We start from the raw sequence: 54,832 nt of genomic DNA on the forward strand, positions 1-54,832 counted from the left end.
CTAAAGATTCGGTCGACAGCACGTTATGATTAGTTACCGTTTCCAGTAGTGCTTCTTTGATAAGACCTCTGAATACAGAGTTGTCTCCGCAGTTGATGAGTAGGAAGCGGTGCATTACAGAAGACATCGTAAAGGATTCAAGTGCTGAAGCGGCTCTGGGTTGCAGCTCTAAGTAGTCTGTCTGTTCAATGTTGTGAAGCTCGGAAAGGGAATGGCGAAAATGGTCGAATTGAGGCGTTACGAGTTGCCAGTTAACTTGGTTCATCTACATTCTTTATCAACGGGAATTGCAGCGGAGTATATCAGAATCATGAAATTCTGCAGGTAAATTGCCACGAGCACGCCTAGATGAAAGAAAAAGGTTGATCTGACTCTACTTGGCATCTTCTCTAGCTTGAGAACTGACGTGGCTTGAGTTACGCTGTCACCATAAACGTGCTGGGATGGAAGAGATGAAATATCAACAGTTAGAGAATTTAGAATGTGGCTGGAAGTGGCAATATCTTGTCAATAAATGGAAGGATGGAGAAGCGATTACCCGTCACATCGATTCCAGTGAAGCGGATGCTGCAGTGGCTGAGCTTCGACGATTGGAGCATCAACCTACGCAAGTAATCGAGTGGATTGAACGTCATATGGCTCTCGATCTAGATAAAAAGCTTAAGCAAGCCATTCGCGCCAAACGTAAACGACATTTTAACGCAGAGCAGATTCACACAAAGAAAAAGTCGATAGATCTCGATTATCGCGTGTGGGAGAAGCTTTCATTTCGGGCAAATGAGTTGGGATGCACTTTATCTGATGCGATTGAATATTTGCTGAGTGAAGCTTCGCGTAGCGAAAAAGCCAGTGCTGCGGTTACCAGCTTAAAAGAAGATTTAAGTAAACTGCTATCAGACTAAACCAAGGAGGGCGTTATGCTTTATGTTATCGTGATTGCAGCGGTGTTGATCTTTTGGTTAGTCGCCATCGATAGACCTGTTTTGAAAATTAGCTTTAAGCAAGGTCATATCAATGCGGTTAAAGGAAATTTGCCACCATCATTTCGCCATAATTTGCAGGAGATTGGTGACAAGACTCCCTTTGATGGCGAGCTAAAAGTTTACAGCCAGCGTACAGGGATGAAGTTGGTTTTCAGCGAGCAAGTGCCAAAAAAAGTTCAGCAGCGCATTAGAAATGTCTTCCCACACCAAGGCTTTAAATCAAGCAAAGGGAAAAAGCACGCCTGAGAAACATCTCAGTTTCATCGTTATTTCGATTCACGCGAGAAGCGTAAACAATCATCTTCAAATCAAAAGGGTGACGCGCTAATCTCGGACTTTTTCTTCAAGAAGGAAAAGTAATGAGATACAGTGTCACTTTTTTGCTCGCAATTTGTTTCGCTTTTCCATCTTCTGCTGACGATTCTGCAAGGAATCCTGTTGCGGCAAAGATAAAAAAGCAGTTGCAAGCGAAAGTAAATAAACAGTTCAATTCCTATGAAGGCTACTGTGACTTGGTCATTTATCTAGAGCATACAGACAAGTATGCCATCGTGAAGCGAGTTTCTGGTATTGGCGATCAAAAGGTTTGCACGGCGGGTAAGACATATCTAAAGATCGGCTCTCGTTATCGTTATCGCCAGGCTGAAAGCATGCTTGTAATTCACCTAAGTACATTACGTTGAATGAATTACTATTTTTCTTGTAACTTTCAATCACAATATTCGGAACTAACGTCACATAAACATCCCAAGTTATGCGTTTATGTAATAAAATTAGGTATATCAAATATAGTTCAAGGAAGAGTGTTTTGCTTTTAGCGAATAGGCGATATACCAAAGAAGCGGTAGATATTGCAGAGCAGGTTGCGAATGAAGTTGAAGTACGCCACGCAAAATGGTTGGTGAGCATTAAGTATTTGCTCGATCAGTCTAATGTTGACAGCTTGCTCAGTTTACAAGGTCGCTACTGCGATGATGTCATCTTTTCTGAAAATGAGCGGATCACTCGTAATCAACGTATTTTGCTCGAGTGTGAGCAAGCTAGAGTTAAGGAAAAACGAGAAAGAGTACAGGATCGCCAAAATACCCTCAGAAAAGTTGTTGCGGATGTAAGTCGGCATACCGAACACCTCTTAGTAAAAAAACTACTTAGTAATCCAATAGATAAACTGTATAACGGAATTCCGCACTTTGATCATCTGGCGTCTTTCGCTTACTCCCCATCTTTGAGCTTTAGCAAATTAAGTACACTAACTACATTAAGCAATCAACTCAGCTCAAGTGTCGTTGATTTAGTCTCTAATCCAAAATTCTGCGAACGTATAGGGAAGGCAGCTAAAGGAGTTACCGATGCTAAAGTCGCAATCGGTCAAATAGGTATCGAAAATTGCAGATTACTGTTTCCGGTATTGATGGCCAGACCGATGCTCAAATGGTCTGATGCGAATACTAAGTTAATCGCACCCAAAATGTGGCAGCATATGATAGTCACCGCGAATGTCACTCGAATGCGTTTGTCTGACGCAGGTTTCAAAGAACCAGATGTTGGAATACTTCTTGGTGTATTGAGAACCGTTGGCCAGTTTTTAATTGCTAATCATTTTACTCACACGTTCGAAGATGCGTTAGTCGAAACGATGGTTAAGTATCGTGAACAAGACAAACGCGAAGAGTACTATGCCTGTGCAGAAGTGATGGCGAATATATCTTTTCTACCAAAAGTCATTCATGAACTTGAAGCTCAGTTGTCGCAACGCGTTTTGGATTCATTAGATTGGTCACCCAACTCAATGTTTGTTAAAACAGCTGTACAGGAAGATTTAGATAAGGTGCCAGTCGAAAATAGAAGTATCGCCGGCGCAGCTTTAGCGCAAGCTCGCGCGTATTCCATTTATGACGGTCTGAATCAGAGCAATGCCTTTGTGGAGAAGCACAAGCCGTATTGGTTTGCTCGTGTACAGATGCCTGGACCTGCACTAAAAGAAATCCAAGCCCGGGTTCCTGGGCGTATCATGTTGTCTAAATAGCTCACGTTTTATCACATTAAGGGGGCTTGAAGGTGGTAGAAGTTTCATTTTCGATGACTTGTGGAGCATTAGCACTAGGTATCAGTGACCCTGTCACTTTGTTATCGCAGTTCGTATTATGTGCAGGTTATGTAAAATACCTAATCTACTAATAATTATATTATTATTAGCGGATTAACGACCTATTAAGCACCTCGAAATTTTTCAATTTGTTATAAAATAGGTGCTTTGGGTTTGTTGTCGGGTATATCATCTAAAAATATGATTTTTGTCCATTTAAATAAAATGAGACAAAGATCACATGTGTAAAAAGGTAAGAGACGAGCTCTATAACTTCGACCTACATATAAACCACGTTTCCGACTTATTACTTTGGCATTTTGATAGTGACAAAGAGGTGGCGGAATATTTCGGCGTGTCTGTTCAAACGGTTCGCAACTGGAAAACCAAGCGCAACTGGCCGCTTTCTGTCGTCCGGCTGCTGTTGGTTATGCATCGTGGCTACCTGCCTACAACCAAGGCATGGCGGGACTTTAAGATAAAAGGGGATGTGATTTACACTCCCGGAGGTCGGGCGATATCGGCTTATGACTTGATGGAACTCGATATAAAGATGTCCCTCGGTCATAACGTCGTTCAGTTCAGGCGAAAAAAAACGAATTCTAGATCTGTTCGTTATTTGCGCAGATTTTCTAATAGGGCATTAATTAGGCCAAAATAAAGCCCCTTGCGGGGCTTTATACATATTATTTGCGACGCACTTTGCGTTTTGTTGTTGGTTTCTTAGCCTCAATAATGCGGCCACCTTTGCCAAATCGAAAACCTTTTTTCAACGTGCCGTTTGTTTTTAAAGCCTGTTTTTTAGTTGCCATCTTTCTTTCTCTCTTGTTCTAAAATAGTGATTCTTAAATTATGGGCGTTGGTCACTTTCGTCAGCGATATAGCAACCCATAAACTGATTAACGTGTCCGGGGTAATAGTCCAACCAGCCAATAAACTGAAATCCATCATTTCCCCCTACGGCTTGAGTAGTATTCGAGCAAGTAGCGAAGCATCGAGCGCATGCCAAGCGTATCGATCACTATGGCCCCGATTACCCACCAATACGGCTGCGGTATCTCTTTAAGGCTAGCAAAGCCTTGGTGGACATACTGCGCGTATCCAGGAATGAAACACATCACAATCGGAATGAAGAAGATGAAAAGAAACTCATCTTTCCAGCCTCGAGTTTTGATGCTGAGTTCATCTAGGCTAGTCGCTTGTGTGTCGCCAGCTTGTAGCCTTTCCAAGTTCTTATTGTGTCTTTGCTGCTCAAACTCATCTTTTCGTTTGAGCTCGTTTGCCTTGTTTTGTTTGTGCTGGCGGTAGGCTTCGATTCCGCCCGTTAGCAATGTAAAGATGCTTGTTATCATAAGATCGCCTCTGTGATGGGTTCGCCGATTAGGTGCCTGTATCGCGTTTTCATCGGTCGGCCAACTCCGCCGAACAGCTTGTAAAGTAGGGGCTGATAACCGCCGATTTTCCAATACACCGTTTCAGCCTCCGGGGTGAGCGTATAATCTGCGGTGATATGGTGCTCTTGAATAATCAACGGTTGCAGCTCTACAGGCACATGCCCATTCAGCGCGGCGGTGATGTCACTCAGTAATTCGCCCGTGGGTTCGGTAACGACATCGAGCGCACTATCTACGCTTTGCGATAGACGGCCACGGAACCAGCGCCACATGAGATAAAGCAGCACCAGCAAGAACGCAGTTAGAGCCAGTTGTTGATTAAACCGCTGCAATACCATCGCGAATTACCCTGTCACTATATGGCTGTACACCATTTTCATGCTTGATGATCACCTTAATCAGCGGCGCTAGATGCTGCTGGCCGATTGCGTCGTGACGCGAAATATTGAGTGCCTTTTCTGCATGGCGAACATAAGCATCTGTATTGTTTTCATGAGGTGGCGCCCAACGGTTGATAATACCTTCGAGGGTATTGAGGCCGTGTTTGGTGCGGTAGGTCTGAATGATCCGAGCAATGGCACGGATTCCATTTTCAGGCGTATCGAAGATGATAAAACGGCCATCATTACCCATGCGGCCACGCCAAGCGGTGCCGTTGTCCTCGATGTTGCCCGGGTTGCGATTTCTGATACCTCTCGGCATGTTAGAATCTCCTTTGGTAAGCAGGAGTAGCAAAGCAACTCCTGCGGTAAGTGCGAGTGTTAAATTAGGCTTCATAAAACCAAATTCCGACAGGATTTGCGCTATACGACACACTCAATACTGAATGATCATTTAACTCATCGAATAGAGCTTGAGAGTATTCAATCACAAGGTAATTTGAACCGTATTCGACAATCTGCGCAGTTTTGCCCGAACCGACTTCATAGCTTCGGTTGTGGTAAGTACTGATGTGGTGTTCTGGTGCAAAGGTGTAGGAAAAGTTTCGTGGAAACTTCCAGCGTAGACGGCACTGTGCGACGAGTTCGGTACAGTCTTTTTTGACTAACCGGAAATAGTCTTGATACTGCTGCATCGCTATCGGATTCGATAGCGTGACTGTAGTACCGTTTTTGGGGTTTGTCTCTTCCGAACTATGGAACGCTTCCGCACCGTAGACCATGAAAACAGAGTCATTCTTGACGTGAGCATACAAAGCGTATATCCCCTCGCCACCGTCCAATTGACAAGTCAACTCGGGAGTTTCTATCCATGTCGGATTAAGGTAATGCTCGCTCGACGCTTTTGTATATACATGTAAGTAAGTGTTCTTCTGAGGTGCAATTTTTACCTTGCCTGTATTTGGGTCAATAATCAGCAACGCTAGACCCACTGTAACCTCAGCGTTACTGGCTGTGCCAATAAGCATTCTTCCTTTGAGGGCGTTTAAGGCTTTCCCACCTTGCGGCGCGCTAAAAACGGTATAAGCCACACCATCACCATTGCTCACACATTTCAAAACGCCGTTGTTTTGGGGAATGCTCTCAATACGACTATAGGGCAATTTGTTGCTGATCTCATGAATACAGTAACCGGAGCTATCCGGAGTATTACTGATTTCATAACCCCAACCAAACCCGGCAGCAATAGCATTTCGACCATATTCCAGTGTTCGCGTTAAGTCGAAAGGTAGCGCTTCATTGGTGTTGATAAACGGCGGATTGGGCATCAAAGCCATGTTCAAGTTCATTTCGCCATTCGGTAGCAAGTTCATAGTTAGACTTGACTGTCCAAGACGAGACTCAATGAGATCGGCAAGATACTCAATTTTGTTTTGTGGGCTACCTGTAGGTAATAAGTCTTTCAATGACATAGTGTTAAATCTCCAAAATGGACACGCCGTCGGTTTCTAAGCCTGTAAACTCAACGGCGGCACGTGTCGCCAGCTCGATTTTCTCGCCGGGGGTAAGGGGATAAACCCCATTAATCAAAACATCTTGTGCGTTGGTTGCTTTGGCCTTGATATACAGCCGTTTTCGCTCACTATTCGCGGCTACGCTAAACGGTAGAAGCGAATCAAATACGCCAAGTTGATCGCTTTCCGTCACCTTCACAGCTTGATTGGCTGCAATGCGAACCACGGGCAAGGAGGTCACTTTGACGCTTTGCTCTGGTGCGAGTTCGACCGCCGGAATTTGTGACACTGCAACGCTTTGGTTAGCGGCAATCTCTACCGCTGGCAATTGATTCACAGTCACGCTTTGGTTTGCTGCAATCTCGACCGCTGGCAGTTGAGATACTTCAACAGGCGGTAAGCTCTCAATCGCGATCGATTGACCGGGCGCGACCTGAATCGCTGGCAGCTCAGAGACTAAAACCGTTTGGCCTTGGATATTTTGCGGCGGGGTATAATCGCCATAACCAAATTCGAGGGTGATTTCTTGGTCAATCGTAGAATGGATAAGCACACGACCAATCACGCTTTGAGATTTCACCACCGCATTTTTACGCAGCGTGACGCGGTCACCGTTTTCACTCTCTAAAGTGATTGGCTGCTCTGCTGCTTCAAGGTGCAGCCATTGACCCGAGATCAAAACGGGTAGGGGCTGATAGGCTTTAACACTGACAATCATTGTTTTTTCACCGCCATCATTGTGATTAGACCAAGCACAATCACGATCACCACCAACAGAAGTAGTTGCTGTTGTCGGTTATTACTTGCGCCGCCGTCTTGTTTAAACTTCGCTAAGTCCATAATCGCGTTCAGGTTGTCAGTGTTTTGTTTTGACTGACTGCCTGATAATCCCGCCAGCATTTGCAGATTTTCGCTGTTACTCGATGCGATGTTGTCGAGCGCTTTCCCCGCAAATTGCATCGAGTCTTTGTTTACTTGGCCTGCAAAGCCGATAGCACTATCAAAGATTTCCCCGGTCTGATTAATCAACTCACCGCCAAGAGCAAACGCTTTGTCTATTGCACCGTGGTCGGTAGCGGTGACATTGATTGTCGAATTGTTTACGCCACTGATTGCGGTACCGAGATTGTCGCCGCTTATCGCGTTCTGGCCGCTGACGTTGGTTGAATTCGTGGTGTTACTGGATTTCGATTTACCACCCATAATCACACTCTCATTTTCATTAAAGTTATTTCACCGTCTTGTTGCTCTTGGGTATTCAATCGCCGAACTAAACGAGCTAAAGCGGGGAAATAAGTCACCGCGCTGACACTGGATAAACCGGAGCGTCTGACAATCTGAGAAAGTTCTTTGATAGCGGGAATGACGCCGAACCCGGCGACACCCCAGAGAAAATAACTCTCTCCAACCACTTCACCCGCCACGGTGATGTCGTAGCCATCCCCCTGAATCTGGTACAAACTGACGCTACCAGCTTGCACACTTCGTTTCAGGTCAGCGAAATCGTCAGGACAGGCGCGAAACGCCGTTTCTAACCTTATCAGTGCCTCGGATTGGTTCGCCAAACGGATCATTTCTTTCTCAACATCAAAAAGGCGAGAACGATAACTACACCACCAATCAACCAAGGATTTACCCCGCTAGGGCTCCCCATACTGATGGCGCCCACGCTTTGGCCGCTATTGTTGGTACTGGTTGCAGTGGAAGGCCCTGCATGCCCTCCTGTAATAGGCATAGTTCCCGAGTTTGTGACGTTTGGGATCATTTCCCCCCCTTAGTTAACATGTAGAGAACCGCAGCGATGATGATGAGCGTAATAAGCTTGTCCGAACCACCGGACAGCTTAAAACCGACATAACCACCGCCGACAAACGCCGCCATGAGTAGATAGGGCATTAGCGTTTACCTTGCACGACGAGAAACACAACCAACATGAACGCGATGAATAGCGCCCCGAATACCTTAATGTTGTCCATAGAGGGCTGAATTAAAGCATTGGGCGTTTGCAAGGGCTGGCCGTCGGCGGTTTGCCCTTGCACTTCTGTTTTTCGCGCTTCATCCGGGTTGCTTTGCGGTTTCTTATCAAGCGACTGTTCAACCGCACCGTTGAGCCAATTCCCACTGGCGTCTGTCACCGCGTTTAGCAGTTCGCCGCCAGCATCAGAGAGTTTGTCTAACCAGCTCATACAACCCCCTTACTTGGTGGTTTGTGGGATTGCGACTTGCTCGATGGCTTCAACAATCACCGGCACACTACCCGGCGCGGTTTTCTCCACTTCAAACTGAAGGGAACGCGTTGCAAAGGTGCTGAGTTTTCCTTCCGCACCAAACCCGGTACGCACGAAATCAAGCGAGAACCAGCCCACGTTTTGCTCAAGCTCGGCATCGGCCAAATCAAAGGCGTTATCGACCTTGTTCACGTTCATTTCTTCACGGTCATCACGCAGCACACGAATGCGGGTAATCGAGTCGTCTTTGAAGTGAATGCGCTTGAGGTGCAGGTAAGGGGAACGCTCCGCCCAATCAAACGGGGTGCGACCTTCGGCACTGGCAAACCACGTCAGCGAATAGATACGCGGCATAAAGACGCGCTGTGATTGCGCCTCGGTGATGTGAGCACGAGCGCGAATACTTGGCGCAGCGACACCCGATTTTGCTTTGAGCTGGATGTAAACAAACCAGATCTCACCCGGTAGCGTCACCAGCTCACCTTGGCGAACGCCCATTTTGGTACGCATCAGCAGATCACAGAACGCAATCATGTAGCGTCCCGGTTCAACGTACTTCTTACGGTGTTCGCGCAAATCAATGATGTCTTGACCAGAGAGAGACACGATCTCTTTGCCGTTGTGAGTGATGCGTACACGTTCAATATCTGCCGGGTCGGTAATGTTCGTCACCAACTCAACATTTTGATAAGTCGGGCCGGAGACAAGGCGCAATGTCGCCTGATTTCCCCATGCAACACCTTCAACCGGATCCAGTTCTTTTGGACGAGGGTTAAACAAGGTTTCTAGTAATTCCATGTATCCCCCTTAGAACCAGCCTGAATTGCCGTTAAGCTGCTTTTTCAGCGGCTCAAGCGGTGCGACGTTGTTGATAATGGCGATAATCACCAACGCAACAACCACCGTAAACAGCATGGTTTTGTGTTCTTTCTTCATAGTTAGCCTTTCAATGTGTGGAACAAATAATCAAATTGCCCGGTTATCAAAAGCCAAAAAAAGCGGGGAGGGAATGGGATAAAACCTATAGGTTAAGCGCGTAACCTATAGGTTGAATTGTGAACAAAATCACAGTTAATTAGCGGTAGGAAAGCGCGACTTTCTGGCCGTTCGCACAGTTAAACGCTTGCTTGGAAACATTGCCGATACCATCTTTCACCAGTAGATATTCGGCAATCGGTTTATTGATACGCTCTTTGTTCACTTTGGCCGAAATCAGCGACTCTATCTCTCTGACGTTCAAGCCTTTTTTATCAGCGAGGTATCGAGCATCAGCGACCGAGTTCACCGCGCCAATCCACCATGTAGAAGATTGATCAGTGACGGTTTTCGGCACCTCTTGGCCTTTTTGAAACACGCTATGACAGACAAGCCCAAACTGACGGCCACCGCGCCACAGTTCGCCCGCTTTGCCGAGTAATTTACCGGAGCTTTCGACACAGCTTGCGAGTTCTTCAATGACCACATGCAACTTAGGCGCATGGCCGTTACCCATCGACCAAACGACCGAGGAAAAAAACTCTAACTCATCGGCACACGCACCAAACTCAGGCACATAAGCAAGTTTGAACGATTGGCCGCGCTTACGAGCCATCAAAAGCGACTTGATGAACGCCAGCCGTGAGCTTGTACCGTGGCACTGTTGCCCCTGAAACTTTTGCCCGGCGTAATTACGGTAGGGGTCAAAGAACACCGCTTGCGACGCTTTCGGGACAAAACTCAAATGTTTAACGGCGGAGGTTTTCCCTCCGCCAGTACCCGCCACGTAAATAATATGCTCGGCATCGAGCGACGGATTCGAGTTAACCGGATTAGGCAGCTTTAGCGGCTGCTTGGTCTTTTTCACCATTGACGGCCTCCTGTTGTGCTCTTAACAGTTTCAGTTGTGCCACGTGCCGCTTTGAGGTGTAGATAAGCGCGAGAACGGCAAGGAGTAGCGTTGCTTCCTCGATGTAGTTACCAAACATCCCTAATATTGAGCTACCGTGTTTGTTGATCACCGGAATTGCCGCCTTAATCACTTCCGATTTGCCTTTTTCATCAAAGGCGAAATCAATCCCGGAAATGATCGAGGTTGCTTGTTCGGTAACGGTAAACACCACACTAAGCAGCCCCTCAAACGCTTCCGGGCTCACGCTTTCGGTTGCTTCAACGGTTGCCGAGTCTATCGCATCGGCTTCGCTTTTCTCATGGCTCTCTAACTGAGAAATAACTGTGCTGAAATCGCCCCAATCATCGTTAGCCGCCGCGCCGGGGAAGTTCATCTCTTGTTCGCCTTCAAACATTTGCATTCGGTTGCGCCTCCGGTTGTTTTTTTGGAACGAGTTTCCCGAGCATCCAGACCACGAAAACCAACACACCAAGCACCGTGAGAACACGCTTAACCGTGAACAGTGGCAACGGTTCAACGGGGGCGTTAACCGAGCTTTCAACCGTTGCAATCGCGTTGGAAGCCGCATCATTGCTGCTGTCGTCACCTTCATCAGCTAACAGCAGTTCAACCGAATCAGCGTTGATTGCCTCCGGTTGAGCGTTGTTTTCTAGCGGTGTAAGGGTGTCGGTTACTTCGGTTGAGACAGCGGTTAAAAGGGCGTTAAGCTGACTTTCATCGCTCACCATGTTTGCAACAATGTAGCTATCAATGGTTTTGCTCATGGCGCTATTGCCACAGTTCGGACAACGATAGTAATGCAAGCCGAGGTTGCGCCCGTTTTTGGTCGGTTCACCTTCGGCAATCAGTTTGCCTTCGCCTACACGATGAACGGTTGAAGGGGTAGCGCAAACCGGGCAGCGCACATGGCCTCTGACCGGGTTAGGGTGCTTACTCATGCTCACCCCCGTTGACGTCTTGCACTTGGCTCAATTCTGCAAGGTTTGTTTGGATGTGTTCGCGGTATTTGCTTCGCGCTACGTTGTTGAGTTTGGAGAGTTGTTCCAGTTGAGCGAAGAAATTCGACGGCAAGCCCAACGCCTCGGGGGAAAGGTTGCCACTGAAAAGCGCTTTAGTGGCTTTGGACATCACGTCTTTCATATCCATTGCTTTGAAGCGTTCTATTTCAGCGCTAACGCTGGCTGTGAGTTGATCAGCTGCATCGAGCGCCGCCAATGCGCGCTGACATTCATTGATAGAGAGTTTATTCATATTTCCTGCCTCCCGGCGGTAAGGTTATTGAGTAAGCAGCTCGGTATATACGGCATCGTTTGCCGCTTCGAGTTGGGTTAAATGGGTAAGAATGGAGGTATTCAACGCGGTTTGTTCAGCGCATAGCTGACCGCCAATGCGAACAAAGCTGAATATTTCGCTACAGGGTAACAAATTGAAAGGATGGGGCGGAGGCAAAGCCTGACGGTAGAGCGCCAGCTTTGCCATTTGTTGCGAGTAATTTTGTAAAGCCATGCTTATTTCCCTAACTGACGTTTAAGAAACAAGCCGTGAAGTGGTTACGAATCCATCGATTTCTATGGTAGCGGCAACGCGATATGCTAGCAATAGACAGTTTGCTAGTCCTCACCACTTAGGTTCACAGCAATGCATGATTAACACTCTGTTGTCTTGATGGAGTTGTAATTTTAGATTACACTCACCCCTGTTCCTATATTTACATTTGCCTAGGAACAGAGGTGAACTGTGTTATCAACTTGGCAAGTTTATACTCGCCAGCAGCAGCTCAAGTACTGCTCTACAGAGCTCGATGAGCGCGATTAGAAGTTTGATCATATAGATCTCCTTGGCATATTTATTTGGCTGTTTACCGTGTCGGACGGCAATCTTTGCGGTAAACAACACCCTTTGAAGAAGCTGCGCTTCGTCGTGGCTTTTTCATTTTTCATTTTTCATAATTCCTCCTTTTATCATCTTAACAATTGACGTAAATCGGCTTTAGGGCCAAAGTTCACGGCTCGAATAGATATATCACCACATAAGCCATCTTGATTTAAAATACAAAAAAATATTCTTCGACTCTAGCATACGCAATTGGTTTTCCGAAATGTAATCTCACATTACTTCTGGCCCCCATTTTGTAGATGATTTCTGCCTACAAATAATTCCAAGAATTGAGTCGCAAAGCCAACCACCGACACAAGCCACGCCTTAGCCTTTTCCGCCATAATATGCGCCGTCATTCAGACATTACGTAATGAAAACAAAAGGAATTTCCCATGAAAAAAGCGTTATTGGCGTTGGCAACTTCGGCGGCTCTTGTGGGCTGTGGCGGCGGTGGTAGTGGCTCCGGTGCATCGAGCCAAGACACCACCTACAAAAAAGACGGTATCTACGTTAACAACACGGATTTAGTTGTGATGTTGGTTGATAGCGATTTGCCATTAGGTTCGGTGCTCATCGGTGACTATGTTAACAACGAGTTCTTAGTGAATGACACGCACAGCATCAGCGGCAACACATTGACCACCAAAGGCTTAAGTTTCGTTTCCCCCGCATTAACCACGTATAGCGCAGATGTTGAAGCCAAGATTACATTTAGTGAGCTGGGCGCAACGGCCAATGGTGTACTCAACGGAACAAACCTGATTTACTCATTTGACCGCGCCCCGGATAGCGTTGCGCTGGCCGATATGCTCGGAACGCACACCAACCCGGTTGACGGCTCAACATGGACGATAGAGCAAGACGGAACCTTTACTATCAACGGCATTTGCACCATTAGCGGCAAACTTACCCGTGTGGATAGCTATTACAGCGCTACCAATGTGAGCGCATCAAACTGTACAGATGCAGGCTTTAACGGTAACGGTTATGGTGCAAGGCTTCTGACTGTTACAAAAGGAGGAACGACCTACATTCTCGGGATAATGGCAAACAATGACCACTTTATCTGGGGAAGCGCGCCACTTTAGCCCGTAACAGCCGATTAAGACCACCTGCGGGTGGTCTTTTCATATCTGAAAAAAACGTCATATGACGTATTCAATGACGTTTTCAATGACATTTTTTTCAATACCGCCAACACGCTCAAATTTGCCTCCTTACCTTGCTAGGCCATCGCGAAGCGATATAAACGGCCAATACATCAAAAGCGATCGCTGAAGCCTTTCGACGTCAGTTGCAGTGGTGCAGCCCCCTAAGTGCGCATGTCGCTTGCGACATAGAAGCACGCTTCATTTATCCCTCTTATCGCCGATTTTGAGGTGATAACTTATTATATTTCTACTTACTATTTCTTAATTGATAAGAAAGGTTATGCGCTATTTTTCCCGTGATATGCGCTAAAACCTCAATCCCTGTATGCACTAAAAAACCAAATATTGGCATTGGTTCTGCTGCCTACATGGCGAATTTTGAATAATGGGAATGTATCAGTGAGAAAGTAGGCCTTAAACGGCGTAAATCAGCATCAGAAAGGGCAAGAATTTAGGAAAGGGATCGCATTAAGCTCCGGAATCAACCGGATATCGTTAAGCTGAGAAGCCGCAAGAGCGTAGCCTTGCATTGATTATGCGGTCTAGTTCGAACTCATTGAGTAGAAGATCTTCACCGCGCTTTTTCATGCGCTCGAAAATGATTTGAACGGCTCTTGAACGGTCGGTTATTTTAGCAATCGTACGCTTGAGACAACCCGTTGTAATATTCTTGGTGCGGCGCTCTATTGTCCCTTCCCACAGCGTATTTCTCACCGTGAGCAATCGTTCGTGAAGCTGCCAGCCCGTTTTGATGAATGCCTTTTGATCTGCATTTTTGAAGGCCATTTCAAGCTTTAACCCGGCAACAGAGCCAGCTAGATAGCCGAAATCATCAAGAACAACATAAACGTTATTGAAAGGTATCCCGTTCTTATCAAAAACAGTTCCAGCGCCTTTTGCGGTTTGGTCATGTTTGCCATGAAAAGCTGGCGCAATGACGCGCATTTTGATCATCAGTTCTAGAAGTCGGGAAACGGTCGATTGATCGACCTCGATTGCCTCTGCAATTTGGCCCTGAGTACCATTGCTTGAGAAGGTTCTGGTTTCCAAGCAAACATTTGCAGCAATCCAGAGACATAGCTTAGTAAAATTGTCGCGACGGTTTTGACGCTTAAATGTGTCAATACCATGTTCTTTTGAGACGCGGTTGATAATCGCAGGGTGGGAGAGCGCACCATGTTTCATGAATACGCGGAAAACATCGGACTTACCTTTGTGTAGATAAACTTGTCTACCTTCGGCCACTGCTTTTGCAGCAGCCTTGTTATACTTGGTAACCAGTTCAAGATAAGACGGTTTGGTGAGCATGGTGTATTATGCCGCCTTCAGTTCAACTTCGAGTAAATCAAGGGCGATATTTGCATCAAGAAACCATTTGTTTAGCTGTTCTATAGTCATCCAGCTATGAGCAAACGATAAATCTGAGTTTGGGGTTTGAGGTTCAGCAAAGTAGTCACCATTCACAAACCAACGGATACCTAGTTGAACGTGCTCACGGTGGCCTGTTTCTGATTTTCTAAGATTGAATTCAATTGAATGAGGCGTCTTGATGTTTAGCTCAGTGATTCGCTGAATTAGCCTCGCAGTATGAGCTTGGAAGGTAATCAGTTGTTCGGGTGTGGTATGCATGGTTAATGTCCTTGTTTATCTAATCAAAATCCCCGTCCAAATCTGCCGCATCTATCAAGTGTTGGGGTGCCCTTAGTACCGTCAACGCGTTCGACTCACTCAGATAGCTAAGGGCAATTTTGATAGATGTCGGAACCATCACGGCTTGGACGATCACATTTAAGATCATTTCTAAATGGGTGTCGACTGGTTGCTATACAGTGTACAGGCTGTTCTATACTAGGATTTGGAGGGAAATTTATGATAACAACGCTTGATTTACTCAACCGATTACGCATTGAAAAACAATTACTTAGTGATAGGCACGTTGCCAGATTCCTAGAGATTAACCATTCTACAGTTAACAAATGGAGAAATGGCGGCACAATGAGTGATGAAATGGCTTGCGAAATCGCTGAAATGCTTGATTTAGATGTAGATTTGGTTTTGTTGGCAATCATCGCTGAACGCTCCAAGAATCAGCGTGCAATTGGCGCATTTGAGAGGCTAACAGAGAACCAAAAAATAGCATGAAATGGCAGGCAAAAAGTAAAGGTAACGTATTGATTTAATTGCATTAGTTACCTTTCTTTTTTGTCTATCTTGGTGCGTATTATGTATATTATGTTAAATTAATACACACCCCAATCTTGTGCACCTACACTTTTCTCTTATATCGACGTCGCAATTGAACATAACTGATTTACCATAAAATCCATAATATAGAACAAAACAATCTGCGCTTGTTTTGTTCTATATTAAGTTCAAGCATTGCTGCTAAGGTTCAGTGTTGCGGAGTGTTTGGATGATATTTTCCAATTCATGCATTCTGACTGGCTTTGCAATAAAACTATCCATTCCAGCGCCCAAACAATTTTGACGATCGCTTTCTAGAGCGTGTGCTGTTAGTGCAACAATCGGCACCTGAAAACCGTTGCTTCTCAGAGTGCGCGTGGCTGTTAGTCCATCCATGACTGGCATTGAGACGTCCATGAGCACCATATCTAGTGGAACTTCATTTTTTTCAATAAAATTAATGGCTTCACTGCCATTGTTGGCCATAAATACCTTGTGTCCTAGCTTCGACAGTAGCAGCTTAATGACCATCTGATTAGACTTGGTGTCTTCAACTACGAGTATGTTCAAGCCCTTATTGAATGAATAAGCTCTAGTGGTGTTATCGCCCTTATTTCGTCTTAGCTCTTTGACTGGTAAACATACTAAAAACTCCGAGCCCTTACCAAACTCACTAGAAACCGAAATAGTTCCTGACATTAATTCTACGAGGTGCTTGGTGATCGCGAGCCCTAAGCCTGTACCGCCAAACTTGCGTGTGATTGAGCTATCTGCCTGTTTAAATGCAACAAACAGTGATGAAATCTTGTCCTCTTCTATACCAATGCCGGTGTCTTTGACGACCAATGTCAGCTTATTCTTCTCGATAGATAGACGAATGTGTATTTCACCTGTCTGCGTAAACTTGACCGCGTTGCCGACGAGATTAAATAGAATCTGTGAAATGCGTATTGGGTCAAGCCAATATTCCTTGTGTGGATCAAAGTGTAAATTGAAGTGAAAACTGAGCCCTTTGCTTTCCGCAAGTTGCTGTTGCTGTCTCAATACGGAAGTTGCAGTGTCACTTAAATTAGTCCATTGTTCTAATAAAGAAAAGTTACCTGATTCAATCTTGGATATATCTAGAATATCACTGATGAGTGCTAACAAGAGCTCCGCGGAGCTTTCTATTTGTTGTATAACATCACCTTGGTATCTAGATATGCTGGAATCCTTGAGTAGATCTAGCATGCCCAATACGGAGTTTAGCGGTGTTCGAAGCTCATGGCTCATCATGGCAAGAAACTCAGATTTCGCCTTATTGGCTCGCTCTGATTCTTCTCTCGCCATGGCCAACTCGTGAGTTCGTGCCTCTACGATACGTTGTAACTTTTCTTTGTGCTCAATGTCGATAACAGCGCGTTCAACCAAAGGTAAAAAACGTTTCAATGTCTCCTTTGACTCAATGCTAAATTGCCCTTGCTGATTACCTATTAAAAGAATTACGGATTGGGTGACTTCTGCGTCTATGCCTGTTAACAAGACGGAACCGATGTGAGTTTGAATGAAACTGTTGATGTTTCGGAATTCATCGGATTTGTAGGGCTCGAACAGCAGGATGCAATCACCGCCTAAAGCACGGTTGAATTTGTCGCCTTCAGACCATGCTATATGAGCAAAAACGCGATTGGTGGTCAGTAGTGTAGAGAATGAAGGTTCTTCACAGTGGCGAGAAAGTACAACAAAGTCATCAAAATCTATGTATTTTTTCAATACGCGTTTTAAGCCAGAAAATATTTCATGGCGATTTTTAGCTTCACTCATGGCGGAAATAGCGCTAAGAATGGCTTTGTTCTCTTCTGCCAATCTTTTCTCACGCTCCCTACTCTCTTTTAGCTCAGCCAGCGCTTCTTGCAGCTCTTCTTGAATGAAGGTGTTTTCTATTTTATGCGTCATATGGTGAATGGAAGATGGCTGAAGAGATCATTAAATTGCCATGACCATTTTCCCCGCCTATAAATCTCCCTTGCTCCCCAAAAGTAAAAGGACAAATAAAAGGTTTGCCATTGAGCTCATCGGCTAACTGTGCGAGTACGGCTTCAATGTCTTGGCGTATTTGGATCATTGAACCGGCACAGAAGATATTAATTACGCCAATCTTATTGGAGTCTTCTAGCTTTTGCCAAAATGCTGCATTGACCACTCGCGCAGCTCGGCGTATCAGTTGCTCTTTGCAACCTCGCATCAAATAGAGTCTATCGCCCTCGTCTATCTTTGAAAACAGCTCAATTCCCCCTTGCTCTGTCTCGCGAATGGGATGGGAAAGGATAAAATAAGGATGATCATAAAGATGGCCAGCGACTCGCCCGAGCGGATATGCGGTTGCGACATCGAAGATAATGTTATGCTTTTCATTCTCCTTGAAATGAAGCTCTGCCCAATCTTTATAAACACTAGCCGCAGGGCGATTGTCAATCTCGATCAGTTCTCGCCCTTTCACTTTGGTTGCTTTTCCGGTTGCCTCTGTTGGAATATGACCCGCACTAAATCCGGTGTAGATGGATTGAGATGAAAAGAAAACCGTCAAGCTAATCCCATTTCTGCTCGTGCCCTGAGAGGTAAAAATAGACCAGGCCCCTTTGATTTGATTATCTGCAGCACTACCACCAATAATGGGCACCAAAGTGCCAAAGTACGGATCTAAAGCTTGGATGATTTCTTCTTCATTGCCCGGAGTTGAATGCAAAAGGATAAGGCTAGGCACTTCACTCTGCCGATTGGCATGGCAGAGTGCCATTTCAAGTACATGTTCGACATTGTGGTTAACCGTCTGTAGCTGGTTCTCTGCCACAGAGATTCCTGTGCCATAGGCATTGTTGGCACCACTATCGAATATCGCAAATACACCGACTACTGGGCCGGGATGAAAACCATGTTCTGTCATAATCGCTTGACATGAACTTGATCCATGAAATGGGATGTCTGGAAAGAGAACCTTAAATGCGTGTTGTAACTTGTCACAACAATACTCTTCTGTGTAATAGCAAATGAGCATAGCGAGGTGCTTATTGCTGATTTTTATGCGAAACTCGCTAATCGCTTTGGTTTCATCAAGCTCATGGCTAAATACAGTTTGGCAACGCATTGTCTAATTTATGAATTTGTAAATTGACTTCCTTTATACCACCACTTCCTTGTATTGCTAAGGGTGATGAGTGATTAGGGGGTGAAATTTCGAGTGCTACGTCAGATTTATCTGTATATAACCTTGGCGATAGTGACGTCATTCGCTCGGATGTAAAAAGTGACAGGATAGCTTTGCGTGCTAAGAAGAATACTTTCTTCATCACGAGTTATAGAATACTGTTTTTGATTTAAATCAATTTTAAAAGTGCCATTTTTAGGCAGTTGAATCCGTATGCCATCATTTTCTCGCTTTAATTCTAACTTTTCTTGAGAAATTGTTAATTCACATGGCTGGTTTTGTGAACAATCCAACATTTGTAGTGACTCATATTTCAATGTACGCCAGATAAAGGCGATGACTAATACCGTGAGGATGAGCAATATTTGTGCGAGCCTTGCCATTGTTAACTTTTGCGCTGCCATTTTTCCCAATTTCCTTGTTACAAACTTCAAAGTTTTTAAATAAAAGAGCAATTCCTGAGCGTCAGTAAGGTTACTACTCTGTCATTGATTTGTTAATTCAAGTATAGTTGCAGGCTGAAAATGCCACTTTTCTTTAAAGTCGGCAAGGGAAATAACGTCATGAAATGACTTAGTTTCTTGAGCTGGTTTGGGTGGCATTACGACGCAAGTCGTGTTGGAAGTAAAGTGTAGTTAATTAGAAATTGGAAGCATGCAAATGAGCCAAGAAAAGCAGCTTGAACAAAACTACAACTATACAGTCGTTCGCCAGTTTACCCTAGTGACCATTCTATGGGGTATTGTTGGTATGGCTGTTGGTGTTTTGATTGCCGCTCAGTTAGTATGGCCACAGCTTAACTTTGATACGCCGTGGTTGACGTACAGTCGTTTACGTCCATTGCATACTAACGCGGTAATTTTCGCGTTTGGTACTAGCGCCCTGTTCGCAACATCCTATTATGTTGTACAGCGCACCTGTCAAACTCGTCTCTTCGGTGGACCTTTGGTTGCCTTTACCTTTTGGGGTTGGCAGGCGATCATCCTCTCTGCAGCGATTACTCTACCTCTCGGTCTAACATCGGGAAAAGAGTATGCAGAGTTAGAATGGCCTATCGACATCGCGATCGCGGCGGTATGGGTCTCTTACGCTGTGGTGTTCTTCGGAACATTAATCAAACGTAAGACCTCTCATATTTACGTGGCGAACTGGTTCTTTGGAGCCTTTATTATCACTGTTGCTGTTCTGCACATTGTGAACAGCATGGCAATTCCTGTCTCTTTGACTAAATCATATTCGATTTATTCTGGCGCTGTGGATGCTATGGTGCAGTGGTGGTATGGCCACAACGCGGTAGGTTTCCTACTTACAGCTGGCTTCTTAGGGATGATGTACTACTTCGTTCCTAAGCAAGCTGAACGTCCTGTTTATTCTTACCGTTTGTCAATCGTTCACTTTTGGGCACTCGTTTCTCTTTACATCTGGGCTGGTCCTCACCACTTGCACTACACTGCTCTGCCAGACTGGACTCAGTCTTTAGGCATGGTGATGTCACTTGTGTTATTTGCACCTTCATGGGGTGGTATGATCAACGGTATCATGACACTTTCTGGTGCATGGCATAAGTTGCGCTACGATCCTATCCTGCGTTTCTTGATTGTTTCTCTTTCTTTCTATGGTATGTCCACCTTTGAAGGTCCGATGATGTCGATTAAGACTGTTAACGCGCTATCACACTACACAGACTGGACCATCGGTCACGTTCACTCTGGTGCGTTGGGCTGGGTTGCAATGGTTTCTATCGGTTCTGTTTACCACTTGATCCCACGTCTGTTTGGTCAAGAACGTATGTACTCTGTTGGTCTGATCAACGTTCACTTCTGGTTAGCGACAATTGGTACTGTCCTGTACATCGTAGCGATGTGGATATCTGGCGTAATGCAAGGTCTGATGTGGCGTGCAGTGAACTCTGATGGTACGTTGACTTACAGTTTCGTCGAATCTGTCTCTGCGTCTTACCCATTCTACTTTGTACGTTTCCTAGGTGGTTTTATCTTCCTAACTGGTATGTTCTTGATGGCCTACAATACGTACAAAACTGTCAGCGCACCAAAACATAGCTTGAAAGCTATTCCACAACCGGCATAAGGAGATTGAAGAATGAGTTCAAATTCTAATAATCGCCACGAAATCATTGAACGTAATGTCGGTTTGTTGGCTATTTTTATCGTTTTTGCAATTAGCTGGGGAGCTCTTGTTGAAATTACCCCACTGATTTTCCAAAAACAAACCACAGAGCCTGTAGAAAATCTGCGCGCTTACTCTGCCCTAGAGATGGAAGGCCGTGATATTTACATCCGTGAAGGGTGTAACGTATGTCATAGCCAGATGGTTCGTCCTTTCCGCTCTGAAACAGAACGCTATGGTCACTACTCTGTCGCTGGCGAGAGTGTGTGGGAGCATCCATTCCTGTGGGGCTCTAAACGCACTGGTCCAGATTTGGCTCGCGTAGGTGGTCGTTATTCGGACGAATGGCACCGTGTCCACCTAACTGACCCTCGTGAACTGGTACCTGAATCAAATATGCCGGGTTTCCCTTGGCTAGCTGAGAATGTACTGGATGGCAAATTGACTCAGAAGAAGCTGGAGTTGTTCCGCAATCAGTTCGGTGTGCCATACACCGATGAGCAAATCGCCAACGCTGGCAAAGATGTTGAAGGAAAAACGGAGATGGACGCTGTCATCGCCTACCTTCAGTCTTTGGGTCATGCAATGAAATAAGGGGGTTGTTATGGATTTCGGTACAATACACAGTATTTATACTGTCGTACTTTTTGTCAGTTTTATTGGTATCGTCGTCTGGGCCTACAGCAAAAAACGTAAGGCCAGTTTTGATGAAGCAGCCAATCTAGTGTTTGCTGATGAAGAGAAATCTAGCCCTAATCAACAAGGAGTTACGAAGTAATGACTACATTCTGGAGTCTCTGGATTATCGTGATTACTGTCGGTACGCTTGTGGGCTGTGCTGTACTTCTTTTCTGGTGCGCTAAAGATAAAATGGGCGTCGAAGAAGGTGCAGATATGGGCCACGAGTACGATGGTATTCGCGAGCTGAATAATCCGCTACCAAAGTGGTGGACTTATCTTTTCATCAGTACGTTTGTTTTTGCTGCTGTGTACTTGACGCTCTTCCCTGGGTTGGGAAGCTTCAAAGGGGTACTTGGATGGCAAAGTTCAGATCAAACCGTCCGTACTGTTGCTGAGTACAAAGAAGCCATCGCGTCAGCACAACAAAACAAGCAGCTAAACCAGTATGCAAAAGAGCTTGATGATGCCAACACCTACTTTGGTGAAGCGTTTCGTAGTCTTGCGTACAACGGCAATACTTTGCGTTCTATTCCTGAAATTGCAGCAAATGAAGAAGCAACTAAAGTTGGTCAACGTTTGTTCTTGCAAAACTGTTCGCAGTGCCATGGTTCCGATGCGCGTGGTCAAAAAGGTTTTCCTAACCTAACTGATAACGCGTGGTTGTATGGTGGTGAGCCTCAAGCCATCGTTACAACCATCATGCATGGCCGTGTTGGTCAGATGCCAGGCTGGAAAGACGCGCTGGGTGAACAAGGTGTTCAGGAAGTCGTTAGTTACGTACTGAGCTTGTCGGGTCGCTCGGTAAATGCTCGCGAAGCCGAAGCAGGCAAATCCCGTTTTGTCGTTTGTGCAGCATGTCATGGTACCGATGGAAAAGGTAACCCTGCTGTTGGTGCACCAGATTTGACAGACAAAGACTGGCTATTTGGTGATTCACGCGCAGATGTAACAGAAACCGTAATGAATGGCCGTTCTGGCGTAATGCCAGCCTGGAAAGATATTCTAGGTGAAGACAAAGTTCAACTGGTTGCCGCTTACGTTTGGAGCCTGAGCAACACCGAAAATAATAAGTAACATTTCAATAACAGCCCCTTCTTCAGGGGCTGTCTTTCCTTTAAATTAAAGCCCTTACATTTCATTTTGTTGTTGAGAACTTTTTTATGGTAAAGCCTTGGTATAAACAATTCTGGCCGTGGTTCCTGATCATTTTGCCACTCACGGTAGTGACTTGGACGATAGCGACAGTCATAGTCTTCTCTAAAAACTCGGTTTCGCTCGTTGCGGAGGATTACTATAAAAAAGGTAAAGGGATCAACGTTGATATCAGTAAGATAAAAGTAGCCAAAGAGCTCGGCCTCAACGCAACTATCGCTTCAGATGATACCGCAGTTACTATCGTATTTGATAAAGGAAGCTTGGCTCATTTCCCTGCTCTCACTGCGACCTTCACTCATCGCACTTTACCGGATCGTGATTTCACTAAGCTGTTAACCGCTGATGCGAAAGGTGTCTATCGTTTGGATAACCACATTGAAGGGCCATGGTTCGTTGAGCTTCAGCCTCATGACCAGAAATGGCTGATTCAAGGTCGTGTCACGTTCCCCTCTCCTTCTACGCTTTTAATGAATTAGCACTATGACAAAATCCTGTTATCACTGTGGTGAAGATGTACCAGCCAACACGGATTTCAAAGTGGAGATATTGGGCGATGTTCGTTCAATGTGCTGCCCAGGTTGTGAAACCGTTGCACAAACAATCGTCGATAATGGCTTAGTCTCTTACTATCAATATCGAACGGCACCGGCAGAAAAGGTCGAGTTAGTCCCTGAGCAACTCAAAGCGTTAGTGCATTACGACAATGAAGAAGTCCAGTCAGAGTTTGTTCGCCACAGCAACAATTACTGTGAGGTAATGCTATCACTGGAGGGCGTTTCTTGCGCGGCATGCGCATGGTTAATTGAAAAACAAGTTAATAGCCAGCAAGGGGTTTTGTCTATAAAAGTGAATACCACGACAAACCGAGCTTTACTTTCTTGGGATAAATCTAAGACTAAACTCAGTGAACTGCTGTCTGGAATTCATCAATTGGGCTACAAAGCCGCTCCTTTTGAAGCGGACAAACAAGAAGCGGCCTATCACGCAACCATGAAGCAATATCTCTATCGTTTAGGTATTGCTGGCCTTGCGACCATGCAGGTGATGATGCTGGCGGTCGCACTCTATCTTGAGGTTTTTGGCGATCTTGAACCTGAGTTCAAAAACTACTTCCGCTGGGTGAGCTTAATTTTTGCCACTCCTGTCCTTCTTTACTCTGCACTGCCTTTTTATCTTAATGCTTGGCGAAGCATTAAAGGCCGAACACTCGGGATGGATGTGCCAGTGTCGATAGCGCTTATCTTTGCTTATTGTGCAAGCCTAGTCGCCACCGTGACAGAACAAGGTGAAGTCTTTTTTGAATCTATCTCCATGTTTACCTTTTTTCTTTTGGTAGGACGTTTTCTGGAGATGAGAGCCCGGAGAAAAGCCGCCGCCGCCAGTGGAAATTTGCTCAAGTTGATCCCAGCAATTGCAACCACTCTTGAGGGGAAACAGGTCCCAGTCAAAAGTTTGAAAGTTGGCGATCAAATCCGTGTTTTGCCCGGCGAGCATATCCCTGCCGATGGTAAAGTGGTGGAAGGGCGTGTGCATGTTGATGAGTCTATGCTAACGGGAGAATCGATCCATGTTGTTAAACAGATGGGTGATCTTGTCTATGCTGGTACGCTCAATGGTGATGAATCTTTTGTATTGGAGGTTGCCTGCTCTAAAGCGGACTCGGTAATTTCAAATATCGTTCGACTTCAAGATGAGGCACAGCATTCTAAACCGAAAATCGCCGAAATTGCCGACGTCGTTGCACGTTATTTTGTCGGTGTCATTTTGCTCATTTCAGCGGCAACCTGGCTCTACTGGCACCAAACTAAGCCGGAAGATGCGTTTTGGATCATGTTATCTGTGCTTGTGGCAACCTGCCCTTGTGCTCTTTCGCTTGCCACGCCAACGGCCTTGACTTGTGCGACCTCGCGTATGGGCAATTTTGGCATCTTACTGCGAAAAGGTCATGTGTTTGAAACTTTATGTAAAATCAATCACTTGGTGATAGATAAAACAGGCACATTAACCAAAGGTGATATCGAGATTCAGCGCACGGAAACCTTTGCCGAATGGCCAGAAACACAATGTCTCGCGATCGCAAGCAGTTTGGAATCCCATGCTAACCACCCAATTGCTCGCGCTTTTGCTAGATACGCAGATTCATATGTTCAAGCCGTCGATGTGACCAACGTCATTGGCGCTGGTATTTGTGGTTACTGGAACGGTGAAGAAGTAAAAATTGGTAGCAGCAGATATGTACTAGAGCGTGAGCAGCCGGAAAGTCATGCGGTATATCTTTCTATTGCTGGCAAACACGCCGCCACATTTTTTTATCACGATCCAATTCGTAAAGAGAGCAGAGAATTTTTGCAAAAGTTTGCTGAGGCAGGAATAAAAACAACACTGCTCACCGGTGACTCTCTTGCCAATGCAACGTCAGTTGTCAGCGCGATGGGCATTGAACACGTGATAGCGTCTGCCAAACCCGAAGATAAGCTCGCTTACTTACAAAGCTTGGATGCTTCAGACATTACCATGATGGTTGGCGATGGTATAAACGATGCGCCTACTTTAGCCGGTGCTCACCTTTCGGTCGCGATGGGCAGCGGTACTGATGTTGCTAAAGCATCAGCAGATATGACGTTGCTTGGTGATCGGCTTGATAAACTACTCGAAGCTCGAGAACTCGCACTGCGCACTAGAAAAATCATCCGAGAAAATCTGGCTTGGTCTCTAGGCTATAACCTGTTAATTTTGCCGTTAGCGGTTGCTGGATTGGTTGCCCCTTACATCGCCGTTGTTGGCATGTCGGCAAGCTCTATCATCGTTGTCTCTAATTCGCTCAGACTGCTCAAAGAGCAAGGTAAATAATATGGAAAGCTTGTACATTCTCATTCCGATTGCCATTGTTTTGGTTTGCGTTGCTGTCGCGATCTTCCTTTGGGCAGTAAAAAGCGAACAATTTGAAGATCTTGAGCGTCAAGGAACAAACATACTCTTTGATGACGAGCAAAAATCTCAGCAGCAAAGCGAGAGAAAGTAGGTAATGAATGGTGATTACCTTGGCGCGTTGATGATCGGGTTAGCGGGCGCTGGTCATTGTTTGGGAATGTGTGGTGGAATTGCCTCGTTGCTCAATCTAGGCAGTCAAAATCCTTCGCCAAAATTGAACACGCTTTTCTATAATTTGGGGCGTTTGTTGAGCTATGGGCTGTTTGGTGCCATTGTCGGAGGGACAATTTCGTCTCTCAGTGACATGGCCGGGCTCAATCAATCGTTAGCGTGGCTGCGCTTGATTGCAGCCTTATTCATGATTCTGGTTGCACTTTATATCGCGAAGTGGTGGAACGGACTTCTCTTCGTGGAGAAACTTGGGCAACTACTTTGGCGTTTCATCAAGCCAATGACTCAGCGTTTCATGCCTATTCGCCATCCTTTGCAAGCGATCCCTTTTGGTTTCCTTTGGGGATGGCTGCCTTGCGGCTTAGTCTACTCTGCCCTCACTTGGTCAGCGCTCTCTGGCAGTGCATTAAACGGTGCCTTGATGATGCTGTCATTTGGTTTGGGTACCTTGCCCGCGATGTTACTGGTTGGGATTGGTGCGGAGTATTTCGCTCGGATTCAAAAGTCATTAACATTTAGACATCTTTCAGCCACAATTCTTGTCTTGTATGGAATTTATACTGGATTTGGCGCAGTAACGATGCTCGGCCTTGCCTATTAACTCACATTGCACAAACGCTTTTTTACTACCCTTTAGTATTCACCAGTGCTAAAATATTGACGTATATCAAATAGTGAAAGGTTGTTATGATTTCTGAAAAACCTGCGACAAAGCGTATCCAGTCCGGTGGGTGTGCGATTCATTGTCAAGATTGTAGTATCAGCCAACTCTGTATCCCATTTACATTGAATGAAGCTGAATTGGATCAACTTGATCAGATTATCGAGCGAAAAAAACCGATCCAAAAAGGACAAGAGCTTTTTAAGGCGGGTGATGAGTTACGTTCTCTCTACGCGATTCGCTCTGGTACTATCAAAAGCTACACCATCACAGAGCAAGGCGATGAGCAGATAACTGCCTTTCATCTTGCTGGTGACTTGGTTGGATTTGATGCGATAACTGACGACGCTCACCCTAGTTTCGCTCAAGCGCTTGAGACATCGATGGTCTGCGAGATCCCATACGAAATTCTTGATGACCTTTCAGGCAAAATGCCGAAACTGCGTCAACAGATCATGCGTTTAATGAGTAATGAGATTAAAGGTGATCAAGAAATGATTCTGCTGCTATCGAAGAAAAATGCAGAAGAACGTTTGGCTGCATTTCTTTATAATCTTTCAACTCGTTTCTCTCAACGTGGCTTCAGCCCTCGTGAGTTCCGTTTGACTATGACACGTGGTGATATCGGCAACTACCTTGGTTTGACCGTTGAGACCATTAGCCGTCTTCTCGGACGATTCCAAAAATCTGAAATACTCAGTGTTAAGGGTAAATATATTACTATCCTCGATCACAGTGCATTAATGGAACTGGCTGGAGTCTCCGGCGACTAATTCATTTTTAATGATGTGGCTCAGAGATGAGCTGCATCATACTTTTGTTTAAAACCCTTCTAAACTCCTAATATTTATCTCTTTTCTAAGCTACAGTTACTGATATGGTTCTCCAACATGAGCGGGCTTACATATGAGTATTTACAGTAAAATCCTTGTGGTTGCCGACATCAACAAAGATGAACAACCTGCACTGGCGCGAGCTGTACAATTAGCCAGAAAGAGTGTCTCGAAGAGTCATGTTACTTTCTTTCTATCCATCTACGATTTCTCCTATGACATGACATCTATGCTGTCTTTAGACGAGCGTGATGCGATGCGCCGCGGTGTTATCTATCAACGCGAGCAGTGGATGAGAAAAATTGCAGAGCCGTATATTGATGAATCGATGAGCTTTGATATCAAGGTGGTGTGGCATAATCGCCCTTATGAGGCCATCATCGCCGAAGTGTTTTCAGGCAGTCATGACATCGTAATTAAAGGGACGCGTAAACACGATGTCCTTGAGTCGGTCATCTTCACACCAACAGATTGGCATTTGTTACGTAAGTGCCCTGTTCCTGTACTCTTGATTAAAAACGCCGATTGGCCAGAACAAGCCAATATCATCGCATCAGTTAACGTGGGCTCAGATAACCCGACACATATCGAACTGAATAACATTATGGTTGAGCGGTTGTTGGAAATTTCATCCAGACTGGATGCACAAGCGTACTTGGTTAATGCTTATCCCGTAACACCTGCCAATATTACCATTGAGTTACCAGAGTTTGACCCGACGACCTATACCGATGCGGTACGTGGCCATCATCTTACCTCGATGAAAGCATTGAGGCAGCAATATGGGATAGATGAAGAGCACACCATCGTTGAGCAGGGGTTACCAGAAGATATCATCCCCGCGTCGGCAGACAAGTTGAATGCCGCTATGGTGATTTTGGGGACAACTGGGCGAACCGGGCTCTCTGCGGTTTTCATCGGGAATACGGCTGAACACGTGATTGACAAAATCAACTGTGACGTACTCGCCCTTAAACCGAAAGGTTATGTCAGCCCGCTCGACCCCAACATCGCTTCCTAAACCGATACAAATCCCAGCAAAGACTGCTGGGATTTTTTCTTGTCTACACTGGCATCTTACAAATTTATCCGTATCATACGCACTTCATTTATTTTGATGAATTTAAGACTAGCAGCAGATGACAGAGCAAATTCAAGAGCGTACAAAAGCTCAACAATACAACTTTAATAAGCTTCAAAAGCGCATTCGTCGCAATACCGGACAAGCGATTGCTGACTTTAATATGATCGAAGATGGCGATCGCATTATGGTCTGTTTATCTGGTGGTAAAGACAGCTTTACGATGTTGGATATTTTGCTGAGCTTGCAAAAAAGTGCCCCAATCTCGTTTTCTCTGGTTGCTGTTAATCTCGATCAAAAACAGCCGGGGTTTCCTGCGCATGTGTTACCGGAGTATCTAGAAAGTCTTGGTGTTGAGTACAAGATTGTCCAAGAGGACACTTACTCCATCGTGCAAGACAAAATTCCCGAAGGGAAAACTACGTGTTCCCTGTGCTCTCGTTTGCGTCGTGGCATTTTGTATCGTACAGCGAAAGAGCTCGGCGCCACCAAAATCGCCCTTGGCCATCATCGTGACGATATCTTGGAAACTCTTTTCCTCAATATGTTCTATGGCGGAAAAATTAAAGGAATGCCACCGAAACTGGTCTCTGACAATGGAGAGCACGTTGTTATTCGTCCATTGGCTTATTGCCGTGAAAAAGACATTATTAAATACGCAGATATGGTCGGCTACCCTATCATCCCATGTAATCTGTGTGGCTCTCAGCCAAACCTTCAACGTCAGAATATTAAGATGATGCTTAATGACTGGGACAAGCGTTTCCCAGGACGAATTGAAACTATGTTCAGAGCGATGCAAAATGTTGTGCCAAGTCATCTGGCGGACTTTGAATTGTTTGATTTCAAATCAATCAACAAAGACTCGGGTGTTATCAATGGTGGTGATATTGGCTTTGACAAAGAAGATGTGCCGAATGTCGTCGCAGACGAAGACGACGTAGTGCAAGCTTTTGATCCCGCACTTAAACTCGATGTGACCAATCTGTCTGTGTAACATGCTTGGTTCAAAGATACAATGTAAGAGGCTGCCATTTCGGCAGCCTCTTTTACTCCTGTTGAAGACTATTTTGTTGCCGCAGGCAAGTAAGGCAGAACCCGTGTGGTGGCTTGCGGTAAAAGTACAAATCCCTCTTCACCAATCTCGGTTAGCGCAACTTGTACTTTGCCATTCACAATCGCTTTTTCGCCACCGTTAGAAAACGTGACCTTACTATTGAGTCCATTAGCAAATTCCATCGTCACTCCCTTAACTTCGGGAGTAAACCAACTGGAAAACATGCCCCCCAAATCGTCTAAAAGAGCCTTCATTTGTGGCATCAAAGGGGCTAGTTGCTGGTAGGTTACTTTCCCTTCGAGCGGCTCTTTAGTCATCACTACCAGTGAATAGTCACAACGCATATCCTGTGGAGTGTGGACAAAGACCAGCGGATTGGCTGACTTCAAGTTATTATCCAGTGGTAACAAGAGCTCTTGGGATGACGGGATAACAAACTCTTCGTAATGCTGTTCCTTTTCCATCCAAGCTTTCTCTATATTACATAGCTGCTTAGTTTGCGGGTTGACAAAGAAGATCCCGACTTTGACATCATCATGCCCTTCTTTGGTGTTGTTTTTCAGTTGCGAGAACAACTTCGAGTAAGTAAACATGTATTCTTGAGCTTGAACGCCAAAGGAAGAAAACAGACTCATCACACATCCTAGTAGAGCTAGGTTTCTTTTCATCATTACTTGCATCCTATTTATTGGCTCCAAAACTCGCTGTTGTGACGTATCATCGCTTGCAGATCTTGGACGTAATCCATACCCCGCTCAGAATAGGCCAATAGGCCATGAGTTAAGGCGGTTGCCGTTTCGACACTCAACAGATCCTGCTGTTTGTCCGCCAAACTTTGGCGAATATTACGCAATTCTGCATAAGCTCGGTTGCGGTTCACATTCATAAAATAACGATGAATCGATTCTTGAGCGGAAGAGAATTTGGCCACTTCGTGAAATGCGCCTTCACTGCGCTGCAAAGGGACAACGCCGCAGCCTCGAGTGTAACACCACTGCCCAAATAGGTTATTGGCTTCGCGGGCGAATCGTGACGTTCCCCATGCAGATTCATTCGCCGCTTGTGTCATCACTAATGACTCAGGAAGCACATTAACGCGTTTAAGCATTTCACTAAGCCAAGCTTGGTTCAATTGTTTGTCTGTCACCGTGACGTCGTAACGTTTGGCTAGGCGCAACGCCCTCTCTGTTTGTTTTTGCGAGGATTCGGCAACATTCAGTGCGAGCAAAAACTCACGATCTTTGAGGATTTTTTGATTTTCTGCGGCAATCTTGGGGCGTAAATAATCAAAAAATGCCTGTTTCTTTTCTCGAGTATCTGTGATTGAGGCAAAATCAGGCAACGCTTCCGCGGCTCCTGTTGTGTCATCCTGTTGAGCTTCCAACTCACGCCGCTGCTCTTCGTAAAAAAGATAAGGACCGATAGATGAAAAAGCGACAGCCATCGCTATGGCTGTCGCTTTAAGAAAAATGGATGGAGAAGTGTTGTTAGGCATTGAACACCTGTGAATTATTGTCATCGTTATGATCGCCAGAATCTTGCACTGTAACGACCTTGAGTCGGATACCGAACATCTCTCGATAGAGAATTCCTTTGAGGTGGAAAAAGAACGGCAACGCGAAAATCAAACCAATACCATAAAAAAGAATGGCAACGACAAACAGCAACATAACCAGCAAATAGAGCCCCGAAATGACCAGTATTTTGCGATTTATCGCCCTGAATGATAACAGCAGAGAGCGCATCGGTGGTACGTTCTTCTCACAAATCAGCAAGATAGATAAACTAAATGCCATCGATAAATAGAGTGACACAAATGGTAAAAGCATTCCAGCCACCCCCTGTAGCATCAGGCTGAACAGTGTCGCTAGAATCACAGGAATAGTAAATTGCAGCCCTTTGCTAATATGACGGTTTTTAGTTTTCAGCCCAGCGGCATGGCTCATAGCCATTAAGCTGACACCTGCAAAAATCGGTGCGCTCACCACCTCGAAACTAAAATTGGCAATATAGATAGCCGACAAGATCTGCTCATTGAGCAAGTTCGGGTCGAGAATCGCATCCAGCAAAACGGCGGGATCGCCTAACTGCAATTGTAACGCGATGTAAAAAATGGCTAACTGCACTAACAGCAAAGCAATAATAGCGGGGGAAAAGCTGAAAAGATGTCGGATGGTCAACTTCCAAGCTTCTTGAAAAATCGCCCCTGCCTTTAACTCATATTGCCCAGAAAGCGCCCTATCGATGCTGCCACCAAGGTTAAAATCTTTTTCAAATTCGTTATTCATGTCTATTCCAAGGTTATTGCGTACCTTATCTACCTAACTGGCTGATTAGAATTGTCTTCATTATACTGAAATCTACTTTTTGCTAAACTCTGTTTTGTTACCAGTCCTTGCATTATTTGCTATTTGGCTGATAATTAACCGCTTGAAATGTATAGGTAGCGGAAGGTTTTGGCTTAGGTATTTTTGTCTTGCAATCAACAGGTTGTTTGTGTCGCTAAAACCTAGTGGAAGTATGGTAAGAAACATCGACTTTTGCATGCAAAACTTTTTCTGTTTCCGAATAAGAAAACACTTTGAATTCACAAATTTGGTGATTATGATGCGCCCCTTACATGTGAATAGCTACAGGTCGTACTAGTTAGTTGACAAGACCAATGTGGGAGAAATACAGACGTTGAACGCTAAACAGAACGCAGGACAGCCAGTTATCCGCTTGACTGGCATCAGTAAAAGTTTCGATGGTAAGGAAATCATCGGTAATTTAAATCTGGACGTTAATCATGGTGAGTTTTTAACGATCCTAGGCCCATCAGGTTGCGGTAAAACAACAGTTTTACGCATGATTGCAGGTTTTGAAACTGCAGATAAAGGCCAAATTACCATAGACAATCAGGATGTTACCAATGTTCCTGCGGAACAAAGGCATGTCAACACGGTATTCCAAAGCTATGCGCTATTTCCACACATGACGGTGTTTGAAAACGTTGCATTTGGTCTGCGTATGCAAAAAGTGCCTTCGGCTGACATTGAACCACGCGTTATGGAGGCGCTTAAAATGGTTCGCCTAGAGAGCATGGCGCAACGCAAGCCTCACCAGCTCTCTGGTGGTCAGCAACAACGTATCGCTATCGCACGTGCGGTGGTCAACAAGCCTAAAGTTCTGTTGCTCGATGAATCTCTCTCTGCCCTTGATTACAAACTGCGCAAGCAGATGCAAATTGAGTTGAAGCAGCTACAGCGCCAACTAGGTATTACCTTTATCTTTGTCACCCACGATCAAGAAGAAGCCTTGTCGATGTCAGACCGCATCATCGTTATGCGCTCTGGTGTGATTGAGCAAGATGGCTCCCCACGTGAAATTTACGAAGATCCTAAGAATCTGTTCGTTGCGCGTTTCATCGGTGAAATCAACGTGTTCGAAGCGGTTGCCAAAGAGCGTGTTGACGAGAAACGTATCCGAGCTGAAATCGAAGGGGTGGACTCAGTGGTCTACTTCGATGAACCGATTACGCAAGGTCAAAAGCTGCAAGTATTGCTTCGTCCTGAAGATTTACGCATCGAAGAGATCACGGAATCGGAAGAGAAAGGTATCGTTGGTCACGTGACTGAACGGACCTACAAAGGCATGACACTGGATTCGGTCATTGAAACAGAGTCAGGAATGCGTGTGATGGTAAGCGAGTTCTTTAATGAAGATGATCCAGACGTAGATCACTCTCTAGGACAAAAAGTCGCCATTACTTGGGTGGAAAGCTGGGAAGTGGTGCTAAGTGATGAGCAAGAAATTTAGTCTACAAAACGCCATCATCACGCTGATTGTTTCATGGCTGGTGCTGTTTGTTCTGATCCCAAACGTGATGATCATCGGAACCAGTTTCCTGACTCGTGATGAAGCCAATTTAATAGAGATGACGTTCACGCTCGATAACTACGCGAGATTGCTCGATCCTTTGTATGCCAAAGTGCTGTTGCACTCTTTTTACATGGCGATTGTAGCGACCTTGATCTGTTTGGTTATCGGTTATCCCTTTGCCTATATTGTGGCCAAGATGCCAGCGAAGTGGCGTCCTTTTATGCTGTTTTTGGTGATCGTGCCTTTTTGGACCAACTCACTGATCCGCACTTATGGCTTGAAAATCGTTTTAGGTACACAAGGCATCCTCAATAATGCCCTACTCACCTTGGACATTATTGATAAACCGCTACGCCTGATGTACACCGAAACTGCGGTTATGATTGGCCTCGTTTACATCTTGCTGCCATTTATGATTTTGCCGCTTTATTCGGCGATCGAGAAGTTGGATTACACCTATATTGAAGCCGCGAAAGATTTGGGTGCGAATAAGCTACAAACGCTAACTAAGGTGATTTTGCCTCTCACCATGCCAGGCATCATCGGCGGTTGTTTGTTGGTGTTACTGCCCGCTCTTGGCATGTTCTACATTGCCGATTTGCTGGGTGGCGCGAAAAACCTATTGATCGGTAACGTAATTAAGAGTCAAGTGCTCAATGCTCGTGATTGGCCATTTGGCGCGGCAACCAGTATTGCCTTGACCATTGCAATGGCAATTATGTTATACGCCTACTACCGTGCAGGAAAACTGTTGAATAAGAAAGTGGAGCTGGACTAATGGGACGTACAATTAGATTTAGCTTTATGACACTGGTGTATGCATTTTTGTATTTGCCAATCATAGTCTTGATTGCCAACTCGTTTAACGAAAACAAGTTCGGCATGAAATGGGGCGGATTTACCACCAAGTGGTATCACGCACTAATGAACAATGACAGCTTAATGCAAGCCGCTTGGCATTCGTTTAATGTGGCGATCTTTTCTGCTACAGCAGCTACTATTATTGGAAGCCTGACAGCCGTTGCCCTTTTCCGTTATCACTTTAAAGGCAAGAAAGCGGTGAACGGAATGCTGTTCGTTGTCATGATGTCACCAGATATCGTGATGGCGATTTCGTTACTCGCGCTGTTTTTGGTTTTGGGTGCTCAACTTGGTTTCTTTACCTTGTTGATTGCACACATTACTTTCTGCTTGCCGTTTGTTGTGGTGACAGTTTACAGCCGTCTGAATGGTTTTGACGTCAAAATGTTGGAAGCCGCGAAAGATTTGGGAGCCAGTGAGTGGGTGATTTTAAGAAAAATCATTCTCCCGCTAGCGAAACCTGCGGTTGCTGCTGGTTGGCTATTGAGCTTTACCTTGTCTTTAGATGATGTAATCATCAGCTCATTTGTTACTGGTCCAACGTATGAAATTTTGCCATTGAAGATTTATTCGATGGTTAAAGTCGGCATTTCACCGGAAGTGAATGCCCTTGCAACAGTTATGTTAGTGGTGTCGCTAGCACTAGTGATCACTTCTCAGCTTATTGCACGCGAGAAAGTGAAATAATCCTGCTGCTTTCTGCTGCTATGTAAACGCGAAACAGAATGATGCGAGTCATTCTGTTTTTCTATCAAAAGCCTTCGGGCAACGTTTGGTTTGGAGCTAACGTCAATGAAAAAATGGGCTACTTTATTAGCTGGTAGTGCATGTGCGCTTTCCCTATTTTCTGCTTCTGCTGCCGCAGATGAGAACAAAGAGCTGGTCTTCATGAACTGGGGACCTTACATCAACAGTGGCATCTTAGAGCAGTTTACTAAGGAAACTGGCATCAAAGTGATTTACTCAACCTATGAGTCAAATGAAACCTTGTATGCAAAGCTAAAGACTCACAATCAAGGTTATGATCTTGTTGTGCCTTCAACTTATTTCGTGTCTAAGATGCGTGATGAAGGCATGCTACAAAAGATCGACAAATCTAAGCTGAGCAATTTCAAAAACCTCGATAGCAACTATCTGAATAAGCCTTACGACCCAAACAACGACTACTCGATTCCTCACGTTGTGGCGATCACAGGTCTTGCGGTCAATACCGATATGTATGATCCGAATGATTTCCAAAGCTGGGCAGATCTGTGGAAACCAGAGTTAAAAGGCCAACTCATGCTGATGGACGATACACGTGAAGTGTTCCACATCGCACTACGTAAATTGGGCTACTCAGGTAACACCACCGATGAAAAGCAGATCGATGAAGCGTATGCCGAGCTGCAAAAACTGATGCCAAACGTACTGGTATTTAACTCAGATAACCCGGGTGCGCCATACATGTCTGGTGAAGTTGGTCTTGGCATGCTTTGGAATGGCAGTGCCGCCGCCGCACAGAAAGAGGGCCTACCACTCAAGCTAGTTTTCCCTAAAGAAGGTGGTATCGGTTGGGTTGATAACTTTGCGATCAGCTCTGGCGCGAAAAACGTTGAAGCGGCACATAAGATGATTGATTTCTTACTGCGCCCAGAAATTGCAGAACAGATCTCTAACGACACTGGCTATCTGACGGCTGTGAAAGCATCTAACGAGAAGTTTAAAGATGTCGCCCCACTCTTCCCATCTCAGGAAGATCTGGATCGCGTTGAGTGGCAGGCCGCGGTTGGCGATAAGACCGTGAAATATGAAGAATACTTTATGAAGCTGAAAGCCGGTCAGTAAAACGACACTCGCTTTCATTGCTAAACACTTAGGCAGCCAAAAGCTGCCTATTTTTTTTATTACTGATATAATCCCGACCTATTCGCGTCTAATTCGTGAATTTCAGCCTATTTTTTACAACCATTTGCCCTTTAGGGCACGCTAACATGAGCGGAACAGTAATGAAAAAAGCACTGTATACCGGCGCATTGTGTGCTGCTACTTTCTTATCGACCCCTTCTTTTTCCGCAGATCAGGAACTCTATTTCTACAACTGGTCTGAATATATACCAAGTGAAGTGTTGGAAGATTTTACCAAAGAAACGGGTATCAAAGTCATCTATTCGACATACGAATCCAATGAGAGTATGTACGCAAAACTGAAGACTCAGGGTGGTGGTTACGATTTGGTGGTTCCTTCAACCTACTTCGTCTCCAAAATGCGCAAAGAAGGTATGTTACAGAAAGTCGACAAAGCCAAACTCTCCCACTTTGCTGAACTCGATAGCAACTATTTGGATAAGCCTTTTGATCCCGGTAACGACTTCTCTATTCCTTATATTTGGGGGGCAACGGGCATTGGCATCAATGTGGATATGCTTTCCAAAAACTCAGTGAAAAATTGGGGCGATCTTTGGGATACCCAATGGGAAGGCCAACTGATGTTGATGGACGATGCTCGCGAGGTCTTCCACATCGCGCTCTCTAAACTGGGTTATTCACCGAACACCACGGATGCGAAAGAGATTCACGCGGCTTTTAAGGAATTAAAGAAACTCATTCCTAATGTGCTGGTCTTCAACTCAGATTTTCCAGCAAACCCCTATTTAGCTGGTGAAGTGTCTCTGGGTATGTTGTGGAACGGATCAGCCTATATGGCTCGCCAAGAAGGTGCCAAGATTGAGATCATCTGGCCGGAAAAAGGGACCATTTTTTGGATGGATAGCCTAGCCATTCCAGCACAAGCAAAGAATGTTGATGCCGCCCATAAAATGATCGATTTCCTTCTGCGTCCTGAAAATGCAGCGAAAATTGCGATGGAAATTGGTTATCCGACGCCAGTGAAAAGCGCTTACCCTCTGCTACCTAAAGCGTTTGCTAACGATCCAAACATCTTCCCACCACAATCTGTGATGGATAATGGGGTTTGGCAAGATGAAGTCGGTGAAGCCAGCGTGTTATACGATGAGTACTTCCAAAAATTGAAAGTGGATAACTAGTCCACATCTACAAGAACAAGAAAAGCGGTGTAGTGCCGCTTTCTTAGCTGTTCGCTCTCAAACCGCTGCTTGAGAGTCGGTATGGGCTAACAACTCTTCTACCAAGCGTGGAACTTCAACACTCGCCTTACCATAGCGTTTTTCGGCAAACTCACTCTCCAGTGCACTCGGCTCCAGGTTGATTTCTATGGTATGCGCACCATGCATTTTCGCATCATGTACAAATCCAGCAGCGGGATAAACCACTCCCGAGGTACCGATAGATATAAACAGGTCAGCCTCTTCAAGCGCGGCATAGATATCCCCCATTCTGAGCGGCATTTCACCAAACCAGACAATGTGTGGCCTCATCTGAGCTGGTAGTTGGCAGCAATGACACAAATCTCCTGTAAGAATGTCTCCACTCTGTTCAATCACCTGATTAGAGACACTGCAACGACTTTTGAGTAGCTCACCGTGCATATGGATGATGTTTTTGCTCCCCCCTCGTTCGTGCAGATTATCAATGTTCTGAGTAATGATAGTAACCTTGCCATCCAACTCTTGTTCCAAACGGCCCAGCGCTTTGTGCGCTGCATTGGGTTCAATATGCTCGCCCTGCAGTTTACGTCGCCGCTGGTTATAGAACTCTTGGACTAGATCAGGATTTTTAGCAAAACCCTCTGGGGTGGCGACATCTTCAATGCGGTGGTTTTCCCAAAGGCCATCTTGTGCTCTAAAAGTCTGAATGCCTGACTCAGCAGAGATTCCAGCACCCGTTAATACAACAATATTTCGGTATGGGAAATTCATGTTACATCCTTGTTTCTCGAAGTGGTGATAGTCGCGCGAAGATGAACGAGAGAAAAACTCAGACACGACACTCGCTATCTTTTGTTAATAGAGTAGCACTGCAGGAATAACAACAATAGTGATGAGGGTTAGACGATGGTCGCAATTGCTAGCGTTAAGAGGCAATAATGTGAACTGATACCAAAAGGGGCCGACAATGCGGCCCCTTTCACACTGTTGCAAGGAGTTTATTATTCCATGTTAGTGGCAGATATCTTGTGAATGGCCAAATCGGCGCCGTTAAACTCATCTTCCTCAGAAAGGCGCAGTCCACTGGCTTTGTGGATTGCACCATAAACAAGTACAGCACCAACCAACGCTACACTAATGCCCATTAGCGTGCCAAGAATTTGTACGCTTAAACTCACCCCGCCCAAACCGCCTAACGCGCTTTGGCCGAAAATGCCAGCCGCAATACCACCCCAAGCTCCACAAAGACCATGCAGCGGCCAAACCCCGAGTACGTCATCAATTTTTGTTTTGTTCTGTAAGTAAGTGAAGAGGTAAACGAACAATGCGCCTGCAATCAAGCCAGTAACGAGCGCACCAATCGGATGCATGAGATCGGAGCCCGCGCACACTGCCACCAGCCCAGCTAATGGTCCGTTGTGGATAAACCCCGGGTCATTCTTACCTGCAATAAGCGCCGCAACAATACCACCAGCCATCGCCATGAGAGAGTTCATCGCGACTAAACCACTGATGCCGTTTAGGGTTTGGGCCGACATGACGTTGAAACCAAACCAACCAACACACAGGATCCATGCACCCAATGCAAGAAATGGAATGTTGGAAGGAGCAAAGTTAGTGTGCTTTCCTGCACGTACGCGCCCTTTTCGCATGCCAAGGAACAAAACCGCAACCAGTGCAATCCAGCCACCAACGCCATGCACTACTACAGAACCCGCGAAGTCGTGAAACCCTGCGCCAAATTGACTTTCAAACCACGCTTGAACGCCAAAATTACCGTTCCAAATGATGCCTTCAAACAGCGGGTAAACTAAACCGACGGTAAAAAAAGTCGCAATCAAGACAGGATAAAAACGCGCTCGCTCGGCGATACCACCAGAAACAATCGCCGGAATCGCCGCCGCAAACGTCAGTAGAAAAAAGAACTTGACCAGTTCGTATCCGTTACCCTGTGACAGGGTATTGGCATCAGCGAGGAAAGTGCCTCCATAAGCCACCCAATAACCAATAAAAAAATAGGCGATCGCAGAGATACCGAAATCGGCGATGATCTTGACTAGTGCGTTTACTTGGTTTTTTTGTCGTACTGTTCCCACTTCAAGAAAAGCAAAACCGGCATGCATCAAAAACACCATGATCGCTCCTAGAAGGAGGAACAGTGTGTCAGAACTTTGGGTCAGGGTTTGAACGGCTCCTTGAACCTGACTGGCGGTAACACTCATTGTTAGAACTCTCCGTTTATGTAGTGCACTTATCCTGTGCATCAGAAAACTTTGTCATCACCATGATGGTGAGAAAATCAATTGAGCGCTACATACAGCAAAGAATGTTCCAACTATTGGTCTTTCTATTGATAAATCACATCTATATGAAAATTATCAATATTTTTTCTACGTAAACGAAATGTATAAAATAGCGAAGAGAGATTTTGCACTCAATTGGTTCGAGTGCACCAAAAACAAGCGCACTCATTGCGTGCAATAAGGTAATGGATAGAATCAAGAATAAAAATCCCCTCGTTTATGCGAGGGGACTTTTTTAATGAGAACAATCGGTGTCGCTTAGTCGACACCGCGAGATTTTAGGAACTCGGCGTAAGTACCTTTGAAATCGGTTATCTTGCCATTGCGGATCTCGATAATCCGTGTGGCTAGAGAGTCAACAAAGACGCGGTCATGTGATACGAAGAACAACGTACCTTTATACTGCTCCAGCGCATTGTTGAGTGATTCGATCGATTCCATGTCCATGTGGTTGGTCGGTTCGTCCATCAGCAACATGTTAGGTTTGTGCATCATGATCTTACCGAGAAGCATACGCCCCTGCTCACCACCGGAAAGCACTTTTACGGATTTCTTAATGTCGTCTTGGCCAAACAGCATGCGACCAAGGTAGCTACGTACCACTTGTTCATCGTCGCCTTCCTGACGCCACTGCCCCATCCACTCCATTAGGTTCATGTCTTCAGCAAACTCGTGCGCGTGGTCTTGTGCGTAGTAACCAATGTTTGAGTTTTCAGACCATTTGTAGCTGCCTGTACGAGGCTCTAGCACGCCTGCCAGTGTGTTGAGTAAGGTTGTTTTACCGACACCGTTTTCACCGATAATGGCAACACGCTCACCTACCTCAAAAATGGCATTGAAGCCGGCAAAAAGGTCTTGATCAAAACCTTGGCTCAGGTTTTCAACTTCCAGTGCGTTACGGAACAGCTCTTTCGATTGCTCGAAGCGAATAAATGGGTTTTGACGGCTTGAAGCTTTCACTTCATCCAGTTTGATCTTATCAATCTGCTTAGCACGAGAAGTTGCCTGCTTTGCTTTTGACGCGTTGGCCGAGAAGCGCGCTACGAAGGTTTGCAGTTCGGCAATTTGTGCTTTCTTCTTCGCATTGTCGGCTAATAAACGCTCGCGTGCTTGAGTGGCTGCGGTCATGTATTCATCGTAGTTGCCTGGATAAACACGAAGCTCACCATAGTCCAGATCGGCCATGTGAGTGCACACCGAATTCAGGAAGTGACGGTCATGCGAAATGATAATCATGGTGCAGTTGCGCTCGTTGAGCGTGTCTTCTAGCCAACGGATGGTATCAATGTCCAAGTTGTTGGTGGGTTCGTCCAATAGCATGATATCTGGATCAGCAAACAGCACTTGCGCCAAAAGAACACGCAGTTTCCAACCTGGTGCCACCTCGCTCATTAAACCAAAGTGCTGCTCCATCGGGATACCTACCGCCAAAAGCAGTTCCCCCGCTTTTGCTTCGGCCATGTAGCCGTCCATTTCGGCAAACTCAACCTCAAGGTCAGCCACTTTCATCCCATCTTCTTCACTCATTTCCGGTAACGAGTAAATGCGGTCACGTTCTTGCTTAACTTTCCAAAGTTCTTTGTGGCCCATGATCACGGTATCAATAACCGTAAACTCTTCATAAGCAAATTGGTTCTGGTTCAGTTTGGCAACACGTTCATTCGGATCGTAGCTCACGTTTCCGGCACTGGGTTCCAGCTCACCGCTAAGGATTTTCATAAAGGTTGATTTACCACAACCATTTGCGCCGATTAAACCATAGCGGTTGCCCTCGCCAAATTTAACCGAGATGTTTTCAAACAGTGGCTTAGCGCCAAATTGTTGAGTGATGTTTGCTGTAGAAATCAAAACCTGTACCTTTTGTGTCCAGTATCAAATAAAAAAACTGCGCAACGTTACTTGTTCAACGAGCTGACTGCAAGCATTGATTACGTTGTGTAGCAAAGAAAGCGCGTAAGTTTAACAGCTTTGCCGGGCAAGCGGGCGATAGATGTGTTTCTTTCATTAGTTGGCGTCTTGCTTGGGGAAATTCCTGAGGATTTCTGCTAAAGTCTGCAGCAATTTTGAAGTGGCTAGACCCAGTTTCAAGCAAAGAGAATCAATATGCTGCAACCAACACAGACCACGTGGGTCATTCTTGCCGGAGGGCAAGCCTCCCGAATGGGAGGCGATGACAAAGGGTTTATTGAACTTAACCACAAACCGCTGATTCAACATGTTATTGAGCACCTTGCGCCGCAAACCGACCGTATTTTTATCAACGCCAATCGTAACCAATCGCGCTACCAAGCGTTCGCTCCGGTATTTGCGGATCATATTGAAGGATTCCAAGGGCCTCTTGGAGGAATGCATGCCGCGCTCAATCATATAGAAACAGATTGGGTTGGCTTTGTGCCTTGTGACAGCCCAAATATCAGTTTCGACTTGGTTGAGCGTTTCTGTAGGTCGGTTGACGAATCCAGCGATATTTGGGTCGCCCACGATGGGCATCATCCACAACCTGTCTTTGCACTTTGCCACAAACGTATACTTCCCGCGTTGACTGTATTTTTACAGCGTGGCGAGCGAAAAATGGGGCTGTTTTTTTCACAATGCCATGCACGATATGTGGACTTCAGTGATTCGCCACAATGTTTTGTGAATCTGAATACGCCACAAGAATTAGCCCAGTTTGGAAAATCTGTTCATGATGCATAAATCATCTCTCCCTTTACTCGGTTTCGCAGCGTATTCCGGTACTGGAAAAACCACTCTGCTTGAAGCGCTACTGCCAAAACTTACTGAAGCGGGCTTAAGAGTGGGTGTATTAAAACACGCCCACCATGATTTTGATGTCGATAAGCCCGGCAAAGACAGTTACCGTCTGCGCAAAGCTGGTGCGTCGCAAATGCTGATCGCCTCGCACAAGCGCTTTGCTTTAATGACAGAAACGCCGCAAGCTGAAGCTGAATTTGCCTATCTGCTTAGCCGTTTTGATCACAGCAAACTGGATTTATTGCTGGTCGAGGGCTGCAAGAATATCGTCTTTAATAAGATTGAGTTGCACCGCGAGGAAGTCGGTAAACCGTGGTTGTACCCGCACGATGAAAACATCATTGCGATTGCATCTGATGCCAATCACTTAGAGACGACCTTGCCGCAAATGAACATCAATGATCTCGACTCGATTGCCGAGTTTGTTCTTCGCTACGCGCGAGAGCAATGTCACTCTAAAGAGCACCCAACAGTAGATGACGTGTCGCAAGATATGTTGACGCAAGAGAGCGGCATTGAGCGTATCCTTTCTAAACTAAAGCCGCTCGCTGAGAGCGAAACGATTCCCCTCGCTGATGCCTATGGGCGCGTGTTGGCCCTACCGATACTTCATGATGGTGACGTTGTCACGGGTGGCGGTGCACTACTGACGCAGACACATCTCTCTTCCCTATCTGCTTTAGGGATCAAGCGCTGTCAGGTCATACGAAAACCACGTGTCGCACTACTGTCGCTAGACGGTAACGACTCTCAAACTTGTCATGCTGTTCTTCTTGGCATGCTGCATACGCTCGGTTGTGAGGTAAACGCGCACGTTGTGGATGCTGAGAAGTGTCAACAACAAATAGAAGTCTTTGAAGAGGTGCTAAACCTGAATGAGGTTATCATCCTCATTGGGAGCGCTAAGAGCTGGCAACACATAGTGCGTGGTCTTAATACAGTGATTGACGCCAGTGGCTTCTCTCTGCAATTCGTTAAGCAAAAACTGCTTTTCTTGATGGATACAACCCTCGAAGGTTTGCAAGGCTATTTTCTTTCAACCGTTGCACCTATGCTGCGTAAACTTCGTGGCGAGCGAGGTCATCTGGTTACCGGACAAAAAGCGCGATTAACTCAAGGGATTAAGGCCATTCAGGGAGAGGTCGAATTTTACTCTGGCTCTTTGACGGTGGATAACATAGGAATCACTCAGGTGACACCGGTGATGCACTCGTTTGAGAGTCTGGCCTCTTGGTTAACGATACAGAGTAAAGAGAATATCAACTGTCTGATCGTCGTCCCCGCAGCTGTGGATACGCTGAAAGCCGGAGAATGCGTGACAATCTATCCACTTCAAGGCAAAATCTAGCCAATTTAAATCAAGGCCAACTCGTTGGCCTTTTTCATTGCGAGAGAAACTGATGGTTCGCACTCTAATTTACATCTACAAGGGCGTTGAGAAAACACTGCCTTTTTCCTACGAAAAACATCGTAATATTCACGAAGCGGTTGCAGAAGCGGAAGGCATCGACATCTCGGCTTATTTGAAAATGGAGCAGCAGCTCGAAGCGATTTCAGATACCAAGTCGGTGCGCAATTATCGCGATAATCACTTCAAGAAGTTGGGATTTGAGTTGATTACGCTCAAGCAGAAAGATAACTTGGGCGTAGGTAAAAAGAAGCGCGACTGAACATAAAATAAAGGCTTGCAGATGCAAGCCTTTGTTGAATTTATCCTTTGATATTTAAGAAGGCTGCGCCACGAACACCGCCTGAATCACCATGTTTTGCTTTGATGATCTTCGGACATTTCGCCACAGACAACAAATACTTAGGCACGCGTTTTGGCATCTCGTCGTAAATGAGATCAAAGTTAGACAGACCGCCGCCCAGTGCAACCACGTGCGGATCGTTTGCGGTAAAGATATTGGCAAAGCAGATCGCCAGCAACTCCATAAAGCGCTCAACATGTTCCACCGCTTTCTCATCGCCTGCGGCGTTTGCTTGAATAATGTCGATGGCTTTTTTCTCTTCACCATAGTAGTGAGCGTAAAGCAGCTCAAAGCCACGACCTGAAAGATAGCTATCAAGACAGCCTTTCTTACCGCACCCACAGCCAAGCAGTGGCGCTTTTTCTCCAAGATGGAACCATGCATCAATCGGCAAACGCATATGACCCAGCTCACCTGCCACGTTGTTACGACCAGAGAACACTTTGCCGTCGTAGATCAAACCACCGCCAAAGCCTGTACCAAGAATAAGCCCCATCACCGATGGCGAATCTTGCAACTCTTCATCCCACGCTTCAGACAAAGCAAAACAGTTGGCATCGTTTTCAATTTTTACGCTACGGCCAATACGCGCCTCTAAATCAGCACGCAGTGGTTTGCCTTTTGCTGCAGGGACATTTACCGTCAACACCGTTGCATCGTCAGCATCTTCCATCCCCGGTAGACCTAAACCGATTTTACCTTCGCAGCCGAACTGCGCATCGTACTTTTCAACTAGACCGACGATGGTATCAATCAGCAGTGAGTAATCATCGGTAGGCGTCGGAACACGCTCCGTTGCAACGCGCTCTAGTTTTTCATTAAATGCACCAAACTCAATTTTAGTGCCACCGACATCAAAGCCGTAGTACATGTGTTCTCTCCTGAAAAGACGTGTCAGACTCCTAAGAAGTTGGAGTCAAAAGATAATAAATATCTGCGCATTATCCATATCTCTAAGCCTACAAACCGTGACACAGGCAGAATTTATCCGCTGACTGATATCGTTTGCGCAACTACTCAACAGCATTAAGGCATAAGTTAGAGTGATGTCTCGCTTTTGAAGCTACGCAAGTACTCAGCTAGAAAAGGTTTGTTCTCATTCTGTTTGGCACGGCTTTTACTCAGCAGGTAACTTTCGCGAAAGGTTTCAAACCAACTTTGCAGACACTGGCTGGCATATGTTTCGCCAGCTTGGCAGAGTACTAATGACGCCACTTCTGCGGTCGACAGATGCTGTTCGTTGTCTGAGCGGCGCATTTGATATTGAGACAGACGATCGGGGTTGATGGAGAGCACAGGCAGATTTTGCAGATAATTGGATCGACGAAAGATTTTTCTCGCTTCACGCCAACTGCCATCAATGAAGATCAGAAGCCATTTGCGGTGATCATGCTTGGACGACTCACGTATTAACAGGTTGGAATCCAACTGCTTCAGCAAACGCTCTGGTTGATCAACATAGTCCCCGGGGAAAACGATCACAGGCTGATAATCATCACACTGTAATAAAGTGAGCATGTTATGGTCTGGTTCGGTGCGGTTCCATTGATAAACGTAAGTTTCTTGCACCACATCAGCAATCAAGCGCCCCGTGTTGCTTGGTTTAAACACCTCATTGTCAGAAACGATCAACATGCACGCAATATCGGTCGGTACATCGGGCTGAACGTCGCACAAGCAGTGCTCAAGGGCGACTTGGCAATTTCGGCAGCGCACAACATTACATCCTCGCGCTTGAAATGGCTTGGTTGAGATGGACTGACGGTACTGGTATAAACGATGAAAAGCGTGCAATCTCATGATGAACTAGGCTCAAATAAAAGAGAGCTGGATTCTACTGATAAGGCGCGACAAGCTCAACACTACTCTCAATCGGACAAATTAAAGGAATCCTATGACCGAGCCGAGTTTTAACGACCCCTCCACTCTTCGCTTAACCATTTTTATTGCTGTTTTGTTGATTTGTGCCGCTTGGGAGCACTACCGACCGCGAAAAGCGTTGACCGCTCCTAAAACGGTACGTTGGTTGAACAACCTCACTTTGGTCGCCCTTAACGGCTTGATCATTGCGCTTTTACTGCCCCTGACGGCTTTTGAAGCCGCTAAGATCGCCCAAGATCAGCAAGTAGGCATTTTCCATCAGCTCTCTCTGCCTATGTGGGCGAATGTATTAGTTTGCGTGTTTATACTCGATCTCATCATCTATCTGCAGCATTTGTTGTTTCACAGGCTGCCTTGGTTGTGGCGTCTGCACCGCATGCATCATGCTGATTTAGATATCGATGTCACTACAGGTACTCGCTTCCATCCGATAGAAATTCTTCTGTCTATGATGATCAAAATCGGCAGTGTGTTCGCTTTAGGTGTCTCACCACTGGCGATTGTGGTGTTTGAAATCATTCTCAACGCCAGTGCGATGTTTAATCACAGCAATGCAAAGCTGCCACTTAGGCTTGATGCGGTGATGAGAAAAGTGATTGTAACGCCTGACATGCATCGGGTGCATCATTCAGTGATTGTGCGAGAAACGCATTCCAATTTTGGTTTTTTCCTTTCGTTGTGGGATAGGCTTTTCCGTACCTACGTCGCTCAACCGAAGCTCGGCCATCAGAGGGTACAAATCGGTGTGCCTGAAATTAGAAAAGCTCGAGAACAGTGGTTAGATAAAATGCTAACCCAGCCCTTTCGCTACCAGACTAAGCGCCAGTAGATCATTTTCAGAAAAGTAAAAAGCTCAATACTGTGATTGAGCTTTTTTGTTGTCTTGGCTAGATAACTTTGGCTAGACCTAGCTCGCCAACTGATACTTATGCAGCATCTCTTGTTGCTGACCCGCAATATCGGAAACGTGTTGCGAGCTTTCTACCATCGACTCCAGCTGTTGCCTAGTTTGATCGCCCTGCTCTGAAACATGGGTAATGGCGCGAGAGACTTCTGACGTCGCACGTTGTTGCTCTTCTGTCGACAAAGTAATTTGTTCGACACGCTCGCGAATATGCCCAACGGCGGTCTCAATATCGCTGAAGGCGACTTTCACTTCACTGCTCGCGGCGAGCGCCTCTGCCATTCCCTTACGCGACTCTTCGACGGATTGACGGCTTTTTTCAGCCGCCGTTATCAACTCACTCATCATTTCGCTAATGTTTGACGTTTGTTTAGAGGTATCGCTGGCTAGTTTACGCACTTCATCGGCGACGACCGCAAATCCGCGTCCTTGCTCACCCGCACGGGCAGCTTCAATTGCCGCGTTCAACGCCAACAAGTTGGTGTTATCAGCGATGCCGCTGATCAGGTCGACCATTTCACGAATCGCCTTAACGCGTAAATCCAGCTCGTGCATCGCTTCTTCGTTGATGTTCAGGGATTGTTCCAGCAGCATCAAGCGATTGAGACTTCCTTCGACCACTCTAACTCCACGTTGCGTATTTTCTGTCGCTGTTTTGGCATCATCGTAAGAGGCGCTGGTAACAGACGCTATCTCTCTGATTGAGGCTTCCAGTTCAGTGACCGTCGCCACCATCGCCGATAAAGCATCATTTTGTATGTTCAAACTTTGACTAGAATACTCCGCCGCACCGTGGCTGATTTCTGCGGTCTGATAGAGTGCTTCACAGTTTCGAGTAACGACCGTGAGTGATTCACCGGTGGAATTGATGACTTGGTTGAGTTTTCTTGCGACTTCACGCATTTCCCTCGGGCCAACCTCTTGAGCAAATTGGGTAAAATTATGTTGTGTGAGTTCAGAAAGGCGCTTCAGGATATTCTTCAAGCCACGATTGACCCAAGCGCGAAACCCAAGCCACGAGCTGATCACCAATCCGACGACGATGATCCCACTGAGCGTCAAGGTAAGGCTCATATTACTGATGGTTTGACTTACAATCTGCTCGCCTTGTTGGATAAGTGACGAGGCAGTGGCAGAGATCGTGTTCAGTAGTTCGATAGTTTCATTGGATAGATGTGTCACACGAGTGATCTGGCTTTGTTGCTCTTGCTGATTTTGTACTCTATCCATCAACATCGCTAATACGCCTTGTTCTTTAAAACCGGCCAACACCATCTCATAAGGCGCGGTCAAGCTAGCAAATTCGATGACGTCTGGGTGCCACTCTTTAAAATCATCATAAGCGAGGCGGATCCCAGCGATACGGTTACGCATTTCACGATACTCGCCCTCCGCCTTTTCAGGATCGCTTTGCATCATTAGCATGAGAAACGTGCTTTCCATCGAGCTTGCCCCAGCACTAAAGCGGTTTGCTGCATCGCTTGACTCTGGATTATCGACACTCAAAAATGAGCTGATACGATTCATTTCTGGACCAATAGAACTGAGACCATAGCGAAAACTGCTAATCGCTTGGTCAATGTTTTGCTGGTTTTCGATCGCTTTTGCTTGTCTTGCCAAGATGTCTGACGTGATCTGGGCAATCGCATCGACATTACTTTGTAATTGTTGCTGTTGTTGCGGGGAGATCATCTGTTCAAAAGCGCTGGTGATGGCCATCACGCGTTCAATATATAGAGATGTTTCTGACGTTAGTTGTGCGATTTTACTGCGCGTTGCTTGCAATTCACTGGGGTCTTTGAGCGAGGCGCCATAGTTGAGCAACTTCACCTGTTCGAGAATATTCTGGGTGAGTTTGGCGTTATTCATCGCAAGTGGTAAAGCTTGGGTCGACAAGGTGCTAAACTGTGTACCTATTTTTTGCACACCGTTGTAACTCGATATCGAGAGTGCAAAGACGAGGAGGATGATAGAGAGAAACAGCACGCTGATCGCCTGGATCAAAGAGAGAGAAGCACGTTTAGTTTTGGGCGGATTCATACATTAACCAAAGTATCAAGTCACAAGGATGAGACAAAGTGTGATTTACTGCCAAGTTTATGGACCGTTCGTGACAGTTACATGACAGTAAAAAGACATCCTGATTACATATGAAACAATTTAATTATTTAATTTTGCTAATGATTTTGCTTGTTGGTGGATGTAGCCAGACGAAGGTGGCTAACAGAGAAGTCGATAACATGAATCTTTCTGAGCACGTTTTAGCCAACAACCCTCAGCTACAGTCATTTTATCTCGAATGGCATGGCACACCATATCAGTTTGGTGGGAGTGATAAAGATGGCGTCGATTGTTCGGCTTTTGTTCAGCATGCCTTCAGCCAAGCCTACCAATTTACTCTACCCAGAACCACGAGAGAGCAGTTTGATGCGAGCCGAAAGATTGAATGGCAGCAGAAGCAACAGGGAGACTTGCTGTTCTTTAAAACCAGTAAATCGGACTATCACGTAGGAATATATTTAGGCGGGTTGCAGTTTATGCATGCATCAACAACGAAGGGAGTAATCATTTCACGGCTTGATAACCCTTACTGGGCGGATAAATTTTGGCAGGTCAGAAGAGTTACTCTCTAACTCTTCCGACCCAGTAGTATCAATCGTACTTAGCCACAGCACTGTCAAATAGGTTTTTTACTAGTGCAATGTACTCATCAAGAAAATTGATCTGTTCGTTTGTCGCTTTCTTATGCCAAACACCCGCCAGCACTTCACCCAAATCGTCTGCGACCATATCTGCCTCTTTCAGCAATTTGAAACGGATGCTGGAATGCAGTTCTGGGTTTTGTTCAAAAAGAGCCATGATGTTGGATGCAATCATGTCTGTGATCACATCTTCTATGGTTTCTGTGCCTGTATCGCCAACGTCAGACGCGAATACATCAAGATTCAAGGCAAGGTGCTCTATGAGAGCTAAGTATCCATCGGTTTCAACAACCACTCTTCTTCTCCGTCTGAATGCTTACATCATGCGTAAGCTTACAACTTTTTTGTCTAAGTTAATACTAAGACATGTCTGGGAAATTTCACCAACTTAATCAATTATAAATCGCAGAATTTGATCAAATGGCGTACTTTCCATCAAAAGCGAACAGAGATCACTCTTCGTAAACACAAGTTTGGTTGCGACCGCTCTCTTTTGCCAGATAAAGCGCCTTATCTGCACATTTCAACCATTCTATATAACCGGAAAACGCGGGGTTAAATTCGCACACACCCAAGCTGATTGTGTAGTTGATCACGAAATCTTCTACTCGGACGATTTCTTGCTCGATTCGTTTACGTAGGCGTTCAGCGAAATAACGCGCTTGATCGGCACTGGTGTTTGGCAATAAAACCGTAAACTCCTCACCGCCGTAGCGCCCACACAAATCACTGTTGCGAGCGGTTTTTTTCAGCATATTAGACGTTTTACGAATCACTTCATCGCCTGCGTGATGGCCATAGGTATCATTGACGCGTTTAAAATGGTCGATATCGAAAATAACTAGAGAGCTATGTGTATCGAGAAACTGCATTCGATTAAATTCTTCTTTCATCGACTGTTCCCAATACGCCCGATTATACAGCCCAGTCAACCCATCACGGCGACTCATTTCAGACAGATGCTGATTGGTCTCTTTAAGGTGAATCTTATTACGAGCGATTTCGGATACATCATTAATCTGAATCGCTATGTGTGTCACCTGACCACACAGAGAACGCAATGGCGTGATAACGATGTCTTGATACATATAGGTGCTGCCATGTGAGACTGGCGAAAAGTTATGAAACTTAAATAGATAAGGACGGTTTTCCCAACTAGAGAAAGAGCGCGTCGCCAGTTCAGCGGCGGTATTTACCTTGGTCTCCAACCAGACGCGTGGCAACTCATTGAAACACTCAAAGAGGCTTTTACCTAAAATGTGCTGTGACATGACACCGCTGTAGGACTGCATGAAGCTGTTCCAGACACACACTTGAAATGAGCGATCGATAACAACCAAGCCTGAGTCCATGGTATCGAGAATTTGGGTTACCCAGTGAAAATCGGCAATATCGAGCGTTAAGTCCGAAGTCATAATGTCTCCATAATGTCGTAGATGATGGCAACCGAAGGGCTATCAATGAGAAATAGAACCTCACATTCGAAATCCATGCTTTCGGCAAAATAGGTATATTCGATGGTAAAGAGTTCATCTGATTCTTGTCCGCAATCGACATCCGGAATCACCGTATCAATGATGGCAGGCTGACGCAATGAGAAAGATTTGTCGAGATGTCCACCAAGCGAAGTTAAAAAAGAAGAGACCAGTAAGTTGGCAATGTTGAGAATCACCTCGTTATGGGTAGTAAAGTCTTTGTGGTAACCGAGCTTCTCACCGATTTGATCAATATCACTGCCACGAAGGCAAACTAAAGCTTCACCATGAATCCCGCCACCAACAAAACGCTGTGAGACCGCGACAGAGCCCTCTCTTTTAACTACGTCTACCATGGTCATATACAGTTCACCACTAGTCAGAGGTCCAACACTAGGTACAGGTAGTTGAATAAATTCGTTGAGATGGTCTGCCATAATCGCCGCGCCTTTACCTAGGGCTATATTGGCGATCTCTTTAAATTTTAAAAGTGGTGTGGTGAGCGCTTCAGCTTTAAGAACAGGTTTAACATGAGGGTTGGTATAGCGTAGCCCGAGTTGCAGAAAGAGCGGTTCAGCTTCTTCATCGCTGAAGGGCTTTTCAACAAAGGCCATCGCGCCCATGTTCAAACAGCGTTGTTTCGCTTCCCTTTGCACATCCCCAGAGACCACCACCACGCGCGTTTTGTACTGACTGACGGGCAAACTGGCTAACAGCTCAAAACCGTCCATCACTGGCATGGTGAGGTCCAAAAATAGTACATCGATATTTTGTTCCATCATGATCTGCAGTGCTTCATAGCCATCTTGCGCTTCGATAAGATGCACAGAACTATCGCATACAATTGATCGACTAATTGACTTCCTTGCAACCGCCGAATCATCGCAAATGAGAATTTTCATACAGACCGTGGAACCAATATCAAAAAATGAATAATACTGGTCGAAGAAAAAATGCTCTAGAGGGAAATAGGCGAAAATGCGAGCAGATAAGCGACTAAATTCACATTTGAGTTATTTTCTTTCGTAAAATTACCTAATTATTGCTGAAGTTTGTGAAATGGCGACATTTTGTTTCTCCTTCTAGCATACACTTAGACTGAAACCAGCGTCGTCAAATGGGAGGCTTTATGTGGCAAGCGATTTCAGAGCAACTTTCAGACACTTTGATGTTCTCTTACGAGATTGTAGAAAAGATCCCGCTTGCAGGCGGTGATATCAGTGACTGCTTTATGATTAGCGATGGTGAACAACGTTATTTCGTCAAAGTCAACGAACGAGAGTTCCTACAAAAGTTTGAAGGAGAAGCCGAAAATCTTCGTCAGCTACGAGAAACCTGCACCATCCATTTGCCTGAGTTAATTTTGACTGGTGTCTCTAAATCGAATGCTTTTATTATTCTCAACTATCTCCCGACGAAACCACTTGAAGACGCGCAGAGCAGCTATCAATTGGGTCAACAGCTCGCGAGGTTGCATTTGTGGGGAGAGCAAAAAGAGTATGGTTTTGACCAAGACAACTTCATTGGCGCAGTGCTACAACCCAATGCTTGGCATAAAAAATGGCACACTTTTTTTGCGGAACAACGCATCGGTTGGCAATTACAACTCTTACGTGAAAAAGGCATCAACTTTGGTGTGCTCGATGAGATTGTCGAAGTCGTCAAACGTCAGCTTATTAGCCACAACCCTCGCCCTTCCCTATTGCATGGCGATTTATGGAATGGAAACGTCGCGCTATCTGCCTGTGGCCCAATCTGTTTTGATCCGGCGAGCTACTGGGGTGATCGTGAATGCGATATTGCCATGACGGAGCTATTTGGCGGTTTTCAGCCTGAGTTTTACCAAGGCTATGAGAGCTTAGCGCCACTCCCATTTGGTTACGCGCAGCGCCGAGAAATTTATAATCTTTACCATCTCCTCAATCATTGCAATCAGTTTGGCGGTCATTATCTAGAACAAGCACAGAAGGCAGTTGACAATGTTCTCTCTTACTGAGTCGAACGTATAAACTCAATGCTTAGCCAGTGTCGCTAGATCGAGAATGTCATCGTTTTCAGTTCAACGATGACATTTTTCGAGTCATATCACTTTATCTTCTGTCTGTTCGTCTATGTATTGAGTTTTTTGTCATACTTTGCACTTATTTTGAGTCGAACATCAACTTTCCTGCCTAACATGAATTCAGAGCGTAGTGCGGTTGTGTACAAACAAACTGGCTTTTTAGCGCTTTGGCTAGCAAGTATTTCGTCACTCGCCACGTTTGTTAAATAAACCAGAATAGACGTAAGGAAAAGAAGTATGCGTAACTACACTGAAAAACACATCAAATGCCCTCATTGTGGGCATCTTATCGGTATTACATTAGATGCGAGCAACGGCAGTCAGGACTTTTATGATGACTGTCCGGCCTGTTGCCACGCAATCCACCTCAATATGATGGTTGACGAAATGCAAGACACCATTCAATTAACGATAGATGCCGACGACGAGCAGGTTTTCTGATAGAAGGTAACCGCCACACCAATGTGGCGGTGTGTGGTTAAACTAAGCCTTTTGCCGCCAATACACGTTCTGTGGTATCCACAATGGCTTGGGTTTGCGGGTCAAATTCGATATTCACTCGCTCTCCAACCTTTCTTACGCCAAACAGAGTTCGATTTAATGTCTCCGGAATGAGATGCACGGAAAAGCGATTTTCCACCACTTCACCGATAGTTAATGAGCAACCATCCACACCAATAAAACCTTTTTCGAGCACGTATTTCATCTGCTTTACTGGCAAGCTAAACCAAACAGTGCGGTTGTTGGGGCTATCTATCACTTCTTCGATTAAAGCGGTATTGCTGATATGGCCTGACATGCTGTGTCCACCAATCTCATCACCAAATTTCGCGGCTCGCTCAATATTCACTTCGTCGCCTGGTTGTAAGTCACCTAAATTGGTCAGTCGTAGGGTTTGCTGCATCAGGTCAAAACTGACCAGTTCACCGTCAATGCGAGTCACGGTTAAGCAACAGCCATTGTGGGCCACTGACGCACCGATGTTTAACCCTTCTAGCATTTCATTACATAGACGGAGTGTATGAGTCTGAAATTGTTCTTTCTTTTCAATGATGACCACTTCGGCCATTCCCTGAACAATGCCTGTAAACATGCTATACAACCTCTTTTTTCTAGCGCGTAGTTTAAGATTCCATTATTATCCTGGATCAATATTCCGGAGGCTTCAAAAAAATCATACTCATTGTTCTGGCCTACGCTCAATACCAGACAACTTTCCCGAAATGATACCTGTGCTGAATGTTCATCAGCTCAACCACTCCATAGGTTACGTACCTTTGTCTGCCCCGGAAATGCAGTAAGACCTTATAACATATTTACCTATCTAGTGGAGTACACGTGCAAGATTACAAAAAAGAAGCATCCAGCCTCGTCAGGCTAGCGACACCAGTATTAATCGCTTCCGTTGCACAAACCGGTATGGGTTTTGTCGATACCGTGATGGCCGGCGGCGTGAGTGCCATTGATATGGCAGCCGTTTCCGTTGCCTCAAGCATTTGGTTTCCTTCAATTCTGTTTGGCATTGGCCTGTTGATGGCCTTGGTTCCAGTTGTTGCTCAGCTCAATGGTGCCGGTAAACGTGACAACGTGCCATATGAAATCCAGCAAGGCGCTGTGATGGCACTGCTTATCAGTGTGCCTATCATCGCTGTGCTTTTCCAGAC

General features: G+C 45.5%; 67 protein-coding genes and 1 pseudogene (2 of these 68 only partly in view). 31 read left to right on the forward strand and 37 right to left on the reverse strand.

Annotated elements, in window-relative coordinates:
• Positions 1-265, reverse strand: the beginning of a protein-coding gene (locus tag EWA64_RS00855; RefSeq protein WP_061895348.1) for a S16 family serine protease. 1,376 nt of this gene lie to the left of the window's left edge; only the first 265 of its 1,641 coding nucleotides appear in the window; the start codon lies at positions 263-265; its stop codon lies beyond the left edge, outside the window.
• Between the two features lie 187 nt (positions 266-452).
• On the opposite strand from EWA64_RS00855, the gene matP reads away from it, so the two are divergent.
• The 5 genes from matP to EWA64_RS00880 all read left to right on the forward strand — a co-directional run bounded on the left by matP (position 453) and on the right by EWA64_RS00880 (position 3,730).
• Complete coding sequence (gene matP, locus EWA64_RS00860; RefSeq protein WP_039426395.1) at positions 453-902, forward strand: macrodomain Ter protein MatP; 450 nt, start codon at positions 453-455, stop codon at positions 900-902.
• A 15-nt stretch (positions 903-917) separates the two neighbouring features.
• On the forward strand, positions 918-1,229 hold the full coding sequence (locus EWA64_RS00865) for a DUF3634 family protein (RefSeq protein ID WP_061895349.1): 312 nt from the start codon (positions 918-920) through the stop codon (positions 1,227-1,229).
• A gap of 113 nt (positions 1,230-1,342) precedes the next feature.
• Positions 1,343-1,666, forward strand: a complete 324-nt coding sequence (locus tag EWA64_RS00870) for a hypothetical protein (protein WP_061895350.1) — start codon at positions 1,343-1,345, stop codon at positions 1,664-1,666.
• Between the two features lie 125 nt (positions 1,667-1,791).
• Positions 1,792-3,009: an HDOD domain-containing protein gene (locus EWA64_RS00875; RefSeq protein ID WP_061895351.1), complete on the forward strand. Its 1,218-nt coding sequence runs from the start codon at positions 1,792-1,794 to the stop codon at positions 3,007-3,009.
• Positions 3,010-3,310: 301 nt separating this feature from the next.
• On the forward strand, positions 3,311-3,730 hold the full coding sequence (locus EWA64_RS00880; RefSeq protein WP_061895352.1) for a DUF3653 domain-containing protein: 420 nt from the start codon (positions 3,311-3,313) through the stop codon (positions 3,728-3,730).
• A gap of 25 nt (positions 3,731-3,755) precedes the next feature.
• Here EWA64_RS00880 and EWA64_RS00885 read toward each other — a convergent pair whose 3' ends face one another.
• From EWA64_RS00885 to EWA64_RS00970, 18 genes are all read right to left on the reverse strand, one after another.
• Positions 3,756-3,881 (reverse strand): hypothetical protein, encoded by a 126-nt coding sequence (locus EWA64_RS00885; protein ID WP_264299474.1) that lies wholly within the window; start codon positions 3,879-3,881, stop codon positions 3,756-3,758.
• Positions 3,882-4,016: 135 nt separating this feature from the next.
• Positions 4,017-4,421: a hypothetical protein gene (locus EWA64_RS00890; RefSeq protein ID WP_061895353.1), complete on the reverse strand. Its 405-nt coding sequence runs from the start codon at positions 4,419-4,421 to the stop codon at positions 4,017-4,019.
• On the reverse strand, positions 4,418-4,801 hold the full coding sequence (locus tag EWA64_RS00895) for a hypothetical protein (RefSeq protein WP_045572275.1): 384 nt from the start codon (positions 4,799-4,801) through the stop codon (positions 4,418-4,420). The genes EWA64_RS00890 and EWA64_RS00895 overlap by 4 nt, the downstream gene beginning before the upstream one ends.
• A complete protein-coding gene (locus EWA64_RS00900; protein WP_061895354.1) occupies positions 4,782-5,165 on the reverse strand; it encodes a structural protein in 384 nt (127 codons plus the stop codon). Before EWA64_RS00900 ends, EWA64_RS00895 begins: the two co-directional genes overlap by 20 nt.
• Before the next feature lie 64 nt (positions 5,166-5,229).
• Positions 5,230-6,315 (reverse strand): hypothetical protein, encoded by a 1,086-nt coding sequence (locus EWA64_RS00905; RefSeq protein WP_061895355.1) that lies wholly within the window; start codon positions 6,313-6,315, stop codon positions 5,230-5,232.
• Between the two features lie 4 nt (positions 6,316-6,319).
• A complete protein-coding gene (locus EWA64_RS00910) occupies positions 6,320-7,075 on the reverse strand; it encodes a hypothetical protein (protein ID WP_061895356.1) in 756 nt (251 codons plus the stop codon).
• On the reverse strand, positions 7,072-7,560 hold the full coding sequence (locus tag EWA64_RS00915; protein ID WP_061895357.1) for a hypothetical protein: 489 nt from the start codon (positions 7,558-7,560) through the stop codon (positions 7,072-7,074). Before EWA64_RS00915 ends, EWA64_RS00910 begins: the two co-directional genes overlap by 4 nt.
• Before the next feature lie 2 nt (positions 7,561-7,562).
• Positions 7,563-7,931: a hypothetical protein gene (locus tag EWA64_RS00920; protein ID WP_061895358.1), complete on the reverse strand. Its 369-nt coding sequence runs from the start codon at positions 7,929-7,931 to the stop codon at positions 7,563-7,565.
• Entirely contained in the window at positions 7,928-8,122 is a 195-nt protein-coding gene (locus EWA64_RS00925; protein WP_061895359.1) for a hypothetical protein, read from the reverse strand. Before EWA64_RS00925 ends, EWA64_RS00920 begins: the two co-directional genes overlap by 4 nt.
• On the reverse strand, positions 8,119-8,253 hold the full coding sequence (locus tag EWA64_RS00930) for a hypothetical protein (protein ID WP_280512701.1): 135 nt from the start codon (positions 8,251-8,253) through the stop codon (positions 8,119-8,121). Before EWA64_RS00930 ends, EWA64_RS00925 begins: the two co-directional genes overlap by 4 nt.
• Positions 8,253-8,543 carry a hypothetical protein gene (locus tag EWA64_RS00935; protein WP_061895360.1) on the reverse strand — a complete coding sequence of 97 codons (291 nt, stop codon included), beginning with the start codon at positions 8,541-8,543 and terminating at the stop codon, positions 8,253-8,255. The genes EWA64_RS00930 and EWA64_RS00935 overlap by 1 nt, the downstream gene beginning before the upstream one ends.
• 9 nt (positions 8,544-8,552) lie before the next feature.
• The gene (locus EWA64_RS00940; protein ID WP_045572267.1) at positions 8,553-9,383 is read right to left on the reverse strand and encodes a major capsid protein P2; all 831 of its coding nucleotides are present in this window, start codon (positions 9,381-9,383) and stop codon (positions 8,553-8,555) included.
• A gap of 9 nt (positions 9,384-9,392) precedes the next feature.
• On the reverse strand, positions 9,393-9,521 hold the full coding sequence (locus EWA64_RS00945; RefSeq protein WP_045572266.1) for a hypothetical protein: 129 nt from the start codon (positions 9,519-9,521) through the stop codon (positions 9,393-9,395).
• Between the two features lie 139 nt (positions 9,522-9,660).
• The gene (locus tag EWA64_RS00950; RefSeq protein ID WP_061895361.1) at positions 9,661-10,431 is read right to left on the reverse strand and encodes a hypothetical protein; all 771 of its coding nucleotides are present in this window, start codon (positions 10,429-10,431) and stop codon (positions 9,661-9,663) included.
• The gene (locus EWA64_RS00955; protein WP_061895362.1) at positions 10,394-10,873 is read right to left on the reverse strand and encodes a hypothetical protein; all 480 of its coding nucleotides are present in this window, start codon (positions 10,871-10,873) and stop codon (positions 10,394-10,396) included. Before EWA64_RS00955 ends, EWA64_RS00950 begins: the two co-directional genes overlap by 38 nt.
• Entirely contained in the window at positions 10,860-11,411 is a 552-nt protein-coding gene (locus EWA64_RS00960; protein WP_061895363.1) for a hypothetical protein, read from the reverse strand. Before EWA64_RS00960 ends, EWA64_RS00955 begins: the two co-directional genes overlap by 14 nt.
• The gene (locus tag EWA64_RS00965; RefSeq protein ID WP_061895364.1) at positions 11,404-11,724 is read right to left on the reverse strand and encodes a hypothetical protein; all 321 of its coding nucleotides are present in this window, start codon (positions 11,722-11,724) and stop codon (positions 11,404-11,406) included. Before EWA64_RS00965 ends, EWA64_RS00960 begins: the two co-directional genes overlap by 8 nt.
• A 24-nt stretch (positions 11,725-11,748) precedes the next feature.
• A complete protein-coding gene (locus EWA64_RS00970) occupies positions 11,749-11,979 on the reverse strand; it encodes a hypothetical protein (RefSeq protein WP_045572261.1) in 231 nt (76 codons plus the stop codon).
• A gap of 764 nt (positions 11,980-12,743) precedes the next feature.
• Between EWA64_RS00970 and EWA64_RS00975 the strand changes: the two genes are divergently transcribed.
• Positions 12,744-13,439 (forward strand): hypothetical protein, encoded by a 696-nt coding sequence (locus tag EWA64_RS00975; RefSeq protein ID WP_061895365.1) that lies wholly within the window; start codon positions 12,744-12,746, stop codon positions 13,437-13,439.
• A gap of 558 nt (positions 13,440-13,997) precedes the next feature.
• Here the strand turns inward: EWA64_RS00975 and EWA64_RS00980 are convergent.
• Positions 13,998-14,810, reverse strand: coding sequence for a hypothetical protein (locus tag EWA64_RS00980; RefSeq protein ID WP_061895366.1), 813 nt, complete (start codon positions 14,808-14,810; stop codon positions 13,998-14,000).
• Between the two features lie 6 nt (positions 14,811-14,816).
• Positions 14,817-15,131, reverse strand: coding sequence for a hypothetical protein (locus EWA64_RS00985; protein WP_061895367.1), 315 nt, complete (start codon positions 15,129-15,131; stop codon positions 14,817-14,819).
• 240 nt (positions 15,132-15,371) lie between these two features.
• Between EWA64_RS00985 and EWA64_RS00990 the strand changes: the two genes are divergently transcribed.
• The gene (locus tag EWA64_RS00990; RefSeq protein WP_061895368.1) at positions 15,372-15,644 is read left to right on the forward strand and encodes a hypothetical protein; all 273 of its coding nucleotides are present in this window, start codon (positions 15,372-15,374) and stop codon (positions 15,642-15,644) included.
• Between the two features lie 243 nt (positions 15,645-15,887).
• Here the strand turns inward: EWA64_RS00990 and EWA64_RS00995 are convergent, their stop codons facing one another.
• The 3 genes from EWA64_RS00995 to EWA64_RS01005 all read right to left on the reverse strand — a co-directional run bounded on the left by EWA64_RS00995 (position 15,888) and on the right by EWA64_RS01005 (position 19,274).
• A complete protein-coding gene (locus tag EWA64_RS00995) occupies positions 15,888-17,621 on the reverse strand; it encodes an ATP-binding protein (RefSeq protein ID WP_061895369.1) in 1,734 nt (577 codons plus the stop codon).
• Positions 17,611-18,810 (reverse strand): FIST signal transduction protein, encoded by a 1,200-nt coding sequence (locus EWA64_RS01000; RefSeq protein ID WP_061895370.1) that lies wholly within the window; start codon positions 18,808-18,810, stop codon positions 17,611-17,613. The genes EWA64_RS00995 and EWA64_RS01000 overlap by 11 nt, the downstream gene beginning before the upstream one ends.
• Positions 18,811-18,917: 107 nt before the next feature.
• Positions 18,918-19,274, reverse strand: a complete 357-nt coding sequence (locus EWA64_RS01005) for a hypothetical protein (protein ID WP_061895371.1) — start codon at positions 19,272-19,274, stop codon at positions 18,918-18,920.
• A 256-nt stretch (positions 19,275-19,530) separates the two neighbouring features.
• Between EWA64_RS01005 and ccoN the strand changes: the two genes are divergently transcribed.
• The 11 genes from ccoN (at position 19,531) to ttcA (ending at position 29,507) form a co-directional block, all read left to right on the forward strand.
• Positions 19,531-20,958, forward strand: coding sequence for a cytochrome-c oxidase, cbb3-type subunit I (gene ccoN, locus EWA64_RS01010; RefSeq protein WP_039443257.1), 1,428 nt, complete (start codon positions 19,531-19,533; stop codon positions 20,956-20,958).
• Positions 20,959-20,970: 12 nt separating this feature from the next.
• Positions 20,971-21,591 (forward strand): cytochrome-c oxidase, cbb3-type subunit II, encoded by a 621-nt coding sequence (gene ccoO, locus EWA64_RS01015; RefSeq protein ID WP_039443255.1) that lies wholly within the window; start codon positions 20,971-20,973, stop codon positions 21,589-21,591.
• 10 nt (positions 21,592-21,601) lie between these two features.
• Entirely contained in the window at positions 21,602-21,775 is a 174-nt protein-coding gene (locus tag EWA64_RS01020) for a CcoQ/FixQ family Cbb3-type cytochrome c oxidase assembly chaperone (protein ID WP_039426412.1), read from the forward strand.
• Positions 21,775-22,752: a cytochrome-c oxidase, cbb3-type subunit III gene (gene ccoP / locus EWA64_RS01025; protein WP_061895372.1), complete on the forward strand. Its 978-nt coding sequence runs from the start codon at positions 21,775-21,777 to the stop codon at positions 22,750-22,752. Before EWA64_RS01020 ends, ccoP begins: the two co-directional genes overlap by 1 nt.
• A gap of 86 nt (positions 22,753-22,838) precedes the next feature.
• The gene (locus EWA64_RS01030) at positions 22,839-23,309 is read left to right on the forward strand and encodes a FixH family protein (protein WP_061895373.1); all 471 of its coding nucleotides are present in this window, start codon (positions 22,839-22,841) and stop codon (positions 23,307-23,309) included.
• A gap of 4 nt (positions 23,310-23,313) precedes the next feature.
• Entirely contained in the window at positions 23,314-25,683 is a 2,370-nt protein-coding gene (locus tag EWA64_RS01035) for a heavy metal translocating P-type ATPase (RefSeq protein ID WP_061895374.1), read from the forward strand.
• Between the two features lies 1 nt (position 25,684).
• A complete protein-coding gene (gene ccoS, locus EWA64_RS01040; protein ID WP_061895375.1) occupies positions 25,685-25,855 on the forward strand; it encodes a cbb3-type cytochrome oxidase assembly protein CcoS in 171 nt (56 codons plus the stop codon).
• Between the two features lie 3 nt (positions 25,856-25,858).
• Positions 25,859-26,536 carry a sulfite exporter TauE/SafE family protein gene (locus tag EWA64_RS01045; RefSeq protein ID WP_061895376.1) on the forward strand — a complete coding sequence of 226 codons (678 nt, stop codon included), beginning with the start codon at positions 25,859-25,861 and terminating at the stop codon, positions 26,534-26,536.
• 86 nt (positions 26,537-26,622) lie between these two features.
• Complete coding sequence (gene fnr, locus EWA64_RS01050) at positions 26,623-27,369, forward strand: fumarate/nitrate reduction transcriptional regulator Fnr (RefSeq protein ID WP_061895377.1); 747 nt, start codon at positions 26,623-26,625, stop codon at positions 27,367-27,369.
• A gap of 133 nt (positions 27,370-27,502) precedes the next feature.
• Entirely contained in the window at positions 27,503-28,450 is a 948-nt protein-coding gene (gene uspE, locus EWA64_RS01055; protein WP_061895378.1) for a universal stress protein UspE, read from the forward strand.
• A gap of 118 nt (positions 28,451-28,568) precedes the next feature.
• Entirely contained in the window at positions 28,569-29,507 is a 939-nt protein-coding gene (ttcA, locus tag EWA64_RS01060; protein ID WP_061895379.1) for a tRNA 2-thiocytidine(32) synthetase TtcA, read from the forward strand.
• Positions 29,508-29,575: 68 nt separating this feature from the next.
• Here the strand turns inward: ttcA and EWA64_RS01065 are convergent, their stop codons facing one another.
• From EWA64_RS01065 to EWA64_RS01075, 3 genes are read right to left on the reverse strand one after another with little or no spacing between them, the layout of a single operon-like run.
• Entirely contained in the window at positions 29,576-30,238 is a 663-nt protein-coding gene (locus tag EWA64_RS01065; protein ID WP_061895380.1) for a DUF2987 domain-containing protein, read from the reverse strand.
• Between the two features lie 14 nt (positions 30,239-30,252).
• Positions 30,253-31,062: a glucosaminidase domain-containing protein gene (locus EWA64_RS01070; protein WP_061895381.1), complete on the reverse strand. Its 810-nt coding sequence runs from the start codon at positions 31,060-31,062 to the stop codon at positions 30,253-30,255.
• Positions 31,055-31,855: a DUF2189 domain-containing protein gene (locus EWA64_RS01075; RefSeq protein WP_061895382.1), complete on the reverse strand. Its 801-nt coding sequence runs from the start codon at positions 31,853-31,855 to the stop codon at positions 31,055-31,057. Before EWA64_RS01075 ends, EWA64_RS01070 begins: the two co-directional genes overlap by 8 nt.
• A 376-nt stretch (positions 31,856-32,231) precedes the next feature.
• Here EWA64_RS01075 and potA point away from each other — a divergent pair, with 376 nt between their 5' ends.
• The 5 genes from potA (at position 32,232) to EWA64_RS01100 (ending at position 37,315) form a co-directional block, all read left to right on the forward strand.
• Complete coding sequence (gene potA / locus EWA64_RS01080) at positions 32,232-33,365, forward strand: spermidine/putrescine ABC transporter ATP-binding protein PotA (RefSeq protein WP_039436880.1); 1,134 nt, start codon at positions 32,232-32,234, stop codon at positions 33,363-33,365.
• Entirely contained in the window at positions 33,349-34,206 is an 858-nt protein-coding gene (gene potB / locus EWA64_RS01085) for a spermidine/putrescine ABC transporter permease PotB (protein WP_061895383.1), read from the forward strand. Before potA ends, potB begins: the two co-directional genes overlap by 17 nt.
• Positions 34,206-34,976 (forward strand): spermidine/putrescine ABC transporter permease PotC, encoded by a 771-nt coding sequence (gene potC, locus EWA64_RS01090; protein ID WP_039426447.1) that lies wholly within the window; start codon positions 34,206-34,208, stop codon positions 34,974-34,976. Before potB ends, potC begins: the two co-directional genes overlap by 1 nt.
• Positions 34,977-35,081: 105 nt before the next feature.
• Positions 35,082-36,116 carry an extracellular solute-binding protein gene (locus EWA64_RS01095; protein ID WP_039443225.1) on the forward strand — a complete coding sequence of 345 codons (1,035 nt, stop codon included), beginning with the start codon at positions 35,082-35,084 and terminating at the stop codon, positions 36,114-36,116.
• 161 nt (positions 36,117-36,277) lie between these two features.
• Positions 36,278-37,315: an extracellular solute-binding protein gene (locus tag EWA64_RS01100; RefSeq protein ID WP_061895384.1), complete on the forward strand. Its 1,038-nt coding sequence runs from the start codon at positions 36,278-36,280 to the stop codon at positions 37,313-37,315.
• 57 nt (positions 37,316-37,372) lie between these two features.
• On the opposite strand, the gene cobB is transcribed toward EWA64_RS01100, so the two are convergent.
• The 3 genes from cobB to EWA64_RS01115 form a co-directional block, all read right to left on the reverse strand.
• Positions 37,373-38,173, reverse strand: a complete 801-nt coding sequence (gene cobB / locus EWA64_RS01105; RefSeq protein ID WP_280512702.1) for a Sir2 family NAD+-dependent deacetylase — start codon at positions 38,171-38,173, stop codon at positions 37,373-37,375.
• A 164-nt stretch (positions 38,174-38,337) separates the two neighbouring features.
• Entirely contained in the window at positions 38,338-39,558 is a 1,221-nt protein-coding gene (locus EWA64_RS01110) for an ammonium transporter (RefSeq protein ID WP_061895386.1), read from the reverse strand.
• A gap of 339 nt (positions 39,559-39,897) precedes the next feature.
• Positions 39,898-41,487 carry an ABC-F family ATPase gene (locus tag EWA64_RS01115; protein ID WP_061895387.1) on the reverse strand — a complete coding sequence of 530 codons (1,590 nt, stop codon included), beginning with the start codon at positions 41,485-41,487 and terminating at the stop codon, positions 39,898-39,900.
• Positions 41,488-41,742: 255 nt separating this feature from the next.
• Between EWA64_RS01115 and mobA the strand changes: the two genes are divergently transcribed.
• From mobA to EWA64_RS01130, 3 genes and pseudogenes are all read left to right on the forward strand, one after another.
• Positions 41,743-42,336, forward strand: coding sequence for a molybdenum cofactor guanylyltransferase MobA (mobA, locus tag EWA64_RS01120; protein WP_061895388.1), 594 nt, complete (start codon positions 41,743-41,745; stop codon positions 42,334-42,336).
• Positions 42,326-42,991, forward strand: a pseudogene (gene mobB, locus EWA64_RS21205) (molybdopterin-guanine dinucleotide biosynthesis protein MobB); the annotation flags it as partial. The gene mobA and the pseudogene mobB, both read left to right, overlap by 11 nt.
• 802 nt (positions 42,992-43,793) lie before the next feature.
• Positions 43,794-44,063 carry a DUF2960 family protein gene (locus tag EWA64_RS01130; protein ID WP_039426466.1) on the forward strand — a complete coding sequence of 90 codons (270 nt, stop codon included), beginning with the start codon at positions 43,794-43,796 and terminating at the stop codon, positions 44,061-44,063.
• Between the two features lie 40 nt (positions 44,064-44,103).
• Here EWA64_RS01130 and nagK read toward each other — a convergent pair whose 3' ends face one another.
• Both nagK and EWA64_RS01140 read right to left on the reverse strand, forming a co-directional pair.
• The gene (gene nagK, locus EWA64_RS01135; protein WP_061895390.1) at positions 44,104-45,015 is read right to left on the reverse strand and encodes an N-acetylglucosamine kinase; all 912 of its coding nucleotides are present in this window, start codon (positions 45,013-45,015) and stop codon (positions 44,104-44,106) included.
• 167 nt (positions 45,016-45,182) lie between these two features.
• Positions 45,183-45,944, reverse strand: coding sequence for a tRNA-uridine aminocarboxypropyltransferase (locus tag EWA64_RS01140; protein ID WP_061895391.1), 762 nt, complete (start codon positions 45,942-45,944; stop codon positions 45,183-45,185).
• A gap of 94 nt (positions 45,945-46,038) precedes the next feature.
• Here EWA64_RS01140 and EWA64_RS01145 point away from each other — a divergent pair, with 94 nt between their 5' ends.
• Positions 46,039-46,854, forward strand: a complete 816-nt coding sequence (locus EWA64_RS01145; RefSeq protein WP_061895392.1) for a sterol desaturase family protein — start codon at positions 46,039-46,041, stop codon at positions 46,852-46,854.
• A 78-nt stretch (positions 46,855-46,932) separates the two neighbouring features.
• Here EWA64_RS01145 and EWA64_RS01150 read toward each other — a convergent pair whose 3' ends face one another.
• Positions 46,933-48,969: a methyl-accepting chemotaxis protein gene (locus EWA64_RS01150; RefSeq protein ID WP_061895393.1), complete on the reverse strand. Its 2,037-nt coding sequence runs from the start codon at positions 48,967-48,969 to the stop codon at positions 46,933-46,935.
• A gap of 110 nt (positions 48,970-49,079) precedes the next feature.
• Here EWA64_RS01150 and EWA64_RS01155 point away from each other — a divergent pair, with 110 nt between their 5' ends.
• Positions 49,080-49,562, forward strand: a complete 483-nt coding sequence (locus EWA64_RS01155; protein WP_061895394.1) for a C40 family peptidase — start codon at positions 49,080-49,082, stop codon at positions 49,560-49,562.
• Positions 49,563-49,581: 19 nt separating this feature from the next.
• Here the strand turns inward: EWA64_RS01155 and EWA64_RS01160 are convergent, their stop codons facing one another.
• The 3 genes from EWA64_RS01160 to EWA64_RS01170 all read right to left on the reverse strand — a co-directional run bounded on the left by EWA64_RS01160 (position 49,582) and on the right by EWA64_RS01170 (position 52,008).
• The gene (locus EWA64_RS01160; RefSeq protein WP_039436896.1) at positions 49,582-49,926 is read right to left on the reverse strand and encodes a DUF3802 family protein; all 345 of its coding nucleotides are present in this window, start codon (positions 49,924-49,926) and stop codon (positions 49,582-49,584) included.
• Between the two features lie 157 nt (positions 49,927-50,083).
• Entirely contained in the window at positions 50,084-51,046 is a 963-nt protein-coding gene (locus EWA64_RS01165; RefSeq protein ID WP_061895395.1) for a GGDEF domain-containing protein, read from the reverse strand.
• Complete coding sequence (locus tag EWA64_RS01170) at positions 51,043-52,008, reverse strand: response regulator (protein WP_061895396.1); 966 nt, start codon at positions 52,006-52,008, stop codon at positions 51,043-51,045. The genes EWA64_RS01165 and EWA64_RS01170 overlap by 4 nt, the downstream gene beginning before the upstream one ends.
• A 227-nt stretch (positions 52,009-52,235) precedes the next feature.
• Here EWA64_RS01170 and EWA64_RS01175 point away from each other — a divergent pair, with 227 nt between their 5' ends.
• Both EWA64_RS01175 and EWA64_RS01180 read left to right on the forward strand, forming a co-directional pair.
• Positions 52,236-53,102 (forward strand): fructosamine kinase family protein, encoded by an 867-nt coding sequence (locus EWA64_RS01175; RefSeq protein ID WP_061895397.1) that lies wholly within the window; start codon positions 52,236-52,238, stop codon positions 53,100-53,102.
• 303 nt (positions 53,103-53,405) lie between these two features.
• On the forward strand, positions 53,406-53,609 hold the full coding sequence (locus EWA64_RS01180; RefSeq protein WP_039426480.1) for a CPXCG motif-containing cysteine-rich protein: 204 nt from the start codon (positions 53,406-53,408) through the stop codon (positions 53,607-53,609).
• Between the two features lie 37 nt (positions 53,610-53,646).
• Here the strand turns inward: EWA64_RS01180 and EWA64_RS01185 are convergent, their stop codons facing one another.
• Entirely contained in the window at positions 53,647-54,261 is a 615-nt protein-coding gene (locus EWA64_RS01185) for a riboflavin synthase (RefSeq protein WP_061895398.1), read from the reverse strand.
• 245 nt (positions 54,262-54,506) lie between these two features.
• Between EWA64_RS01185 and EWA64_RS01190 the strand changes: the two genes are divergently transcribed.
• On the forward strand, positions 54,507-54,832 hold the start of the coding sequence (locus EWA64_RS01190) for an MATE family efflux transporter (protein WP_082796706.1). The gene runs 1,045 nt beyond the window's last position; the window shows 326 of its 1,371 coding nt (coding positions 1-326); the start codon lies at positions 54,507-54,509; its stop codon lies off the right edge, out of view.

The organism is Vibrio cidicii (assembly GCF_009665415.1).
Taxonomy (GTDB): domain Bacteria; phylum Pseudomonadota; class Gammaproteobacteria; order Enterobacterales; family Vibrionaceae; genus Vibrio; species Vibrio cidicii.

Coding starts and splice junctions, on each gene's coding strand:
- EWA64_RS01150 (WP_061895393.1), bottom strand. CDS start 48,969: ATGAATCCGCCCAAAACTAAACGTGCTTCTCTCTCTTTGATCCAGGCG.
- EWA64_RS01045 (WP_061895376.1), top strand. CDS start 25,859: ATGAATGGTGATTACCTTGGCGCGTTGATGATCGGGTTAGCGGGCGCT.
- EWA64_RS00980 (WP_061895366.1), bottom strand. CDS start 14,810: ATGCTCACCAAACCGTCTTATCTTGAACTGGTTACCAAGTATAACAAG.
- EWA64_RS00970 (WP_045572261.1), bottom strand. CDS start 11,979: ATGGCTTTACAAAATTACTCGCAACAAATGGCAAAGCTGGCGCTCTAC.
- EWA64_RS00870 (WP_061895350.1), top strand. CDS start 1,343: ATGAGATACAGTGTCACTTTTTTGCTCGCAATTTGTTTCGCTTTTCCA.
- potC (WP_039426447.1), top strand. CDS start 34,206: ATGGGACGTACAATTAGATTTAGCTTTATGACACTGGTGTATGCATTT.
- EWA64_RS01145 (WP_061895392.1), top strand. CDS start 46,039: ATGACCGAGCCGAGTTTTAACGACCCCTCCACTCTTCGCTTAACCATT.
- EWA64_RS01075 (WP_061895382.1), bottom strand. CDS start 31,855: ATGAATAACGAATTTGAAAAAGATTTTAACCTTGGTGGCAGCATCGAT.
- EWA64_RS01185 (WP_061895398.1), bottom strand. CDS start 54,261: ATGTTTACAGGCATTGTTCAGGGAATGGCCGAAGTGGTCATCATTGAA.
- EWA64_RS00945 (WP_045572266.1), bottom strand. CDS start 9,521: ATGAAGAAAGAACACAAAACCATGCTGTTTACGGTGGTTGTTGCGTTG.
- potB (WP_061895383.1), top strand. CDS start 33,349: ATGAGCAAGAAATTTAGTCTACAAAACGCCATCATCACGCTGATTGTT.
- nagK (WP_061895390.1), bottom strand. CDS start 45,015: ATGTACTACGGCTTTGATGTCGGTGGCACTAAAATTGAGTTTGGTGCA.
- ttcA (WP_061895379.1), top strand. CDS start 28,569: ATGACAGAGCAAATTCAAGAGCGTACAAAAGCTCAACAATACAACTTT.
- EWA64_RS01140 (WP_061895391.1), bottom strand. CDS start 45,944: ATGAGATTGCACGCTTTTCATCGTTTATACCAGTACCGTCAGTCCATC.
- EWA64_RS00930 (WP_280512701.1), bottom strand. CDS start 8,253: ATGCCCTATCTACTCATGGCGGCGTTTGTCGGCGGTGGTTATGTCGGT.
- EWA64_RS01110 (WP_061895386.1), bottom strand. CDS start 39,558: ATGAGTGTTACCGCCAGTCAGGTTCAAGGAGCCGTTCAAACCCTGACC.
- EWA64_RS00900 (WP_061895354.1), bottom strand. CDS start 5,165: ATGCCGAGAGGTATCAGAAATCGCAACCCGGGCAACATCGAGGACAAC.
- ccoS (WP_061895375.1), top strand. CDS start 25,685: ATGGAAAGCTTGTACATTCTCATTCCGATTGCCATTGTTTTGGTTTGC.
- EWA64_RS00865 (WP_061895349.1), top strand. CDS start 918: ATGCTTTATGTTATCGTGATTGCAGCGGTGTTGATCTTTTGGTTAGTC.
- EWA64_RS01065 (WP_061895380.1), bottom strand. CDS start 30,238: ATGATGAAAAGAAACCTAGCTCTACTAGGATGTGTGATGAGTCTGTTT.
- EWA64_RS01180 (WP_039426480.1), top strand. CDS start 53,406: ATGCGTAACTACACTGAAAAACACATCAAATGCCCTCATTGTGGGCAT.
- EWA64_RS00990 (WP_061895368.1), top strand. CDS start 15,372: ATGATAACAACGCTTGATTTACTCAACCGATTACGCATTGAAAAACAA.
- EWA64_RS01005 (WP_061895371.1), bottom strand. CDS start 19,274: ATGGCAGCGCAAAAGTTAACAATGGCAAGGCTCGCACAAATATTGCTC.
- ccoN (WP_039443257.1), top strand. CDS start 19,531: ATGAGCCAAGAAAAGCAGCTTGAACAAAACTACAACTATACAGTCGTT.
- EWA64_RS01155 (WP_061895394.1), top strand. CDS start 49,080: ATGAAACAATTTAATTATTTAATTTTGCTAATGATTTTGCTTGTTGGT.
- EWA64_RS00960 (WP_061895363.1), bottom strand. CDS start 11,411: ATGAGTAAGCACCCTAACCCGGTCAGAGGCCATGTGCGCTGCCCGGTT.
- EWA64_RS00995 (WP_061895369.1), bottom strand. CDS start 17,621: ATGACGCATAAAATAGAAAACACCTTCATTCAAGAAGAGCTGCAAGAA.
- EWA64_RS00920 (WP_061895358.1), bottom strand. CDS start 7,931: ATGATCCGTTTGGCGAACCAATCCGAGGCACTGATAAGGTTAGAAACG.
- EWA64_RS00910 (WP_061895356.1), bottom strand. CDS start 7,075: ATGATTGTCAGTGTTAAAGCCTATCAGCCCCTACCCGTTTTGATCTCG.
- EWA64_RS00885 (WP_264299474.1), bottom strand. CDS start 3,881: ATGGCAACTAAAAAACAGGCTTTAAAAACAAACGGCACGTTGAAAAAA.
- EWA64_RS00895 (WP_045572275.1), bottom strand. CDS start 4,801: ATGGTATTGCAGCGGTTTAATCAACAACTGGCTCTAACTGCGTTCTTG.
- ccoO (WP_039443255.1), top strand. CDS start 20,971: ATGAGTTCAAATTCTAATAATCGCCACGAAATCATTGAACGTAATGTC.
- fnr (WP_061895377.1), top strand. CDS start 26,623: ATGATTTCTGAAAAACCTGCGACAAAGCGTATCCAGTCCGGTGGGTGT.
- EWA64_RS00985 (WP_061895367.1), bottom strand. CDS start 15,131: ATGCATACCACACCCGAACAACTGATTACCTTCCAAGCTCATACTGCG.
- EWA64_RS01035 (WP_061895374.1), top strand. CDS start 23,314: ATGACAAAATCCTGTTATCACTGTGGTGAAGATGTACCAGCCAACACG.
- EWA64_RS00915 (WP_061895357.1), bottom strand. CDS start 7,560: ATGGGTGGTAAATCGAAATCCAGTAACACCACGAATTCAACCAACGTC.
- ccoP (WP_061895372.1), top strand. CDS start 21,775: ATGACTACATTCTGGAGTCTCTGGATTATCGTGATTACTGTCGGTACG.
- EWA64_RS01130 (WP_039426466.1), top strand. CDS start 43,794: ATGGTTCGCACTCTAATTTACATCTACAAGGGCGTTGAGAAAACACTG.
- mobA (WP_061895388.1), top strand. CDS start 41,743: ATGCTGCAACCAACACAGACCACGTGGGTCATTCTTGCCGGAGGGCAA.
- EWA64_RS01165 (WP_061895395.1), bottom strand. CDS start 51,046: ATGACTTCGGACTTAACGCTCGATATTGCCGATTTTCACTGGGTAACC.
- EWA64_RS00965 (WP_061895364.1), bottom strand. CDS start 11,724: ATGAATAAACTCTCTATCAATGAATGTCAGCGCGCATTGGCGGCGCTC.
- EWA64_RS01170 (WP_061895396.1), bottom strand. CDS start 52,008: ATGAAAATTCTCATTTGCGATGATTCGGCGGTTGCAAGGAAGTCAATT.
- EWA64_RS00890 (WP_061895353.1), bottom strand. CDS start 4,421: ATGATAACAAGCATCTTTACATTGCTAACGGGCGGAATCGAAGCCTAC.
- EWA64_RS01100 (WP_061895384.1), top strand. CDS start 36,278: ATGAAAAAAGCACTGTATACCGGCGCATTGTGTGCTGCTACTTTCTTA.
- EWA64_RS01095 (WP_039443225.1), top strand. CDS start 35,082: ATGAAAAAATGGGCTACTTTATTAGCTGGTAGTGCATGTGCGCTTTCC.
- EWA64_RS01020 (WP_039426412.1), top strand. CDS start 21,602: ATGGATTTCGGTACAATACACAGTATTTATACTGTCGTACTTTTTGTC.
- EWA64_RS01030 (WP_061895373.1), top strand. CDS start 22,839: ATGGTAAAGCCTTGGTATAAACAATTCTGGCCGTGGTTCCTGATCATT.
- EWA64_RS00940 (WP_045572267.1), bottom strand. CDS start 9,383: ATGGAATTACTAGAAACCTTGTTTAACCCTCGTCCAAAAGAACTGGAT.
- matP (WP_039426395.1), top strand. CDS start 453: ATGAAATATCAACAGTTAGAGAATTTAGAATGTGGCTGGAAGTGGCAA.
- EWA64_RS01070 (WP_061895381.1), bottom strand. CDS start 31,062: ATGCCTAACAACACTTCTCCATCCATTTTTCTTAAAGCGACAGCCATA.
- EWA64_RS00950 (WP_061895361.1), bottom strand. CDS start 10,431: ATGGTGAAAAAGACCAAGCAGCCGCTAAAGCTGCCTAATCCGGTTAAC.
- EWA64_RS00955 (WP_061895362.1), bottom strand. CDS start 10,873: ATGCAAATGTTTGAAGGCGAACAAGAGATGAACTTCCCCGGCGCGGCG.
- EWA64_RS01175 (WP_061895397.1), top strand. CDS start 52,236: ATGTGGCAAGCGATTTCAGAGCAACTTTCAGACACTTTGATGTTCTCT.
- EWA64_RS00880 (WP_061895352.1), top strand. CDS start 3,311: ATGTGTAAAAAGGTAAGAGACGAGCTCTATAACTTCGACCTACATATA.
- EWA64_RS00905 (WP_061895355.1), bottom strand. CDS start 6,315: ATGTCATTGAAAGACTTATTACCTACAGGTAGCCCACAAAACAAAATT.
- EWA64_RS00925 (WP_061895359.1), bottom strand. CDS start 8,122: ATGATCCCAAACGTCACAAACTCGGGAACTATGCCTATTACAGGAGGG.
- uspE (WP_061895378.1), top strand. CDS start 27,503: ATGAGTATTTACAGTAAAATCCTTGTGGTTGCCGACATCAACAAAGAT.
- EWA64_RS00975 (WP_061895365.1), top strand. CDS start 12,744: ATGAAAAAAGCGTTATTGGCGTTGGCAACTTCGGCGGCTCTTGTGGGC.
- EWA64_RS01000 (WP_061895370.1), bottom strand. CDS start 18,810: ATGCGTTGCCAAACTGTATTTAGCCATGAGCTTGATGAAACCAAAGCG.
- EWA64_RS00935 (WP_061895360.1), bottom strand. CDS start 8,543: ATGAGCTGGTTAGACAAACTCTCTGATGCTGGCGGCGAACTGCTAAAC.